Below are 57,671 nucleotides of genomic sequence, written 5' to 3'. Positions count from 1 at the left end.
AATTGTCGCTAGAAGTCCCTGAGACGTTCTATGGTTCCGTGTAGCAAATAGAGGATCCCGAGAACCGGCCAAGAACCAGCCCCCTAGCCCCTTTATTTAAACATCATTGTATATTTGACTTGGAAGGTTTCTGCGGTTCCAAGTTTATTCACACCAAACTTCTCCTTTAAGTTTCCTTTTGTATCATATGTATCTGCAATGCCGTACCAAGGCTCAATGCAAACAAACGGAGCTATGGTCCCATCTGTTTCCTTGTATTTCGACCAAACCCCAACAAAAGGAAAACCTTCAAAGAGTACTTCTACACCATGACCTGACTGATTTGACACCAATCCGACTTTATCGATATTGCTGTAAATAAGTGCATCATGGGCAAATAGAGAGCTAGTGAGTTGAATCGTTGAAAGTTCATTCGCTGTGCCTTTCTCATAAATGAGGGAATTCTTTAGCTCATATTCCATCACATTCTTATTTGTCGCAGGTGTTAAGTTCAAATGGTAATCTTCAATGGTTTCAGTTTCAACTAGTGGAACCCTAAATGCAGGATGTGCACCAATGGAAAAATACATCTCTTCCTTGTTCTCATTCAGGATTTGCCACTGAACCATCAGCGAGTCCTCCATGAGACGATATCGAATTGTGGCTTTAAATTCGTAAGGATAAACATGAATGAAGCGTCCTTGGGACTCAAATACAAAAGAAACGGTTGTTGATGTCTGCTCAGCTACATCGAATTCAACATCACGCAGAAAGCCATGCTGCGACATCTTGTAGGTCTGGCCATCCAGTTGATAGTGATCTTCCTTTAACCGACCCACAATCGGAAATAAGACAGGAGAGACTCGTCCCCAATATGCCTCATCCCCTGTCCACATATAATCCAGCTTATTTTTCTTATGCGTTACTTTACGTACTTCTGCTCCGTGTCTGACAATATCAACCTTCAACCAATCATTTTCAATGAAAATCATCATTTTCCCTCGTCTCTTTGTTATGGTATTTCATATTCATCTTATCCTCATATGACCTGCAAAAACCCTGTGAGTAAATCCTTTAAACCATCATGAAACATATATTCTCTAAACAAATGGCACAATAACCCATCATTACTTACTAAGCAATATTCCCGTTTCCGTTTGGGAGAGTGAAATAATCCTCTACTTCTTTCATTAGTTGTTATACCATTAATTCAACAAATTTAGACCGTACCTATCGTTCAAAAATAGTTGAACAAATTTGTATCATAAACATTAAACAGACTCAATCACTCTTACACCTGCTGAGCATTATCGGATCAAGCAGTATCTGAACCTACTAGATGATATCTTACAACCTATCAATCTTCAACAAAACTCGGGGCGTGCCAGGCATGGAAATGATTGCAACCAATAGTAACTCTTCTACTTTTTAAAAAAAGAAGCAGCCCAATGAACAATTCATCAGGCTGCTTCTATTAGTTACTAGCAATAATCGGACTAGAAACCAACTTCGTATAAACAATATACCGATCAGGTGCATCCCCGATAAAATCAAAGGGATAACACGTTGTTAACGTAAGGGTTTCATAATCAGTTGGTACCATAACAGTCATATCGTCTGCTGGTACGATTTTAAAGTCAATCGCTTCGTAAACAAAATCACCATACGGAGTAGTAAAGGTTACTTGTTCACCTATTTTTAGGTGTTCTAGCTTCCTGAACACCGTATCCCGGTGTCCGCTTAAAATGACATTGCCGCCTTGTCCTGGCAGGGCACTGCCGGCAAAATGGCCAGCACCCTTTTTCAATTCATTATCATGGGTGCCCTGGACAACAGGAACATTTAAGTCAATCGAGGTAAACTGCAGCTCACCGATTGATGAACCTGGATCTGGAAGTTTTGGCCATGGCTGGTCAAATGTCTGATCAGGTAATTCTGGTTCGTATTCATCAACCACTTCATGCGCTAACAAGACTGTCTGTTTTGATAAATCCCATCCAAAATAGGCTACAATTCCAACACCGGCTGCAATCAGTAAAACCGGAAAACTAAGCAGTACCCATTTCCACTTCTGGTACCACTTCTTTTTCCGTTTTTTCTTTCTTATCTTTTCCATGATTTCTTAAGCTTCGATTTCGGATTTGCGTACTAAACGTACTGCTGGAACAGCAGCAATTCCGCCTAATAGAATTAATAATCCGCCTAGTGCCATATAATCTACGGTGTTGCTGTCTGTGTTAGGAAGTGGAGCATTTGGCATTGGAACAAAAGTTCCTGCTTTATCTAATTGCTTTTTCGCTTGTACAGCGTCTTTTAATGCATTTAATTTTGCTTCAATTACTTTACTACTTAAATCTTCTTTAGTTGGATTGATAACAGCTAGTACATTTCCACTTAAATCTTTTAACTGGATAATAAGTGTAGAAGATCCAGCCTTATAAGTTGTGATGTCAATAGGGTTACCTTTTTCATCTGTAATAGAAGCTTGAAGATGTGCTAATTTCACGCTTTCTAGGAATAAGCGGCCAACTTCAACCTTCTGAGCTGTTGGAAGATCTTCTGGATTGGCTGCACCCTTTAAAATTTTGCTTACAGCCTGAGCATTGTCAAGGATTCCTTGATGCTCTGCATCGCTTAGAGTAATAGACTGTAAGTATGCATATAAATAATCTACCTGTGCAATATTTAGAGCCTTTAAGGAATCTACTAATTTCTGTGCATGGGGAGTTGTATTTCCTGCTGCTAGAACAGCATTACCCGGAACAGCAGCAAATGCAGTTAAACTCAAACTAAGTGCTGCAATCACAGACCCCTTTTTCAACGTTGACTTAAAATTCATCTCTTCACCCTCTACTTTATTTTCATGTATCTATATAAGATAACATAATCTGCTAGTTTTCTCAATGAAATATAGAGAAAATTGTCAGTTTTTGTGAAAAGCATAGGACCAAGGGCCGCTTCTCATGGTTTTTAATGTAAAGTAAAAATCTTTCTATTCTATTAGCTAGTAAAATACAAGTTCCCACAAATAGTGCAAGCTGTACAACCAACTAATCGATTGATTAAAAGTGGTACAACCCCTTTTGGAAAACAAACCTTAGTGTGTTTTCAGGAAAATTTATTGTCGAGGAAACGTTCTTGAATTTTTTTACCGCTACCTACTGCTACAAATTCTCCCTAATATACGCCGCAGCTTCATGATAAATCCCGCCCTGGTTTCCATATTTAATGTAATTTTTTATGGTTGACAACCATTCAATGGTCGTTGGTTTCGTGAGGTGGATAGCATCTAATAAATCATCCATGGTTATCAGCCTTTCACGGCCATCTTCCATAATTTCTGCTAACACCTTTTCAGCTGCTATTTCTACCGTATTTTCAATATCAGCACCTGAATAAAGTGGGGTTCGATCAGCGAGCACCTCATAAACAATTCCCTTTTCGACTGGTCTGCCACTAAGTTTTAATTGAAAAATAAGCTTCCTTGCTTCTCGATCCGGCGGCGGAACGAAGACGAGTTTATCAAACCTGCCTGGGCGCTTAAAGGCATCATCCACGTCCCATGGCATATTGGTCGCCCCGATAATCAGTAATTTTTCATTCGTTGATTCCACGCTTTGAAGCTCATTCAGCATCGTATCCACCAAAGGACGCATCACATCGGAACGAGACTTCGAACGGCTGTAGCCAAGTGCATCCAATTCATCGAAAAATACAACAGCAGGAGCATTGCCTCGTGCCGTTTCAAACGCATTATGAAGATTCTGCTCACTTACACCAACATAGGGGTCCAGAATCTCAGATATATGGATGGGATAAAAATTAGCACGGCATTCTCCGGCAGTAGCCTTGGCAATATACGTCTTCCCGCAGCCAGGCGGTCCGTACAACAAGATTCCGCCGCCAGCCTTCTTACGAAATTTCGCAAACAGACCTGGGTTCATGAATGGCTTGATTATTTTCATCTCAATCGTTTTCTTTAAATCACCAAGACCGCCAACATCATCAAACGTAACCTTCTTAGGAATTCGATTCTCAAGCGAGATCACATTTTCCTGTTTTCGTCCTTGGATGACCTGAAAGCCTTTTGTCCGTTCTTTCTCCTCAGGAGCAGGCACTGCTTCACTTACAGAAGACCTGTCGTCTAATTCGTCAGAGTTCACGGGCGCACCACTAGGATGATGATAATTATGAAGGGCAGTAAGCACCGCTTCTTCAAGAGAAGGATCCCCCTCCTTAAGCGCCAAGGAAAATGCATGCAGCGCTTGTGATAGCTGTCCGCTTTTTAAATATTCCTCTCCAAGCAAAAACTGAACCTGATGATTGTTCTTATCCCGTTCCAGAATAGACTGATAAATTTCTATTTTATCCATTTAAAGCCTGCCTTTCACAAACCATTTATATAATAATGGTGCAATCCACGTATAAATGGTAAACAAGATATAAGTCACAGCAAAGATCAACAGCGGGATGTACAGGTTAAGCGATTGAAGCAGCAAGGCGATCACCATAAAGGCTATCCAAACCACAGCTGGTCCGCCGATTTTTTCAATGAAATGTTGAGGAGAAAAAAGCGGGTGGGACAATGAATCATAATACTCCAGCAAAGCCAGAATATTTTGGTCCTCGGGATTAAGCAGAAAAGCTTGTCTGTAACATTCCCGTGCCTCTTTCACCTCCCCTTTTAATACATGGAACATCGCCATATTGGTCAGGTTCTGCACCTCATCAGCTGACGTCTTTAGAACATTCCGAATGTATTCCTGCTGCATTTTCACGTCGGCTTTCGCAAAATAAAAATCTAGTAAAAACTGATTCACTCTTTCACTATACGGCTCTAGCTCTCTAGCTTGTTCCAACAGAGCAAACGCCTTTTGATCATGGCCAGCTTGAAGCATCAAACGGCCGTAAGAGGCAATCAATTCTCCATTCACCGGATCTTTTTCAAGTGCCGTTAAAAAGGCTTCCTCTGCTTCTGTAAACTTTCCCTCATGCTGATAAGCCGATCCAATAAAGTGATAGCCGGTGATTTCGTCATATCCAAATCGCAGTGCTTCCCGGCAGAGTTCCCTCGCCCCTTGAAAGTCTTCCCTGGACATTTCGACTACGGCCATTTGAAACAAGGCCATGGCGTTTTCGGGATTTTCCCTTAGCAGGTTTTCAATGATGGGGGCCGCCGCCTCATATCTGCCAATAGTGAAATAATGCTGGATAACAGCTGCATCATTTTGTTTTTCCTGAATCGTCATAGCTGCATCATCCCACACTTCCCGTTAGGATAAAAGCCGCCACCATGATACTAAACTGGATCAAACCCCCGATAATAATCCACAGCAAGGCAGGCTTAAATAAGGGCATGATTTCTCCATTTGTCACCAAATGCTGTTTAAATGGCTTGTTTAACACAAATTTGTAAAGGAGAAACAGAAGAATCGAGAGAAACTGCATAGAATAACGAGGCATCCTGTTCCCTTCAGCAAAAGCGCCATTTGCATACATGTAAAAAATCACCACATCCGCTAGCAGCACAAGGACACTTGTAACGAACATCAAATAAGTATGCAGCCTCGGTACATTCAGCCACTTCGCATTCCTCGTGCCAAGCACCATCATGGGAATAGGTCCACCTAAAAAGGCAACGAGGAAAAAGCGGTTGATATCATACGATTTTGTTTGATCCCAGCCATCTTTAAGCGAAGGCTGAAATAGATCAGAAGCTGGTCTGGACATGGTCTCACCCCTAAAAATTTCCTTTTAGTTTTCTATTCCTATCATCGCAAAAATTAAAAAACTGTCAATGGATATTTAATGAATAGAATCATCATTTTATCTGAAAACTTGAAGTCCTTTTAAGAAAAGCAGCTCAGCAAGCATCATCTATTACGGGCTAAACAAAAAAGCCACCAATTTGGCAGCTCGCGTTACTCTTTTTCAGGTAGTTCAATAATTAGCTTTATATCCGTTCTCTCTTCCCCATCATTTACTTTCGTTTTAAGATTTTTTTCAATTCTAAAACCTGGGGAGTGACAGGCACCGGAAAACGGGCCAAGGTTCCTGTCCCCTTGGTTCCAGTGGCCTGCCCCACTACAATAAGTCTCTGATCTGGATTATCCGTACAGGTAATAAGGGTGAGCATGCTCTCGGATTGTTCATCCTGACTTAAAGGTGATAAGTCTGATTCATCAACAATATATTTATCTATCATAACGTATTCCATCTTCTTGCCAGTTTGATCTTCCAAGATGATTTTATCTGACTTATTGATGTTGGTCAGTTTTCCAAAAAAACTTCCATTCTTCATATTATGTCCTGCCAACACGAGGTTTCCCTTTTGATGGATGGCAGGGCCCGTTACTTTTGTAATTGATATATCTAAGTTTTCATCTGTGGTTTTGTTTAGAATAATATATTGAATATCCAGGCTTGGAATCATAATCCTTCCGAATACCTGCTCTTCAACCTTAGTGCTTGAAGGAATTTTCCCCTCCAGGGCCTCGTTGTAGAGTTGCTCTAGCTTTTCTCTTTCTTGTTGATGTGACTGTTCCTCGTAGAAGCGATATAACCGAAGTGAAACCAATGCAACTAAGAGCAGGATCATCACTATGGTAAAACCTTTTTTCATCGTTACTTCCTAACCAGATTCTGTCTCTTTTTATAAATCCACATTGACAGTAAAACAGCTGCTAATACAGCAATTCCAATATTCAAATAGGTATCAATTATTGAGTCGTCCCCTGTTTTTGGCAGAGCACCAGTATTCGTTTCCTTAACAGGTGTCTTATCTACTTTTTCAGGTGCAGCTTCTTTTGTTGGTTCAACAATCGTAAACGCCCCATCCTCTACACCCACAGACAGAGCGTGATTAGAAGCGTCCGTGAACGATAAAGCTTCTGGATCCTTCACCCGAACCGTTAGCTTCTTTTCTCCAACATAGTCAGGATGAATCACTTCTACTTGAATGGTAAAGAGTTTTGTTTCTTTATTAATAGGAGAATCTCCTGCGGTCGGGTCTGCCCAGGCAGCTCGTAAAAATCCAGCTGTGTTATCATAGTTGGACCAGAAACAGCCCTCTGCTTTATCTGAGCAGGTATCCGCTGTACTGCCATAACCAGATTGGATCCCGACAACCTTTAAACTATCTTTATCAAAATTAATTTCAATCCCGTACGCTGCGATTTCTTTCTTTGGCTGGCTTATTTTAACCGGTACCTCCACCACTTCACCAACAGTCCCTTGAACATTACCGATGGAAATAGTTGTATCAAATCCATCAGCGAATGTTAGGGTCGGCAGGGTAAGGGACAGGATGAAAAAGAAAAGACTAGTCAGCCGGATTGTTTTGCTAGTTATTTTCATCGAACTATCTCCCTTTATTTAATCGTAGGTTTATCACTGAATATCATGACGGCCAAAGAACTGTAATGAGTCTACAGGGTAGAAAGTCCATTGGATAGGATTGTATAAGGATAATCCATCCTTAATCCCTTTATTCCGTACCATCGTTCCCCCGTTAGGCAAAATCGGCTTTGGACCATTATTGAATGGGTCCCCCACGGTATCAATAACCAGTCCATCCTTCTTTAAGACAAATGCGTTATTGATAAATCCTGTTTGCGTAATAAAAGTCTCATCGTTATAGTATCCAATATTCATGATATCAAAGGCATCGTAAAAGGTAGTGTTGATTATCAGGTAAGGCATATTTGGCCAAATTGAAATTGGCATGCTTGTAACCTTCTTTTGCCCCGTTGCCACTTGCCACTGATGTAACTCTAATTGAAATCCGGCAACAGGTGCAGTTTCACTGCCTGTACCTGTATAGAAAATTTCAATACCTGAGCGATTAACAGAGCTTCCTTGCAAGTATTCAGAAATAATTGCTGTTGGTGCATCGGTACTAGCTTTAATCACCATGCTCGAGGATGTAATCACTTTTCCTTTAACAGTTGCAGATTCTTTCGTTGTAACGGAGAAATCATTAATATCAAAATCAAAATCAGTACCATCGAAATCGAGTAATAAACCGATTGTTGATTCATCTAATGGCATTGCCATAACAATCGTGGTTCCTGCAGGTGCATTGTTCAAAATAAAATCCTGCTCTGAAACCGTATCTTTAAAACGATCTCCGGTTATACTCAGGGTTATTAAAGCCCCACTTTGACTCTTCAGTTCAAATTCTGTTAAGGGCGCGAGTGGATCTTGTCGATATGGATCTGGAGATAGCGTAATGACTGGCTCTTGTACTTTTACCTTTTGACCAGCACTGCTAAAGGCACGATCGGCCTGTGCACCAGAGACAGCTACAGGTGTAACTTCAAAGAATAAATAATAATCTTCATCACCATCTTGAATCGAATATTCTGTTGAAGAGGCACCATCAATCGCTTCCTTGTCACTGCCATCTGCCATTGTTCCACGATACCATTTAAACGTTGAAGCACCTTCTTGGTCATTTTCAACATCTGTATAAGTGTATACACCTTGTAACGTTTCTCCTGGTTCTAGCTTCCCTTCGACCGCTACATTCGTAATCGAAGGCGCGTCATTCACAGCCGCAATCGAAACTGCCACTGTGACCACTTCCGAGTCAACACTTCCATCATTTACTTTAAAGCTGAATGTGTCTGTTCCATATACATTTGCGTTTGGCTGATAGGTGTAGGAGCCAGTTTGAGAATTAAGCGTTATACTTCCTTTTTTGCCATTTTCCACAAGGATATAGGTTAACGCATCTCCATCTATATCCGTTGCAGAAAGGGTACCTGCTGCTTGCACATCCTCTGTCACTTCAAGGTTGCCCTCATTTGCAACAGGAGTGTCATTCACGGCTTGAACCTCAATCGTAACAGTCTGAACTTCCGAGTCAGCATTTCCGTCATTTACTTTATAAGTAAACGTATCGGTGCCATTAAAATTGGCATCCGGTACATACGTAAAGGTGCCATCTAGATTCAAGGTTAGAGAACCATGTGCGGGATTACTTTCTTTGACAACGGACAACTCATCACCGTCTACATCCACGTCATTTACTAGAATACTAGCTGCCTCTAACTTTGTATCTTCCTGAACAGCATACGTATCTCCAACAACCGTTGGAGCATCAATTACAGCCGCAATCGAAACTGCCACAGTCACAACAGCAGAGTCAACAGATCCATCATTCACTTTAAAGCTGAAAGTATCTGTTCCATGGACATTTGCGTTTGGCTGATAGGTGTAGGTGCCCGTTTGACGATTAAGCATCACCGTTCCTTTTTTCCCATCTTCCACAAGGGTATATGTTAAAGCATCTCCCTCTACATCACTTGCGGAAAGAGTTCCTTTGGCTTGAACATCCTCTGTAACTTCTAAGCTGCTTGCAACCGCAACAGGTGCATCATTCACGGCTTTAACTTCAATCTTAACCGTTTGAACCTCCGAGTCTGCATGTCCATCATTGACTTTATATGTAAACGTATCGGTTCCATTAAAGTTAGCGTCTGGAACATATGTGAACGTTCCTTTCGAATTCAAAGTTAGTGAGCCATTTTCAGGACCGCTCACCTTAATTACATTTAATTCATTCCCTTCAACATCGATATCATTTTGAAGGACCGTCGCTGCAGCAACCACCTCTAAATTTGTATCTTCTAGGGTGCTGTATGAATCATCATGGGCAATAGGTTTGTCATTGATATCACTTAACTGAATGAAATAGTTTTGGTCGGCAGCAATGGTAGGCGTCTTTCCTACATAGCTAGCCATAAGCACACTGGCATCCGCATTTGTTACTTTCCCATCACCATTAATATCTAATAATTTCAATGCTTCATCGGTTAACGCGACCTTACCACTTGTTACTTGATAGATTTGAAGGGCATCAGCTGGATTTACGATTCCATCCCCATTCAAATCTCCCTTTTTACTAATCTTTATCTTGAATTGATCACTAAGGGTATTCCCCTCTGCATCGGTAGCTGTAACGTTAATAACCGAGTCACCAAAACCTTTTATCGTTACATGTACCGTACTAGAATTGGATTCCGATAGAGTCACAATATTGCTGCTGGAGGAAGCCTCTAGCTGAATTGTGCCTTCCTTACTAAAAGAGATAAATCGGTTACTAAAGTCAATGCTAATCGTTTCTCCATTAAGAGAAACGTAAGGTTTCATCCAATCTACACCATCATTAAATACCACTTTCGCATTTTCTGTAATGGATGTGGCTGTAACAAGACCCGGCCCCGCTGCAGAAATAATGACAGCAGCACTAAATACAGATAAGAACCCCTTTTTACTCAACGAGAAAAAGTGTTTACTGGCTTCTTTCTTCACAAAAAGCCCTCCTTCAAAAACATATAAAAAGACTGTGATAAATATACCATATTTCAATGAAAAACAAGTCGAAAATTCGAAAAATTTGTTAAAAAAGCACTATAATTGTAGGATTCACAACTAGTTCTTCTTAACTAATAGTTTAATTAAAAGGCGGACAGTCCCTTTTGGAGTGACAGGTATCCTAACGATAACTTATAATAAATTTGTTTAGTGTGAATATTTCGCTAATTTTATAGGGGGATCATATGACAAGATATAGTGAACGTTTACGATTGTCTCAGGAAAATGAATTTTTAGAAGAAGAAGAGAAAAAGCGTAAGAGGATGTGGCTTCCGACTATGCCGCCGGATGGATGCTTTGCAGAGGGAACACCGATCCTTTTGGCGAATGGCGAAATTAAGAATGTAGAAACGTTAACTATTTATGATAGCAAAACCCAAGAAGGTGATAGGGTCATGACATTGGGTGGCACATCAGCAACCGTTGTTGACTTGATTCATGGACCAGAGAAGCTACCGATGGTTAATTTAACGGTGCAAGCATATGATGGGGATGACTATCGAGAAATAACTGTTAGTGTAACGGAACAACACCCTGTTTTAGTTCGATACAACTACCTCGTTCAAGCAAACTTGATTGAGATAAATGAGAAAGTTCATACTTTGTGGGGTCCTGGCATTGTTAAAAAAGTTGAACGTGCTACGACTGAAAAGGATGTTTGGAATTTCGTTTTAGGAAGTGAGCAATTTCTACAAGAATCTATTTATGGGGAAACAGCATTACGTCATGCTTTTTCCGCAAATAGTTTACTTGGACTACCTGCAAAAAATCACATCGTTTTTTCCAATGGAGTTGCCCTTGCTACATGGACACTACAAACACAATTAGTAGCCTTATTAAAAAATGGTATTAACATTAATCAATTTTCATAAGGAAGACGCTGCGGAGAGTCATCGATTACTACCGCTTTTAGGACCTTTAAAGTCCTTTTTTCTTGAGAAAAATACAAAAAGCAATGGTACTGCCATTCAACGTTGCTGGCAGAAGTGGTTTCTTACATTACAAGATGTGAGAAACCACTTCCTTTTCACTATAAGATTTTTTCGATAACTTTCCTGCTTCCACGGACGAATAAACACAGCATTAGCAGCACGTAATGCATATCTAATCAAACGTTTAATTAACTCCAAATCTATTAATCAAACATTTGATTGAATGGCCGATAACCCTTTTAGGCTTGTCCTGTCACAATGAAATCCGCATTCAATCAATTTTAGCAACAATATTTCCGAAAAGCGCCTTTAATAAAAAATCCAAATAGCAAGCTCTTATATTTTTATTTTACTTTTCAAGTCCTCTAAAATTTCTAAATGCTTAGTAAACTTCGCAGGGTTTGTATAGGCAAAAATGAGATTTTCTTCATCAGTATTATCTAATTTCAAATAGTACTCATATATTTCTACTGCTAGGGATGTAGCTTCATCCACAATAGATTTTATTGATTGTAAACAAGGAATTAACTTTTTATCTATTAAGTAAGTATTCTTACGAAGTACCTCTTTAAATTCAAACACGGTTTGTTCTTCTGCATGTACCCTGATTTGGTCACTATCGAGTATTCCGTCCGAATTTGCCCTGATACTCTCTCTTTCAAATACTTTACTCCATTCTTTCTGATATATTTCTTCTATTGATACCAGTAATTCCTCTAAAGTTTGTTTCTCTTCTCTATATTTTACTTGGACACTTTCAATTTCATCTTCCATTTCAGTTATATATTCGTCTTCTTCTTCATTCTCTTCTATCTCATCCCAATAACTTTTCATTTCTTTTAACAATTCTTCAATAACATCTTGGGAATCTACTAATCTTTCCTGTATTTGTTTAAATTCCTCTTCAATGTTTCCAGTAATTGCGCCGAGGTTCCAGTAATCATTATCATCTAGATCAGAAACATAACCGTTAAGGTACCCTTTGAATTTTCTCATATCATCAATAATCTCTTTGTACGTCTTCCGACTGATTAGAGTTGAACGTAAACTCAAGGTATTATCACTTTCATCCAGATATATCTTAATGGAGTGCTCGCTTACATAACGAATGATTTCTCTTATTCTTTCTTCAACACGATTGTTATACTGACCGATGATAGAAAACTCTAAGTTATTCTTAGAGCCTTCGGAAAAATTTGCCGAACTCAGGTATATATAATGATCCGTAAGGATAAATTTAGCGTGATTAAAATAAGTAAGGTAAGTAGTTAATTTTCTTTCTGTATGTAATGTTAATAGTTCCTTAAAAAACCATTCCGTTTTCTTTATCTCATCCTTACTAATACCGTTCGTTGAGCCATTAAATACTAAAATAATCTCAGCATCTTCATTTAGTTTAGTTAAGATACTTTTAAATAATTTTATATTAAGGTTGTACGTGAAAATAATTAGCTTATTTCCTCCAGTACAATTATTTAATAGATGCTCATAATCTTCTTTGTTATGCTTAAGAGAGACACTTTTAATCTCAATTTCACTAATATCTAAATTGATGAACTTTTCCATATTTCCTCCCATAACGATTACTCTTCTAAAGTTACGGTTGTTGGATTATAATAAAATCTTTTAACAACTTTCACTTCATTATGTAAACAACAATTTCATTTGGAGCATTATTTTTAACAAATTCAAAACTATTAACCTTATTTACTTGTTTTACAGCCGCCGAGGCCAAAGACTTAAAAAACTCAACACTACCCCTTCTTCCAATAAGTTTCATAAGTATTTCTAACCACCATTTTAACATTAATAGGAATTATATCCATATCTTTTAAAATCCATTAGAACCGTCCCCATGGTCCGCTCCTTCGGCAACCGAATTCAATTGAAAATCGACCCAAAATGCAAAAAACGCCTTCAAAAATCATTTTTGAGGGCGTTTTTTGACGTTTCGTCCTAAAAATGCCCTCAAAAGTAGAATAGGGCAGTTCGATTTACTCAGCCAATCTTGTTACTGTAGAAGTGCTGGTCGAGAGCCTACAAGCTGATGAGAGGGTGTTAGTAATCGTGAGTATAAAATCGGGTAATACGGAAGAATTTAAGCAGTTCTCACAATTTAGTTCCCTACAGGAATTTAATCAACATATGGAAATGTGGTCATTACAACACAAGCGTGATTTTACTAAAGGGGAGCTGGTGGGATTAAAAAGGCTCGTGCGATTTGCCGCCAAAGTTCCCGGCGTATGCAATGCCAAAATCGGAACCATCTTAAAATCAATTCACGCACAATACCATGATAACGGCATATCAAGGTCTACCTTTAAACGGATGATTTTGAAAGCAAGGGAATTTGGGATCATTACGGTCTTTGAAACCGAAAGGAAAAACGGTTCGCAGTCTAGCAATTTATATCAGTTTAATCGTTTTCCATCGAATGAACTACCCAAAGAGGAAAAAATGAACCACCAATATGAAACTAGTAATCTTTTAAAAACAAATAATCAAAAGATAACTAAACGTTACGAAGAACCGTCAACATTAGACTATTCCTATGTAAGCAGCACAGTACCACAACCTTTTGTCCAGCTGGTAAAATACTTTTTCACGGATGCAAAAACCATTGAAGAATATTGGCACATGGTGCAAATTACTGCTTTTCGCTTTGAGTGTAAGAATGACCTAGAAGATATACTAGACATCTCCATCCAGGCTTTTAGACAACTGATTCGAAAAATAAAAAGGACCAATCTTGTAAAAAATCCGATCGCCTACTTTTATGGAATCTTAAACAACAAATTCATGACCTTCTATTTGGAAAAGATATCTGAAATGGGGACTACAACGCCTATAACCTATACTTTTATAGATGGCATAAATCCAGACTGGGATTGGCTGCAGCCAAATGAATAAAGGATTTTAATGTCATTCAGGATATGAAACGAACCAATTCGTAAAAATGTCGTATTTTTGTCAAAATTCACTCGAATTATGACGAATCCTGTTTACTATAGTCTGCAGTAAAAAAGTCCCGATTAGCGTTTAATAGATTTGTAAGGTAACTTTTTCAAATTTTTACCACTAAAGGAGCGGAGTACTATTATAATTAAAAATTTCTTTATTGATAAGAAAGTGATACTTGTGATGGGTGAATATGATCAACATGGAAAGCTATGTTCCAGAATCATGGTAGAAAAAACGACTTTACTGGTGGACAGACCTCCACTACATTTATTGGACGATACATTAACATACATAGGCTTTGATTTACGGGGTGCAATAGCTGGAGCAAAACACATTCTTAATAAGACGGTTAAATGTCCAATCATTGTAAATCCCTATCAAAGCGTTTGCCTTTTTCCGAGCAAGTCCCCACAAAAACAAGACTGCATCTGGTTTAATCCCGACCATATTATCAACATCAAAGCAATCGGCAACAAGACACAGGTAGAATTGAGCAACGGTCATTTCCTGCTTGTCGATGCAAAAATAACTGCTTTTAACAATAAACTTCAAACAGCCAATCAATTAAAACGACTCACGAAGGAAAGAGGAATTCAAGCTAGTCCCCTCCTCTTATATCTGGAACCGCCAAAAAGGCATCAGCTTCTTAAGGAGAAATCAGGCAAGTATAATTTTGACATTTTAGAAGAAGAAGAAAAATGAAATCTACTATTCAAAGGAGGAGTTCCTTGGTGGATAATGATTCGCACCTAGATTTTGGCAAGGCATTAAAAAGACTGCGAAAGGACCGGAAATTATCGCAAGAGGAACTTGCGGACCTGAGCGGGTTAGATCGATCCTATATTAGTATTCTTGAACGAAATCTTAAACTGCCCAGTCTATATACCATTTTAGCCCTTGCTTCCGGACTTGGAATAAAAGCTTCAGAATTTATGATGGAAATGGAAAATCAAGTTTTCTATAGAGTGAATGCACCGTTCTAAAATACAAGAAAAAAATCCGTGCCCCTATAAGGGATTTCATTCTATTAAACCAAATAGTCTGGCAAGCGGTCATTCGGATTACAACAAAGATCACTAAATTAGTGAACCTATTTTTTAGTAATCGAGGCATTTTGTGGGCTATAGCCCGTGGAGAAAATACATTCCTAGGTTTGTAATGGTCATAAAAAGGAGAATTTCTCTTGAAAGAAAAGACCATTTACATAGGAAAAGTAATTAGATCCTTACGAAAAGCAAAAGGTATGACGCAAGAAGAGCTAGCGAATGAAATCTACTTAGATCGGAGCTATTTAAGTGAAATTGAAAGAAACCTAAAAGCTCCATCACTCTATACCATCTTTAAACTTACGAAGGGCTTAGACATACCGCCAGGAGAACTTACTGTAAAAATCTACGATTGTATAGACTTTGACACTTTATTCGAACAGGAGCTCACTGATCAAAAAAAGGACAAATGAAAGTAAGACACTCGTTCCAGCATTGGAAAAATAAATGAAACAGATAGGATATATAAATGAAAATCGTTTCAAAAAAAATGTGCGATATGAGGGTTAGCAGTTGAACAAGAAAAATAGTGAAATTGTAAAATTGAATATATGGAGAAACTTCGAGAATCAAGGGCAATTGTACTACATTGAGGTTTTCTATTATAAAGATGGGACCATCCAAGCATTTGCAAATAACAGCCCTGGTAAAGTCCGACATATTTCAGAAGAGTACCCAATAGGCATCGGTAAGGATGACCATGATCCTCCAAAGGCTGCTATTCAAGCGATTAACAACATTCTAAATCAATAACTCAAGCGGGAAAAACAGATAAGATTATCTTTTCGCTTTTTATGAATGAATTAGTAAATGGTGTCCCACCTTCTGCAGGATATTTTGATTTCGATTTGGCAAGTAAATAGTATAGGAAACAATCAACCTTCGTGAAAACTTGGGGAGTAACAGAGAAATTCAAACCTGTGTAAAGGAAGGGGTCTTGCACGCGAGTTGCTAGACCCCTCTTCCCTTGCATCCAAAGTTTCCTAGCTTTTTACTAGAACCCCTTCTCGACAAATTCCATAACCACCAAGGAGGACAAACTCAGGTTTAACAGTACTTAAAGCTAATTTAATCAATCGTTTGGTTAAATTAGCTTTAACTAATTAAATGTTTGATTAAATAGTGCTTAAGCCCTCTAATCAAACGAACTTTTGCCTGTTTTCAAGAAAATTAATTGTCGTATAGTGGTTGTGGTTTTTGGAATTATCTTCAAAAGTGACAATAGAAACTAGCAAAGTACAAATTTTTGCAAATATAACCATGTTACAGAACTAACTAATCGTTTAATTAGTTTTTATATAAATCCAGTAATCTCAAGGTTTTTCCAAATAATAAGTGCAGGAATTGTAAAAAAAACACCAAAGCTGTCCCACTAAATGTGCCGTTGTTTCCCGCATAATCCCCTTAAAAACTTCACGAACAAGTGCAATAGAACCGTCCACATAGTCATTGGAGAAAATAATTTACTCAACATATGAAACAAATTTCATAATAGAGCAGTTATCCGTACTACAGGAGGCCTGGGTCTGGGCTTTCTCTATATAAATTGAACTTATGAAATAAGGCGGTGTACCCATTGCTTCACTCGACATCATCAGTAACTTCAACCATTTTTAGCTTGATTTGAAAACCCTCATAGGCCATTAGCATTTTTCCAACTTCCCCCCATTTATATGGCTTTCCATCAATAATTATAAGCGGAGTTCCGTCAGCAGTTTCATCATACTCTATTAGGCCTGTGAATTGGCCATCAATAATGGTGTTGTAAGGTTGTCCATTAGGGAAAACCTTTCTTTCCACTTGCTGCTTCCCTATTCCCTTTCCAACTTTTTCAATTAGTTTATTCAATAATACAAACTGGTTATCATTTAAATCACCATATACCGCAAATTTGTAGCCAAAATCTATGTTTTCCACGGCTTCAAGGAAAATTCCCAAGGGGTCTAGTCGTCTTTCCACAATAAAGGTACGGCTAATGCCTTGATAATCCTTCAATGAAAAAGACTCAATCAGTGGCTCCAAATCAACTTCAAGTTCCTCAGATAGGAGTTGGTTATAACAATCCATACATAAATGCATGGTACCCTCATCCATTGTTAAATGAACTTTCGTATTATTAGACCCACAGCGCTCACACTTGTTCATATTATTCACCTGCTTTTATCTCTCTTCTTTTCATATAAAATGTTAACATTCCTAACAAATATAGATAATCCAAGTTTATTTAGTAAAAATACTATTATACCAAAAACGAAAACATATGTTGCCTTTCTTAAAAGTATGTTTAGCTCTCTAATATTGATGATTTGGATCATTTGAAGGGCTGGCAGCTTGTTGTTCATTGACAACTACCATTTGGATGATTTACCTGGTTTTCTTGGCCTGTTCTCTCCCTATATGTAAAAAATAACACATCATCGCCTCATACCATAGGCATGGATGGTGTATATATATACTTATCATCACCTTTATAATTTACTGCTTTAAACTTTAGCCGTAAAAAAGGGGTCAGTCCCCCATCGCTTTAATGCAATGGGGGACTGACCCTAAATTTTGAACTCTCGTTAATGGACTTTATTATCATTATCTTAAATCAACATAAAAAGGAATGGATTATTACACCGAAAGGTGCAATAGCCCATTCCTTATGAAACGTCCCTATGGCACTTTACCACTTTTAAACTTTACTAAGTGCGGATTAGATCTTTTTTCCCTTACTTGTTGAACCTCATCTACCCTGGTTATTATTGACGCCTAATAACCAGGCAGAAACTCCAATTACAATAGTGAAAACCAATAACCCCATTTCAAAAATATTAAAACCGCCAACACCATAGCTGCGCCATATCCTAGACCTGTCTTTTAATCGAGGAGTGACAGGCACCAGTAATAAAAAACATTAGGCAGAAGGAGCCCCTTCTGCCTAACTGTTATCCTATTATTCTTAATGATTCTTGCACAAATGCCGGTATGTCTTCCGGCTGTCTGCTTGTGACCAGCTGGTTCTGGCAAACGACTACTTCCTTGTCGTGTAAATTAGCGCCAGCATTTTCTAAATCAACATGAATCGATTTATAGCCTGTTATGTCACGCCCTTCAAGCGATTTCGCTGTAATAAGCAGCTGAGGTCCATGACAAATGGCTAACACAGGTTTTTTAGCATCCATAAATGCTTTTGCAAAACGAACAAAACGCTCGTCGGCTCGAAGAATATCTGGTGAAAATCCGCCTGGAATGAAAAGTACATCAAATTCCTCATGGGATACATCATCAATGCTTTCATCAATAACGACTTCGGTTTTCCCCTGCTTTCCTTTTACGGTTTTACCCTTTTCCATCTCGATTATGGTTACCTCACCCTTTTCCTTAAAGGCCTGTACAGGTACGGCATATTCGGAATCCTCAAAATCATTCGTTACTAAAACAGCAATTTTTTTATTCATTATCATCAACTCCTCATTCATACATTACCCTCATATCCATTGGGCGAAACAATTAATAAAGTCTTTCTAGACTAGCCCAATAATCCTTTAATGAAAAAACGTTTCTATATAAAGTGGTATATCCAATAACATCACTCTACATCTTTTATAATAAAGCTAGATATTGACGATATGAATCAAATCATTACGTTCGAAGCAATCCAAGACTAATCAATCATTCATAGTATTAAAGAGTAACAGGTACCGATTTTAGATACGTAAAGTTTGGCAGTACTTTTCTTTCTTCTCTTCAATGGTTCCAAGGTAATAATCTAATAGACTCTCCATTTTTATATAGGACGGTGCTACGGTTTGAGGGTTCTTAAACAAATGATAACTGCTCCAAGGGTAATACTCTGGTCTCCTGACCATTTTTGCCTCTACTGGATTTAAATGAATATAACGGCTGACTTCTAGCATTCCTTCTTTATCTTCAATCATCTTGTCATAAAATCGTTTTTCATAGACATGCCCTGTTAAACGGTACTTGGTATTGTAATAATTGGCATAGCGCTTGTTAATTAATCCCATGAGCTTTGAAAAAGAAGCGTCTTTTGAGCGAATGAGAAGGTGATAGTGATTGGTCATTAAACAGTAGGAGGCAATTTCAAACGGTATTTTCTCATGGAGCTGTTGAAGGATATGGAAAAAGGCTTGAAAATCAGCAGCGTTTCGAAACAACGGATCACGGCGATTACCACGACAAACAATATGATAAAACCGATGATGAATCCAAACTCTCTGTGGACGTGCCATTATGTCTCCCTCGCAATACTCTGTTGTTTAGAAGAACCTGAGCGTCGTAGTGTCATCGCTTCCCAAATTGCATTGTCAGTAATCCTGCTCTCTCCAGCTAAGTCTGAAATGGTTCTAGCCAAGCGAATGATTTTGATTTGGACCCGGTTGCTCCAATTTTGCTTAACAGCTACGTTTGTAAGTATTCGTTGCTGCTCATTTGTTAACGGGCTAGTTTTGGAAATCTGTTCAAATGGAACTTTAGCATTTGTTATTTCAGACTGATAGCGTTCAAATTGGCATAGGCGTGCATGTTCAACTCGCTCGCGAATTTGCATGGACGATTCTTCAACCTTTGACAGATGGTCTAAATTGATCGATGTTAATGATAATAGAATATCAATTCGATCTTGTACTGGTCCTGATAATCGATTCCGATAGCTTTGAATTTGTTTAACCGAGCAGGTACAGTAATGATAATTTGAATTAAAATAACCACAAGGACAGGGATTCATTGCACCAATGAGGATAAACGAAGATGGGTAAGTTACGGTAGAATGTGCTCTGCTTATCGTTACCTTGCCAGTTTCAAGTGGCTGTCTGAGCATATCTAGAGTCTTTTTTGTGAATTCCGCAATTTCATCGAGAAATAACACACCACGATGGGCCAGTGAAATTTCACCAGGTCGGGGACTGGAACCGCCACCAATAATTGCCACAGAAGAGGCGGAATGATGAGGGTGTCTGTATGGGACGGCTTGGTCATAACTTCGTTTTTCTCCTGCTAGTTGATAAAGACTCATCACTTCTAGTTGAGCTTGATTTGTTAGGGAAGGAAGAATGGAGGGAAAAGTTTCAGCCAGCAGGCTTTTTCCACAGCCTGGTGGACCGCTCATTAGTACATTATGCTCACCAGCCGCTGCAATTTCTAATGCCCGTTTTGCCTGTTCATGACCAATAACATGACAAAAATCCTTTTGAACTGCTTCAGAAAATTGCGGTGCTTGCTTCTTAGTCCTAGGTTTAGAAAGAAATGAAAGACTTTGTTGTCCTTGTATGTGCTGAACCACTTCTTTAATATGATTTACGACAACTAATTCCAATCCTTGCAGCATGTTAATCGGTATCCATGGATCATCCGGTATGTAGAGCAGCTTTAGACCAAGCGCTTTCGCTGCAAGTAATGCTGGCAGTAACCCCTCCGCACTCTCAATCGTTCCATCGAGTGCTAATGTACCAATAAACGCAGTATCTTGCTTGATTTCTTCCTTAAAAACCTTTAGTTCCTTTAAGGAAGCAATCGCGATTGCCAAATCAAACAACGGTCCATTCTTTTTTTGTTCAGGCGGTGAAAGATTAACGACAACCTTTTGATCTGTTACGTCTTCTCCAAAGTGACTAAGAGCAGCTATCACCCGTTCTCTTGACTCCTTGACAGAAGCATCTGGCAACCCTACGATCACCATCGATTCCTTACCTGGAGATATTCTCACCTGCACATGAACCCGATAACCCTCAAGTCCTTTTAAACCTATACTTGAAACATTAACCGTCATAAAACAGCCTCCAAAAGTAACTTTATTTTCAAAATAATACATGGATAAATTAGAAATGACTTGCGAGAGGTTAAGGAATAAAGTGTGATTTCGTGGTTTGTAGATGAAGATACAATATGAGTATTTCTATACTAAATTTCTACAAAATAATTCAAAATCCTGCACTATCTATTAGAAAAAAATAAATAATACGGAAAATATATCACAAAAGCCTATCAATCCTCAGCGGAGTAAAGCGACTAGAATGAGATGGAGTCCCTTCTCAGCTGGAATAATTTTGTGTATAATGGACATATAATAAAAAAGAGAAGTGCTACCAACACTTCTCCTATGCAGCCTCTACCGTCAGGGTGATGGTTGTATTAAGTAGATTATTTTTAGAACCACCCTTTTGCTTACGACGGCGCAGGGTGGTTTTCTCGTTTTCTAGAACATTCTTCCGAAAAGAATATGCGGTTACTTCCCGCACAATTCCCTTCAGAACTTCTCGTAGAATATCAAGAAATGTTTCCATGATTATCACCTCCTTCCGCAATTACGGAAAGAAGACCGACAACCAACCACCCCAACAATATGGAACTGCAACTACATTCTATCACTGTTTAGCTATCTAATAACCTATCAATCTTCGACAAATATCGGGGAGTGACAGGCACCGGTATTAATCAAAAAAAAGATGGAAATTGCAATGTCGTTTAAGTGAATGATTATCCCTTTTAATAAAATCCCATGTTTCTTTATAATCACCTGGAACAGCAAATTCATCATTTCTTATGAACTCAACAAATTCTTCTTCTATTCCAAAAAATTTATCCGTAAACTCACTAGCAACCTCATCTTTCTTACTGTCATCCATATTACATTCATTATGTAATACATGTTCTAAATTACATGAAAAATAGTACATAGAATAGGGTATATCTGATACTTTCGAACAAGTGCATAATTTATTAAGTATAGCGCTCTTTTTCTGGTTACGTTGTAGAACACTTTCGACTTTTCTAGCTTTAATAAAGGCAGGAGAATATATAAAACCATCAACATCGTCTTCTTGTATATAATTCTCCCTTACAAAAGCACCATCGGTATCTATTAAGTGTATAACTTTTAGTAAATCTGATTTTTTAAAATGGTATCGACTAAGGAAACTTTTAATTTGATCATTAACCTTAATATTTACATTCGCTACAGTAGTAAATTTATCTGTAGTAATATCCCCATTTACAAGGTGAAACATCACATTTTCTGTTTTAATAAGTTTCGAAAGAATAAGACCAAGCGTTGTCTGGTCAGAAATCCCTTCAACAATAAACAGAATAATCTTTTTAGTTTTCATTAATCACCCTCCCAGCTACTCTGAAAGCGCGACTAATTTCAAAACTATTGGTTTCTTCATAAATATTCTCTTTTTGACCACCTAGGTTAATGCTCCTATAATAGAGATTTCGTAGATTGTTATTGCTCTTCACATTGGCAAATCTAAGGTATCTATTCTTTGGATTAGTTGTTGTAAATACTAACGAATTTGTATCTAACATCTCTAGAGGCCTTAAATTATGAGATGTAAATATCAGTTGCCCTTTTCCGCTCTCGTTAATAATTTGCAACATTTCACCAAGAAGATATTCATAAATACCGGCATCGAGTTCATCAACAACCACACAAACTGCTGGATTATTGAACAATGCTATGAGTGTACTTAACATTGAAATAATCTTTTTTATTCCATCTGATTCATATCTTAAAGGTATACTTAAACCACCTTTTACGGAGACAAGCTCAATCCTTACACCCTCTGTTCCTTCTTCCTTTAATTCCTTCCCATGGTTTTTTATATCAATACTTAGTCCAGGAATGATAGTTCCCAACACAATGTTCATCTGAGCAGTAACTTTTTTTGCAACTTGATACACTTGTTCTGGCACTACAGATGGCTTTGATAATCCAATCCCTAAATCTCCTTGAGTAACACTCGTTTTGTCGGTTAATCTAAACCTTAGGGGAATAAGTAAGTTCATGTTGATTATTCCGGCATGATCATTTTTAATAATAACCAAGTTTAGATTGGCATAGTATTTAAGGGCCAAAATTATATTTGTATATTCCTTAAATGATTCACTATTTCTAATGATTTCTTCAGTTTCAGAACTGAAAATAAAAGAGTTGGTATTTTTCTCTGCTAGTTTCTTAGATACACCTAATTCAATATGTTTATCGGAATTATTCGCAGTTAAAAGTTTGAAATTTTTTATCGGCTTAAATATACTCTCTTTGTATTTTAAATTATAGTCAATAATCCCAGCTTTGCTCTTCCACTCTCCGTTTTGGAATTTCTTATAAGATAAGTTTTCTTTTGTGATCTTTATCCTATCTTCATCAATCTTACTCAATTCAATTTCATAATAAATAAGAAACTTCTCATCTTGATGATCTAAATTAAATATAAATCTTAATTCTGATGAAGATGATGTCTGTAAAATATAGTCAACCGTATTTGATGGAAGTTTTTCTCCTTTTAATGCGTGTTTAAGAATCCACATGGCGTCGACAAGGGCAGTCTTTCCAGAACCATTTTGACCGTAAAGCCCAATTATTTCAGCCTTATTATTGAAGTAGTCCTGTTTCATATAGCTTGGAAACATAACGGTACCGTTCTCTACATTCTTAAAATTAATCAATTCAATTTGTTGTAAACGAACAATAGTTTTATCCAAAATAGTCACCTCCAATTATTAGCAACATAACATATGAAATCTATAAAGTAAATATATTTTTAACTTTAGGTACATTTTGTGTCCATTATGAATAATATTCTTCAATTTCGTATAATTATTTCCAAAATAGGGCAATTTATACTTCCATATCAGGAAAATACGTTGGGAAAGTATTTTAGCAGCATTGGAATTGAGAATATTGGAACAACCTTAAATACTTTGACCCATAACGAATATGCTTACACAGGTCCAAAATCCTTTATTAAAATAATTGGAACATAAAATGTACTGTACATTTTATGTTTCTCACATTGAAGATGTTATCCAAAAGAAATTACCATATGGATTTTCAAGTTTTTAGGATTCTTGAATATTGCCATGACTCAGTGCCACTAATGCCAAAGTTGAGAGCAACAAGTATCAACGGAAGAGTCCCCATTAAAAAGGGTTCTGCAAATAGAGAGAAGGTTACATGGTAGTATACACTAAGCAAAATGATAACAAAGTCTCACTAACGAAGTTCTTATGCTAGGTATTTGTAAGAATAAACAAGGTAGAAAATCAGTTGCTCCAAGTTTGCCAGTACTAAATTCCTTCAACCTTATCACGCTAACGGGCAGTTATATTACAAAAGAGGTAAGTAAAATCTAAAAAATCCCTCTCTGGATTCAAAATAAATATATATAATTTGTGAACTGCTATTTGACTTTCTTGTGGCCCACATAAGACTAACGAGGCAGATTGGAAATTCGATGGATGGTGCCTGGCACCTGGTTTTTGCAAGGGCCCACCACTTCCTTGTACGCATATGCTACACCTCCTCGTTTTTTCATATGTATGACAAGTACTCCTGTAACCATTAAAGGAATGCTGATAAAGAAGATTGGAACGAAACAAGACAAAAGCAAGTGCGAAAACGCCGAGTCATGGATTCCGTAAAGCCAATAATAGATCAATGGCTTAAGGAGGATTTAAAGAAAAAGAAGAAGTTCCGTAGAACAGCTAAAAGAATATTTGATCAACTAGTAAATGAGTTTGATTTTGAAGGTCCAGAACGTACTGTAAGAGATTATGTATCTAAGATGAGAGTAGAATTGTATGAGGTGGTAAATGATGCAGCCCTACCGCTAGAGGCTAGAAAAGGTACAGATAATAGGCTCTACTCTACCTCTCCTCGTTTTGCTAAATGTGGAGTTTTGGCAAGAATATCATTTGATAAAGTAGAGATATTAACTCAGAAGCATGAACTCATAATTTGCCATACAAGGCTGTATGGAAAACAGAAGAAATCAATGGAATGGCAACCATACTTAAATCTGATGGCAAAAAGACCAACAGCCATTAAATACACAAGCTTTTATGAACAATTGCCTCAAGAATGGCAAGCTTACTTAGAGAATTGTACCGTTTATGAGAAACAAGAAGCCCTACGTTTATTATCTGTTTTGTTAAAAGAACATGATTTTACTTACGCTACTCAAGCCCTTAACAGTGCTTCAGAAAGTGGGCATCCTTCGGTTGATTCGATTAAACAAGTATTCTATCAACTAATCAATGGTCGTGGACAGAGAAAGGAAATTCAAGTAAAAGGAACGGTTCCATCTATGCCACCTGCCACTAGAGGCGCAAACCATTATGATCAGCTCTTTCAAAAAGGCGGTGTATCTTAATGGAATCGACGATTCAAGAATATGTGAAGAGACTAAAATTGAGCTGGATCCGGCAAAATTATAAGGAGGTCCAGGCTACTTCCAATGAAGAGTATCTATTAAAGTTAATGGAACTTGAGATACAACAACGGGAGGAACGCCGGATCAATTTATTATTGAGTCAAGCATCATTACCAAAAGCACCGAGTGTACCTTTTAAATGGGATGAAATTGAGTATAATCAAGGTTTGACAAAGGACTATTTATTTGATGGTAAATTTATCGAGAAAAAAGAGAATTTAATTTTCTATGGTGGTGTAGGTACTGGTAAGACCTTTTTGTCTACTTTAATAGGATTAAATGCCGTACATAAATATGGCAAACAAATCAAATTTTATACCGTAGCAGGATTAGTAAATAGATTACTAGACGCTAATGAGAAAGGAACTTTGAGCCGTTTATTCAAGCAGATTGAAAAGCTAGATTTATTAGTTTTAGATGAATTAGGGTACATTCCACTTCATAAGCAAGGAGCACATTTTTAATTGCCGTTTGATACATTTTTCACTTGCCAAATACACACAAAAGCCTATCAATCCTCAATAATAATCAGCGGAGTAAAGCGACTAGAATGAGATCGAATCCCTTCTCAGCTGGAATAATTTTTTGTATAATGGACATATAATAAAAAAGAGAAGTGCTGGTAACACTTCTCCATGCAGCTTCTACCGTCAGGCTAGTGGTTGTCATTGTTTATATTTTATCTGAACCACCCTTTTGCTTACGACGGCGCAGGGTGGTTTTCTCGTTTTCTAGAACATTCTTCCGAAAAGAATATGCGGTTACTTCTCGCACAATTCCCTTCAGAACTTCTCGTAGAATATCAAGAAATGTTTCCATGATTATCACCTCCTTCCGCAATTACGGAAAGAAGACCGACAACCAACCACCCCAACAATATGGAACTGCAACTACATTCTATCACTGTTTAGCTATCTGACAACCTATCAATCTTCGACAAATATCGGGGAGTGACAGGCACCGGAATTTGAAGAATAATAACTACTTTTGTAAGCTTTTGAATGTTTGAAGGAATAAGCTTAGCATAGTGAGAATATGTGATAAAAGTAATTTTTCCTACAAGAAAAACTACTTCTTATATATCTTTTTTAGGGGGATCCTTTATGGATTGGGAAAGTATCAAGATTACAGAGGCATGTAGTGAAAAACTAGAAAGAAAAATTGATAATGAAAGGAGCGTAGTGTTTAAAATACTAGCACCAGTTGATGAATTTGGACTGATTCAACTTGAAAGCTTAGTACACTTTAAAGAAGGTGGAATTGAAGTCACAGAAATTGGTCACCATCTTTGGGAATTAGGGTACCAAGATGACCAATACTATAAGTTGATTGTTAGTTTAGAAGATGACTCAAATTATCTTCTACACAATTTTGAAATCCTATAAATTTAACTGGTTGAGAGAAACAACAGTTTTTCTCAACCTCCCCTCCTAAAAAAATATAGATGAAGTTTAAAACATATTTGATTTAACTTAATTACAAAAGTTTGGGAAATTGTAAATGTGTAAAGATTAATAAGAGATACTAACAAAATACAAAAGGATGTGTTTATAAAAATTTTAAATAATACTTGAATATTTATTTTGGGGAGGAAATCGAATAACACTTAATATTTAATGAAATTTTAAAAGAAGTTTCTGATATACCCTACGTCTCAATAGAAGTTTGTAGAGAACTATATTTATACAAAAAAAAGAATATAGATTAATCAATAATAAATTTTAGAAGAAGTTTTGATTTACCCTACTTCATAATAGAAGTTTGTAGAGAACTATATCTCTATCGAAAGATAAGTATAGATTAATCAATAGTAAATTTAGAAGAAGTTTTTGATTTACCCTGCGTCAATTAGTTTGTTAGAGAACTACATCTCTATCGAAAGAAAAGTATATAGGTTAATCAATAATAATTTTTTAGAGAGTGATATCTCTAAAAGGAGACTACAACCGTAATGAAAAATTATAAACTAACTGAAAAGTTTGATATACCAAGAGATTATATTATGTTGCAGCTTCCTAAAAAAATCATTGCTACAAAAGTTAAAGAGAAATTAAAAGAACAAAATTTAACCTACCGTCAAGCATGTGAAAAAATAGAAAATCTGAATTATACACAATTTTCAAGAGTCACCAGTGCATCGACTTATACCATTGATACATTGTTAAAAACATTAGATGGATTAGGATTAGAAATTCAGATCGTAGAAAAGAAAGCTGAGTAAATGCATTTCCCTTAAATGCCACAGACCATGTCTGTGGTTTTTTATTTTGTTAATAAATTTCAAAAAATTTTTAAAATAGGATGTTTAGCCATTAAAATTTCTGTTCATGATGTTAGTGCAGCTAGGTAAAATTGCAATTTTGAAATCAAAATACAATGGAGAGGTGAAAGACGACATGAGACGAGATGAAAAAGAATCTAGATTAGTTTACGTAACCGACGAAGTAACAAAGGATACGAAAAATTTAATCGCAGATTTACCGGCAGAAAAAGGAGGTGCATTGGTAGGGATACCAGGAAGCAGAGTTATTACCGGGCTTATTTTTGATAGTAAAGCGAAAACCACACTTTCAAGCTATAATCCCTCCAGGTACTTGAATCAAATAGTAAAGAAACGAGAGCTTGAGAGTGGTTTAGAGTTCAAGGGCATTATCCATTCCCATCCTAGCGGGATGGACCACCCGTCCTCTACAGATGTAATAGAAGTGAGAGGAAGTTTAAACACAAACAAACATTTAGAAATGTTTGTAGCACCAATCGTGACCAATAATATCAATTGTAAAAAATTAAAAAGTCATGAAATTGCATTAGGACCTAAGGAGAAAGTCTCCTTTTTCGGAGGATTTAGAGACTCTGCTACCAAGGATCAACCCAACTCATACAGCCGAAATAATGATTTTTCATTAGAAGAACTTGAAGTAAAAATAATTCCTAAACAACAATTTGAAGATGACATTCAAAATACCTGCAAATTGCTGGGTGAAGACGGTCAATACAAGGTAGTTCTTTTCGCCCTAGAGAATGGTGAGCCCTTCCTCACAGCACGTATCCAAATGGGAGATGAAAAAACAGAATTTCTTTTGACATGTGATATCAATTATCCTGTTTCTGCTCCAAGGATGCTTCATTCCGTTTTGGATGATAGCCGAGAGGTCCATATTCAATGGGATCAAAAGAGGGCAAGTCACTATCTAATGTATGCAGCAATACGAAAGTCGTTAGAAGAGAACCCTTACAAAGTTCCTCACTTAAAGGAAGAAACATTTGATGAGGAAGTAGTAATGAATATCTGCAACCAAACGACACCAGTAGGTTCTCAGCAGCCAAATGATATCTTCCAGAATGAGGTACTTCCAGTTGAGATAATAAAGGAGGACAGATGCTCTGCCACTGAAGAATTAATTACTTTTCATAGCAGTCCTCCTGAAAGTATTCAAATTAATAATGAGGTTACTGATACTTCACAGAGTAAACTCCGCTGTGAAATAACATTCTCAGGAACGGACCAAAAAAGGGTAGCAATTGAAGTTTATTAATAAGGAGGAAAAACACATGACAAATACAGTGGATTTAAATGAGCTGCAAAGGGTTATGCTTCAAAATCAAAGAAATGGAGTGGAACATCCCCATAACCCAAACCAAAAAATTTCGGTTACAAGGGAAGGTAAAATCGTCCAAGGAGATTCAGTTTCACATCCACCTGAGGTCCTGTCCGAAGTACCTCAGGGAACATTCGCTAATGTTACAGAGCAGAGACCAGTTCACCCAAAGCTTCCGAGTAATACATTGCCCGTAAACAGGGATGGTTTTAATGGATTTCTGTATTCCATTAAGGATCCCTTCGGTCAAGTATATAGTATGTTTTTATATTTTGACGGTTCTTATTATCAAGTAAAGCTAGTTTACCCAAAAATCGATAAAAACTATAACATACATGACTGCCATTTATATCGTGATGGCCGGCTATGTTTAAACAAATCGACAAATGGCGGTTATGCGAGCCTCGAAAAAGCCTATGCCAAATCGGTCATATGGGCTGCCGGCTTTACGGCATACCGTCAAACAGGAACATTTCCATTTGCAAAATAGGAGGAAAGAACATGAATCAGAACACTATTAATGATAGCTTTCTACTTTCGTTAGAAAAAATCTTGCCAAACTTTTTTGATGACTTTCAAATTAAGAGCATAACTGATCACTCATTTCGAGTGACAGATAGTCATGGGATTGAGATTATTCTTTCACTAAACTACCCATATCCTGCAGTCTCACCAACAATTCTTGTTAGCGTAGACGATGAAATTGAGCTCATTCAAACCGAATGGGACTTAGAAATTTATGATGTAAACGAAAGAATTGAAAAAATGTTGAAGCAATTCCTCTTACCTCCTAGACCTTATAAAAAGGTCTTTGGAAAAAATGGACTAGTCTTAAGTAAAGATTCCAAAACAGCGAAGTTTGCTGGGTGGAATCGCTACTATACCGGGATTAGTCCCGAGGACGACCTCACCTATATAAAGGAAAGGTTATTTGCCAGAACGAAGGGGCTTTTATCTGATGAACTTCAGAACAATACTATTTTAATTGTTGGTGCCGGCTCTGTTGGCTCCTACATGACAGAACAATTCGTACGAAGCGGTGTGGAATCTTTCATTCTCATTGATCCCGATATTGTGGAAATCGCTAATTTATCACGAACGAATTATTCTTTAAATGACGTTGGTGATTATAAGGTTGAAGCGTTAGCCCGGAACATGATGAATATTAATCCTTGTTTATCGATTACCACCTACAAAAAAAATATTGGTGACTTCAGTTCAGAGGAATTTTCAAGCATATTCGATTTTGCAGACCTTGTTATAGCTACAACGGATGACCCTTCGGCACAATTACAAATTAACCGATTTGCCTTTTGTAAGGGGAAACCTTGTTTATTTGTCGGTCTGTATAAAGGGGCAAAAGGCGGAGAAGTGATTATTAGTATCCCAGAAAAAACGCCTTGCTACCGCTGTGCTGCACCAGTCAGAGAACATTTCGGAATAAATCACTTGCCTGAGACAGATTACGGGACGAATCGATTGAAGGGCGAAATTGCACTTAGCTCAGATATCCAGCATGTTTCCAGCGCAGCCGTCAAAATAGGATTATCTATTCTCTCAGCTGCCGTTTTAGAACAAGGCATCGGACAATTTATCAACAAACTACTAGTTAAGGGATTCTATTACCTTACCATGTCGATGGAAGAAGACTACTGGTATTTTCCACACATCTTTAAAGAAACTCCTGGTCAAGCCGCTTTCCAAAGTGTGTGGTTAACACCAGAGACAGACTCTGAGTGTCCAATATGCGGCGATCATGAAAATAGAATTCGTCCTGAACAAATACCAATGACAACACCCGATACATCATCTTTGTAATCCAAAACAATTGGTAACAGTGCGATATTACGAATAAAACAATTTGATAGAAACTAATCCGTATCAGTCTATTTATAGGAAGGGGTTTCCTGTACCGTGAGGTGCAGGAAACCCTTCCTTTGTAATTGGAAATAATTTTGCCATCAATATGTAGACAAGTACTATAGGCTGATAGATTAAATCTAGCTATTCATCTCTATATTTCGGTGCCAAATTTATTACTGACCATTCCGTAATGATGTTCCTTTCTTGGTTGACATAGCCATACAGAAAATGCGAAGCGGCTTGGAGCTTAAAAATTTCTCTCTTGATTGTTGCAGGATTTCCGGGAGCCAAGGGGCCTGTTCTCTTGGTTCCTTAGCAATTAGCCTTTATCTGTCCTATTGCATGCTATTTCATTACAATTTCTCCTGATCTCTTTCTAAAGACAGAAGTATTATCCAAAATTAAAGAATTATAAAAATCCTTTAGTGATGAATTAATCTCTCGATTTTACTTTTTTACGTTTAATTATAAAATAGCTTATCAATAAAACAACAAACGCCCCAAAAGAATCAAACAAAACATCCTGATAAGCCGCTACTCTCCTTGGCATAAAGGATTGGTGCCATTCATCGGTTATGGCATAGATCACCGTTAGGCACCATGCCAGCACATATGAAAACCTCAAGGCTTCTAGTGATTTAAGCAATAAAAATGCTAGAATTCCAAAGACGATGACATGTGTTGTCTTTCTTACTAGAAGATTTAGCTCATTGGTATCGATAGGGGCAGCATTCGTTGCGCTAACCGATTGTTGTTCTGTGACAACCACCTTGTGGATCACTTTTCCCGTGTTATGTCCTGTGAAGTACGGTAGCTGTGTAAAGAAGAATATTGCTATCATCCATGCAATGGCAGCAAGGACCCACCACTTCCTAGTACGCATATGCTACACCTCCTCGCTTTTTATATCTATGTTATGTACTCCTGTAGCCATTAAAGGAATACTTTTAATGGTTTGGTTTAAGTACCTATACAACCACTTTCAGTAAACCTCGTATTAACGTCCCTAAGTATACGTTTGCCCAATATTGTCGCATATTTCTTCTTCAAAGTGGTTTCATCGTAAACTTCAATTTGACCTTTGATAATACCTGCCCTGTATAATATCTTTCACCACACAGCCAATAGTTCATCATACAAGTCTCAACAAATCATTCGCAATTTTCTCTGCCTGATTAGAGTGTGCGTAATCATTAGAGCCCATAACAATGTTCAACTGCTCAATAAAGCCTTCATTAAGTTGAAATTTCTTAAACTCTTCCCAGTCAATAAGCTCACAAAGTTGCTGCCTGATCAAAAATTCAATCGTATTCTGATCCTCTTACATCGAAGGACGATTTAGAATAAGCAAAGGAACGTTTGCACTGAGTGCTTCCCCAATCATTCCCCAGCCTGCTTTTGGGATCACTAAGTCAGAGGCTGCAATATAATTTTGCGATTCTAAATAATCTGCAGGTATTTGATAGACATTCTTATGGTTTACTTGGACATTGTGGGATACTAAAAAGATGCAGTTAGGACTATCCCAAATTGGCAGTTGTTCAAGTGAATCAACCCCAATTTTCATTCCAAGACCAAGAAAAACTATTTTCTTATCTCCCACAGGATTAACTGAACTTCTTATTCTGTTAACTTCTTCTAAATCGCTTTCTCTCGAATAGAATCCATAATCATAAGATCTCATCTGCCACTGTTCTTTACTTCCAGCCAAAGAGAAGAAATAGGTCATTTTTTGGTAAGCCTTTTTAAATGTCGTTAACTCAGCATCATTAATCAATCCTTGATAAGCTGTATACCAAGTGAAGTTTGAAATACCAACGGAAGGAATCCCTAATTGATCAGCTGCCTCAAATGGCACTGGAGATATATCGGATACAACGAGATCAATCTTTTCATTTAACAAAAACTTTTTCTCTTGCTCAAAAATACGACCCCAATCTGCAACAAATTTCTGATACTCCTCTAACAGCTTTTCTTTATCAGGAAAAATAGAATCCCTTTCCAAGAAGTATCCAATGTCTGTTTTAATCTTTCGGTAACGAACCCGTTCAGAATAAAGCGATTCTTTTATAAAAGATAGAGCAAAAGAATGGCAAATGATAACTTCCACTTCAGAATGATTAAGTAGCTCCCTTATAACTGTAATACTTCTTGAGGCATGACCAAATCCATAATCCGATATGTAATATGCAATAGTTTTCAATTCCTTTCGCCTCCAAAACAAAAAGAAGGGATAGGTCCTAAGCCCTCTCCCCCAAAAAACTTATAATATTAGTGATACTACCAGTCAAATATTCTATCAATCTTCGACAAATATCGGGGAGTGACAGGCACCGGAATTAACCCATTCCTTTACGTCTACATGTTTCAGACGCAAATCTCCCGAAGGGAATAATTTTCGTTTTATCCCTTGCAATTTCGAGTTGAAACATCTTTAATCGCTGAATTAGCGCATAGTAGAAGTTTTGTGCATCATCTACGTATTGAAAGCAACAGACAAAGTCATCCGCATATCTTACGATATAAGCTTGTCCTTTACATTGTTTCCTTACAACTTTCTCAAACCACAGGTCAAGCACAAAGTGGAGATAGACATTCGCTAAAATTGGCGAAATGAGCCCGCCCTGAGGAGTTCCTTCCTCCGTCTTATAAAGCTTCCCCTTTTCCATATATCCCCCTTTTAAGAATCTAGCTATTAATCTCAAAAGGCTTGGGTCTTTTATTCGATGCTGCAGGAATTTCATCATCCACTCATGATTTACGTTGTCAAAGAAACCTTTAATATCGGCATCTACAATGTAGTTGGTGTATCTTCTTTCCAAGTAAAAATTAAGGATTTTCAGTGCATCGTGACAATTGTTTTTGATAATCTAAATTTGAGCCACTTTTATACGATTTGATCGCATAAAAAATGAGCCACTTAATTTCCAATTCTATTAACCTCTCTTATGATAGGAAGTGACCAAACTTACTACATATGAGAGGACGAAAAGGATGATCGAAATGGCTCAATTTCATAATATCAAATTTTTAAAAGAGGTTGAAGGTTTATCGCAAAGACAAATAGCGACAAAACTTGGAATATCCCGTAACACTGTAAGTAAATACCTTAAAAACAATACAGCACCGACCACAGTCTTAAGAAAAACCGTCTATGCAACAAAGGAATACTCTCCAGAAACAAAACGGATCATTCCAATAATTGACCAATGGTTAGAAGAAGATCAAAAGAACTGGAGAAAACAAAAGCATAGTGCCATTAAAATCTTTAAGAGATTACAAGATGAATATGATTTTAAAGGCTCTGCCTCTAACATTCGTAAAATCGTAGCCAAACGCAGACAACAAATTCAGGAAGCATTCATTCCTCTGGACTTTCAACTCGGCCACCAATTTCAATTCGACTGGGGAGAGGCGGATATTATTCTACAGGGTCGAAAGCAACGCATTTTCCTTTTCTGCGTTCAGCTCTCCGCAAGCCGTATTAGGTTTGTCAGAGCGTATCTCCATGAAAAACAGGAAGCATTCCTAGATGGTTTTGTCCATGCGTTTGAATTCTTAGGTGGGGTCCCTACAGAGGGTCTCCTTGATAATTTAAAAACAGCTGTTACAAAAATACTCCAAGGAAGAGATCGGCTAGAACAGGAATCTTTCATTGGGCTCCAAGCACATTATGTATTTAAGGCTGAATTCTGTAATCCTGCAAGTGGTAACGAAAAAGGGAGAGTTGAAGGCACAGTTGGATACATAAGAAGAAATGCTTTGGTACCTTTACCGGAAGTTCAATCAGTTAAGGAACTGAATGACTATCTCCTGGATTGGTGTTTAAAAGAGGCTGGAAGGACTCACGTCCCAAATAAATCAGAAACTGTCTTAGAAATGTGGGAGAAGGAAAAGGAATATCTTCATCCCCTTCCTGCGAACCGGTTTGAAGCTTGTAAGCTTTTATCATGCAAGGTCAATAAAACCTCCCTTATTACCGTGGAAACCAATCGTTATTCTGTCCCCTGCAGCTATGTGGGACAAGCTGTATGGGCAAAAATTTTTGTCGATCGTGTAATCGTAGTGGCTCAAAACCAAGTGATCGCAGAACATATTCGGTCCTATGAACGCAATCAGATGATTACCGTTCTTGATCATTATTTGGAAGTATTACTTAAAAAACCACGTGCAATCCGAGACGCACATGCATTCCAATCAATTGAGATCCCTGATGTATTCAAGAGATTCCATTTGAAAATGCGAGAACAGGAAGGATCTACAGGTGATAAGAAGTTCATTCGACTTCTCCTCCTCCATCGTGATATTGGTATGGACAATTTAACAAAAGCCTTATTGGAAGCAGAGAAAACGCAAGTTTTCCGCTATGAGAAGGTCCATGAAATCATACAAAGGCTCACAAACCGCCACATACCAATCCGTACTCTTCCAACGGACAAAACGCCTATCAATCTCCTTGATTACAAGGTGGACAAGTCCAATATAGAACAGTACGGTCAATTGACAGGAGGTACACGGAAATGACGACAGAACTACTTTTAGATCACTTAACTAAACAATTACGGATTCCGACTATCGCAGCGCAATATCGTTCCCACGCTAGAGAGGCTGAGGATCGTAACTTAAGCTATGAGGAATTTCTATTGGCTTTACTTGAAGCTGAATCAGAGTCTAGAGAAGACAATCAAAGGCAAAGAAGGCTTAAACAAGCCGCTTTTCCTGTTCATAAAACACTAGATAGCTATGATTTTAGTTTGATGCCAAGTCTGAATAGGAATCGTTTTTTGACTCTATCAAAGGGAGATTTTGTGGAGAAGAAGGAAAACATAATATTTTTAGGAAACAGTGGGACCGGAAAGTCGCATCTGGCAACGGGCCTCGGCATTGAAATGATTAAAAATGGATATAAGGTTAAGTTTATCTCAGCTGCAGAATTAGTGGAAGAACTTCTCCTGGCTAATGAAGAACATAAAATAGGTGCATTAGAAAAAAGGTGGCTCAAATTTGATTTAATCATTATTGACGAGCTTGGATACGTACCATTCACAAAAGTAGGATCCGAGCTTTTATTCCAATTCTTTGCCGGCCGTTACGAACGAGCAAGCGTTGTGATAACAACAAATCTAGAATTTACAGAATGGACCTCTATATTTGGAGATGAAAAGATGACAGCAGCCCTCCTAGACAGATTAACCCATAGGGCTCATATCCTCCTCCTAAATGGAGAATCCTATCGATTTAGACAAAGTATGAAACAGAGGGAAGATAGCGACCAGTAGATCTAGGCACAACAAGTTTAGGGTATCTTGCCACTCGGGGCAAGATACCCTAAACTCCCACTCCACCTCTAAATATGGAAATATCTTTGAATGAAGTGGCTCACTTTTGAAGTGATCGCTCTGGCTCAAATTAATATTGACAAATACAACAATTACGATTTGAACGAAAACCGAAGGAAGAGTCTAGGAAATCTTGTTCATAGATGGCATTCAATGTTTTCGCTATCGCCCGCTGAACGATTTTATCTTCATGTTCAGGTATTCCCAGCGGTCTCTTCTTACTTGAACCAGTCTTGGGAATATATGCTCTTCTTACTGGTGTTGGTCGATAGTCTTTTGTTTTCAACTGCTTGACTAACTGTTGAATGTTTTCATCTAAGTGTTCCCCATATTCTTCTTTAGTTGTTCGGTTCACCCCTGTTGCCTTCTTATTCGGAAGTTCATGATGGCATTGTTTAAGTGCCTCCTCGTCCAACAGGTGAGCCAGTGAAGTAAATTTCATATCAGGGTGAGATCTTGCTAATTCTGCTATTCTCATTAGTTTTGTTTCCATTAATTTCTCCTACCTCTGTGTGTAGTTAATGTGTCCCTAGTAAGAACGATGATAAGTAACAGCCTTTCCTCCATCAGCATTACCCGACTTCATTGGTACTACGCTGTTATCCGACTACCTGCAAGGCATTTGGTTTCCTCACTTTGTATCGCTTGTACGCCATACTCTTCGCCTTTATGCGAAAAGACCTGCAGGTTCTCCCGAGTTGTCGTAACATATCGATGTGTAACGTGCCAAGGTCAACGACCCCGAGAAGGCTTCTATCCTCTTGCCATTTTGCGATGATAGAAATGTTGCTTTCTGCACAGACCAACGCATCAGCCCTTCTAAGTTTGGGCTTTCGGAGCTCAATCCCTTCAACCTTACGGCTTTCAGCCCATTACCTAACTGTCTACGCTTAAAGACAGCAGTTACCTGCTGCCCTCCAAGACTCGCTACGAGTGAATGGCTAATTCTTTCTCGACGGGATTCCCACCCGCTATATGTTACGACCTAGGCTCGGCCGCACGATCTGACCCCAAATTTTCGAATACTACTTTGAAATAGCCTAAGTAGTCTATATTACGTAATCACTTTATTGATGGTATTGCCTGTCCGGATGGTTAAACAATTAAAAGTGTACATATTAACGCTGACAATTATAAATATCCGATTTTTGCTATAATTTATAATAGAATTGGAGGGGAATAAATAGTGACAAAGTTACGGTACATGACGGTGGAAGAAGTACTTAAATTCGCAAATTCCACACCAACAAAGGCACAACACTACGCCAATATCTTAACAAAGCGGGCAAGTGTCGTATGCGAAACGCATTTGGTAGACGAGGTGATAAAGGAATATAATGGCTACATGGGAGAGACAATGGTATCTTTTCGGGTAGAACTAGAAAAAGCAGAAGAACGAGAAGGTACTCCCCAAACAAAAATAACTATTGTATATAATGACATACGTTAAAGTAGCTTAATGGGAGGTCTGACCCCAATTGACCGCGTTAAACTTTAACAGGGTGGGGGTCTGACCCCCATGTCTTCTGTTTTAATCTTTCGGTAACTACCCCGGTCAGAATGAAGCGATTCTTTAATAAAAAGATAGAGCAAAAGAATGGCAAATCATAATTTCCGCTTCAGGATGATTAAGTAGCTTCCTTATAACAGCAATACTTCTTGAGGCATGGCCAAATCCAAAATCCGATATGTAATATGCAATAGTCTTCAATTCCTTTCGCCTCCAAAACTAAAAGAAGGGAAAGGACTTAAGCCCTCTCCCGAAAAAAACTTATACTATTAGTGAGAATATCAATTTGATACTGTTAGTCAAATATTCTATCAATCTTCGACAAAAATCGGGTAGTGACAGGCACGGATATTATCGAGTTACCTCCAACCCTTTCGGGATTTTGACGCCAAATACATTTTGGAAAGTCACAAGCTGCGAGTAAATGGAAAGGAAAGATTCTGAAAACAAACTGAAATCCTCTCTGGATGGTGCGGCTATTCAGGACCACCACGGGAATATTCAATGATCATTTGCGACAAGAAAAGCCATAAGGACCTTCCCCATGTACATTATTACATTATAACTGCAATACTTCTTGAGGCATGACCATATCCATAATCCGATATGTAATATGTAATAGTTTTCAATTCCTTTCGCCTTCAAAACAAAAAGAAGGGATAGGACCTAAGCCCTCTCCCCAAAAAAACATATAATATTAGTGATACACCAGTCAAAATATTCTATCAATCTTCGACAAATATCGAGGAGTGACAGGCACCGGAATTTAAAGATATCACAATACCTTAGGGCTAATAACTTTCACCAAAAAGGCGTAAGAACCAATCTTATTTACTAAAAACTGTTGATTTATACTTGACGGTTACATGTTTCTATCCCAACTGCCCAATCGAATCCTTTCAACATAATTTAAAGAAATATATTCGTTTTTATTATGAAAAGCGAATCCAAAAAAGAATGGGATTCGTTTCTCCTAAAATGTATTACTTAGATTACCAAAATGCAGTCTAAGTGTTGAATTTTTAAATGTCTACTTTTCGGGGGCTTGACCACAGGCACCGGAATTTTTCACCTCCAAAACAAAAAAGAAGGGAAAGAACCAAAGTCCTTTCCCAAAAAATAATTATAAAATTACTTTTGCTTTTGATTTCTGGAAATGATTAATAACATCTTCCCATTTAAAATACAAGCGGGTAAAGTCTTCATCACTAATACCGATACCCGTTTGAACCTCAATAAATTCTAACTCGGTAAATGCCTTTATCCCATGCTTCTTACCAGCTGGCAAGTGGATAATATCTCCCGCTTTTACACGAGTAATGTAATCATCTAATGCTAATTCACCCTCACCCCGAACAATGGTCCAAACTTCATCACGGAGGTTGTGATAATGATAGCTAGAGTTTTTCCCTTCATGGATGCAAATACGTTTGGTAACCATTTCATTACCGCCCTCATAATTTGCATAATCAAGCACACGAGACCAGCCCCAAATCCGCTCTTCATACATTGGAGGTTGTTCAAATCCACTAATCAAATCTTTAATTTTTGGACTTGAAGCTTTATCGGCAACTAAAATTCCATCTGGACTCGCAGCAACGACAATATCCTTTACTCCAATAACTGTAACTGGAATATCAAGCTCATTAATTAAATGAGTATTTTCATTATCATCGCTTAAAACACCTTTACCAATTTGAGTTGTAGCCATTTCTTCCGTTAAGGTATTCCACGTTCCAAGATCCTTCCAATAACCATCATAAGGTAGAGCAACAATATAATTTGCCTTTTCTACTACTTCATAATCAAAACTGATTTTTGGTAGAATCTTATACTGTAACGACAGTTTATCATAATGCGATGGTAAGCCTTTTTCTATCAATATATCAATTATATACTTCAATTTAAATGCAAATACTCCACAGTTCCAAAGAGCATTTAAATCAATAAGAGTCTGCGCCTTTTCTTCACTTGGCTTTTCCGTAAAGTGATTTACTGTGAAATAGGAATCGACCGTTACCTTTTCCTTTGGTACAATATATCCATACTTTGAAGATGGATATGTAGGCCTTACACCAACCAAAGCCAAATCTGCATTAGAATCTAGTAACACATCCTCTAATTCCTTTACCTTTTCAAAAAAGCAATCTTCTACATATGGATCAACCGGTAATACTACAACCACTTCATCTTCAGAAACATTTTGAATAGTATACAAGTATGAAGCAGCCAGTACTATAGCAGGGAATGTATCACGACGTTCAGGTTCGATAATTATAGGGACATCCATTCCAATTTGGCTATGAATCATATCTCTTTGCATTTTTGAAGTAGCAATGACAGAAGACTCGGCAAGACCCACTGTTTCTAGTTGTCCCCATACTCGTTGGACCATGGATTCCTTTTCTCCATTGTTACCTTCTAATACTTTTAAAAACTGTTTTGATCTTGTATCATTTGATAATGGCCATAAACGTTTTCCCGATCCACCTGATAGTAATACAAGTTTCATATTAACTCCTCCAATACACTAACCCTATTATCCAGTGTGATTACCAATTTTCGTTTATATCTATCGAAATATATCAAAAAAATAAATAAAAGGAGTAGCTACCCTACTACTCCCTATTTAGGGCTATTTCTTCTTATAATACTCACAATACCAATTTGCAAACCTTTGAAGGCCCTCTTCTATTGAAGTTTTAGGCTTAAATCCAATAGCATCTTCTAATAATTTTGTTGAAGCATAAGTAGCTGGTACATCACCTGGTTTAATCGGTTCAAACACCTTTTCAAATATGACTTCCCTACCCAAAGTATTACTTAAGCATTTCTCTAACGTTTCAATAAAAGTCATCAACTTTTCTGGGTTGTTATTACCGATATTAAATACCTTATGAGCAACATTATGCTCCCCCACCGGAGGTTTACTAAGAAGGCGTTCAATTCCTTCAACTATATCATCAATATAAGTAAAATCACGGTAGAGATCATTATCGAAATCACCGTTATTAAAAATTTTGATCGGCTCACCTGAAAAATATTTACCTGTAAATCCAAAATAGGCCATATCAGGACGCCCAAGTGGACCATAAACTGTAAAGAAACGAAGTCCAGTTGCAGGAATTTTGTAAAGATGACTATAAGTATGAGCCATTAACTCATTTGATTTTTTTGTGGTAGCATAGAGTGAAACAGGATTATCAACCATATCTGTTTCTTCAAATGGAACTTTTTTATTTGCTCCGTACACAGAACTTGAAGATGCATATAAAAGATGACTCACAGGATAATGTCTACATGCCTCAAGTATATTGTAGAATCCAATTATATTGCTCTGAATATATGCATCTGGATTCTCTATGGAATACCTTACACCTGCTTGAGCAGCTAGATTAATAACTACGTTGGGTCTATATTCTTTAAATAAATTTGTTATCAAGGACTTATCTGAAATATCACCTTCAAAAAAAATAAACTTTTCATAGGATTTTATTTGCTCTAAACGAGTATATTTCAAGTCCACATCATAGTAATCATTGATATTGTCAATACCAATTACTCTACAGCCTTGTTCTAATAGATTCCGAGATAAGTAAAATCCTATAAAGCCTGCAGCTCCGGTGACAAGATATGTTTTACTAATATCAAGAGTTTTGCAATTCACTTTTTTTCGACTCCTTTGTCACTTCTCTACTTGTAGGTCTTCTTCCTATTGAATGGTACTCTACCCCTGCCTGTTCCATCTCAAGTACACTATAAATATTTCTTCCATCATAAACTAATGGAGTTCTCATCAAATTTTTATAAATTTCTGGAGTAACTGCTTTTACTTCTCCCCATTCAGTAAATATAAAACAGACATTTGCTCCATCTAGTGCATGCTCTATATTACACACATACGTAATACTACCTCTCCCACTCTTACCTTCTGGATACACTTTAGCAAAGTTCTCTGCTCCCACAGCATCATATGCGTAAATGTCTGCACCTTGCTCCAATAATAACGGTATGTTCTCCAATGAGGCTGCTTCTCTTAGATCATCAGTACCAGGCTTGAACGTTAAGCCTAAAACTGCTACCTTTAGTCCATTGAAGGTAATAAGTCGTTTACTAGCTTTCTTATATAATATTGTTTTTTGGTCTTTGTTAACATCTATAGCAGCCCTAACAGTTTTTAACTCATATCCTTGTTGTCTAGCAATATACTCTAACGCTTTTGTATCTTTAGGGAAACAAGAACCCCCATAACCAATACCGGCATTTAGAAATTTACTTCCTATTCGTTCATCAAAACTCATTCCTTTTGCAACATCTTGAATATCAGCCCCAACTAACTCACATAGATTTGCAATATCATTCATATATGATATTTTAAGAGCTAGAAAGTCGTTTGAAGCATACTTAATCATTTCTGCTGATCTTCTATTAACTGAAACAATTGGCAAACCAAATGGTTTATAGATCTTCATAAGTATTTGTTCAGCCCATATACTTTCTGTCCCAATAATTATTCTCTCTGCATGTAAAGTATCATGAACTGCTGAACCTTGTGCCAAGAACTCAGGATTTGATGCAACTTCCACATTCACTTTATTAACTAAAAAGTCCTGAATAAATTGTTCAACTTTATCATTCGTACCAACTGGAACTGTAGATTTTACAACAACTAAGCAGTTTTTTTCAACAGATTCGGCAATTTGCCTAGCAACAGTTGCGATGTATGATAGATTTGCAGAACCATCTGGCTGTTCTGGAGTACCAACCCCGATAAAAATTGCATCAGCATCCTTATAGGCTGTCTTATAATCGGTAGTATAGTTTATTCTTCCAGCTTCATAATTCTTCTGCATTAACTCCTCTAAACCAGTTTCATAAATTGGAGAAACTCCTGATTTCATTAGGGCTACTTTATTTTCATCAATATCAACACAGGTAACATGATGTCCAACTTCTGCAAAACATACACCTGCAACTAAGCCAACATAACCGGTTCCTGCAACTGCAATCTTTAACATAGGCTCGCCTACCTTCAACATAATATAATAATAAAAAATATATAATAATACTCACAATTAAACCAATAGTTTTAAATTTATTAAAATCATTACTTATTTTGAACTTAATCAAATAAAAAGAATTATTATATCTTCCATATACATTAAATCCATTATACAACTATATACACTTTACTTATCCGTTAACTTATTTACTATATATCCAAATAAGGGTAAAATTTAAAGAATAATATAATCAAAAAAACTGTATTAAATAGTAATTTAATTTAGATTTGTATGTTTTATAGGATTAGACAAAAACCTATCCCTTTTATTAATGATATTTTTAGTTTAGCATTTAAAAAGCTAAACTTTGATTTTTTATTTATATGACGATAGTTTCTAGGATTTAGACTCTTTTTAAGATCCTTCATCGACATATGTACAACTATCACTATAAATTTAGCTTTCTAAACCTCTTAAACTAATTAAATTTGTAACCTTAATGCAATATTATATAATAATATCCTTCAAAAAATGAACAGGCCAATATTGACCTGTTCATTTTTTATGATATTCTTTACCGATGCACTGATTTTAACAATATCATAATTTCATAAACTTAATTAAATATTACATATTTTTTAATCTTTTATACTTAACTATCAATAACTTTCCAATTTCATTAGATATTCCTAACAATAATATTTTTTTCTTTTTATCATCAATATATTCGTTAATAAAATCTTTACATTCTTTATAGTGCTTTTGTTCAATCATATTAATAATTCGTAATAAAACATATTTTTGCTTAAACCTTTTCACAGAATCTCCGTACTCAGAATCAATAAATTTGTTTAACATTACGATAACGTTGTTAAATCTTTCTTTTAAATAAACCTTGCTAACGTTGTTATCATGTATTCTTCTATACGCTAATATGTCGTTTAAATGATAGAAATTTGCTCCTGATATAATAATTTTTAACCATGCATCCCATTCTTCTCCACCAAAAAGTTTAGTATCAAATCCTCCAATGTTAAGAAAAGGTTTTCTCTTTACCATTACTGTTCCAATACGTATAGTACCTAACTTAGAGATAAGCTCATTTATTGTAAAATTTTGCTTATCATTATTTTTAACTACTTTGGTATTTGACCCTTTTATTAATTCCCCGTTTTGATTAATTAATTCTAAATCACCGTAAACAAAATCGACATCAGGATATTTCTTAAAGATTTCAATTTGTTTCTTTAATTTATCTTCATGCCAAATATCATCTTGATCAATAAATGTAATATATTCACCACTAGTTCTTCGAATTGCTTTCATCCTTGACCCTGGGGCTTTTAGATTCTTTTCATTCTTAATTAAGGTAATTTTATTATTATCTACTATCATTTTCTCTATAATTTTTATTGATTCTTTATTAGTTGAATTGTCATCAATTATATATAGGTGCCAATCTTTATAAGATTGATTTAAAATACTGTTTATAGATTCTTCAATCCATCTATTACAGTTATATGCCGGCAAAATAATATCAATCAAAATAATTACCCCTTTTCGAAAAACAATAATTAAAATACTTGGCGAATTCTATTGAGTTATCTCATAATTGTATTTCTATTATTTGTAAATACATTATTATTACTTTTGAATAAAGTAGCACTACTATTTAATATTACTCTTATTAGTTTTCTAATTAAGTTCTTTTCGCAACTTTTAAATTAAAATTAATGAAAACAAATACATTCAAAAAGCCTATTATTTTGGAAAAAAGATTCACCCTACTGCTTCTTTTTTCCTTATTTCACCGTTAAGAATTTTTTGAGCAATAATATGAGTACCTAAATAAACCACTGAAGAAGTAATAACATATAATGTTAACGCTGAATACACATCTAAATTAAACTTTGATGATAATATAAACACTAAGATATTTAGAATCACTCTTATCAAATCTAAAAAAAATCGTACTCTTTGCCGTTCATAAACCACATATATTTTTCCTGATGCAGTAATAATAAGCATAAAAAACATCATAAATGAAACAATCCTTGCAAAAACCCCAGCCTGATACCAAGATTCCCCAAACAAGACACTAAATATCTGGGGTCCAAAAATTAAAAGAATTATTACTGGAATTATGCCTATTAAAGCTAAGTTCCTTGTTAATTTATTTGAAAGATTTTTTAATTTTCTTGGATTTGTTCTGCCAATACTAGAGGCTTCTGCAAAGTAAACGTCTCCGATTGCGCTACCTATTAAATTCATTGGTAATTTTACAATAATATATGCTAAACCAAAATTACCAACCACACTACTTCCGTAAAACATAGTAATAAATAATATTGGTAAATTACCGGTTAAGTTATTTATTAATTGATTTGAGGCATTAAAAATGGGAAAATCCTTATATTTTTTCAAGCACCATATAATTTTCTTGAATGAAATATTTTTAATAATACTTCTATCTCTTTTTATTAATGGTTTCGATAATTGAACTATTCCTGAACTTTGACCGATTATTCCTCCTAGGATCAAACCTAATGGTCCTAGCCCTACCAACCCTGTAATAAGTTTAAAAAGGTTACCAAAAATACTTTGGGTAACAGTTGTTTTCGTAACAGTTTTATAATCCTTTATTCTTAATGCCCATTGTTTGAATATACTATACAAACCACTTAATAATACACCAACTGGGACCAGATACTTATATTGATGTATCGACTCAGAACTAGTAATACTAAAAATCATAGATTCAAAATATAATAATATAATAGTAAGAATTAAAACTACTAAAGATAATACTGCAAGACTCATTGTTAAAACATTAATTGCCGTTTTTTCATCTCTTGCTATAGGTATAGCTGTTTCATATTTTAGAGCACCTACGGCTAATATTCCTAATAAAGCATTATAGGCAGTAAATATTCCATAATCTTCAGCGGAAAAGATTCTTGTAATTACAGGAGATAGAACTATATTCAGAAATTGAGCAAAAACAGTTCCTCCGGATATAAGGATTAAAGCTCTACTAAAACTGCTTTTTAATAAATTTTTTGGTAAAGCTTTTCTAAAGTTTTTTATTAATAAATTATTCATTCTTTTATAGCACCTTTCACAAGCGTTGCTTTAATTACTGCCAGATGCATATTAATATATAATTCTTAATCAAAAATATGAGGTTTGACTATCCTCAAATAATTTTATTACTACTTAATGTTATTCAATCAGTTAGAAAATCTTGCAATATTTTTTTATTTAGTAATGCACTAGCTTTTAATTTCGGCAAGATTTCCCCTCTTCTATTATTCAATTCCACTCTCCATCTTTCCTCGATACTTCTATATAGTAAATCATAAATTTCATTTTGTTCTATATCTAATAGTGGCATACAAAGTTCTTCGCAATTAATTTGTTTGTAGAACCTAGTAGTCTTGGGATGATATGGTATAGAAATACAATTTGTACCTAATGCATAAGAAACTATACCTACGTGTAATTTATTAGTCAAAACCACATCTAATTTTTCAAGAAGAGCTGCAGTGTCCCATATATTCTCATGTATATAAATAATACATTCTCTATTGATATTTTCCTTTAGATATTTTATTGCTTTTATTTGCTCATTATTGTTGTTATCAACTATTAACACTGGTGTTACCGAAGTATTTTCGTTAATAAATTTTATGGATTCATCAAACAAAATTCTTGCTTTATCTCCATATACTAGAGAGTCCATATCCACACCAATATGGAAACCATATATTAATCCTTTTACTTTAGTAAACATATTTTCTATTTTACTAATAGAATCTTCAGGTATATCATTTTTTGATAAACTTAATGCTACATCAACAGTAACATTTATTTTTTCTTTAGGAACACCGTATTCTACCAAGTATTGTTTTGATTCTTCATCTCTTACAGCTAAAACAGATGCGTTCTTACATATTCTTACCATTTCTTTTCTGGTAAATATATTAGTAATTGGACCTACGCCTGTTCCAATTACTGCATATTTTATTTTATTTAACATTGCATATTCTGCTGGTATAGTATGTTTTTTTAAAAAACTATATCCCCACTTCCATTTATTTGTAAGTGGTTCACCAAAGTATCCCCCTGCACCATAAACAAGTTTGTCAGATTTTTTTATACTTTCGAGGCCCCTTAAAGTAGATGAATCAAGAGAAGTTCTATAAATTTCTGTTGCAAATGGTAATACTATTTCCTTCCCAGTAATTTCTTTTATCCATTTTGCTTGAATAGCCAGTATTAAAACATCTCCAAAATTATTAGGAAAGTAAGCACCATGAAGTGCAATGAATTTTTTATTCTTATCCAATTTATACAACTCCTAGTTAATTCAAATATTATCCGTAATAAATCTATATAAATATCTTAAATAGTTTTAAAAATATCGATCCACTGTTTTGAGATTTTTTCAGGAGAAAATTCTTCATTTACTTCCATCCCTAATTCCCCAAATTTCTGTGCTGCTTCAGGCATATCTATATACTTGCAAATTGCACTTGCCAATTTATCTGTGTCTCCTACTGGTACAAGTAAACCTCTTCTCCCACCATCAAGGAGTAGCCTTGGACCGCCTGGCTCACAATCAGTTGAAATACAGGGAATACCTATTGATAATGCTTCAATTAATACATTGGGAATACCCTCAGATTTAGAAGATAATACAAAAGCAGTACAATCATTTTCAATAGCAAAAACATCACTAACTGCGTCTTTTAATATTACATTGTCACTTAATTTTTTTTTTAATATTAATTGATTTAATTTTTCCTTACTTGGACCTTCACCATAAATATGAAGAAAATAGTTTTTATGTTTGTTTAACACCTTTTTAAATGCTAGGATTAGTATATCAAATTGTTTTACATCATCTAATCTCCCTGCTGCCAAAATAACCTTCTTTCTTTCCCCAACATAGGGTTTAACTTCAGTTTTTCTTGGTATAGAAGGATTGGGTATAATTACAGACTTTTTTTTAACTGATCTATTAAAGATGTCCATAGCCCTTTTAGTTTGAAACACCATATAGTTACATCTACTGTATACAATGTTATCCCGAATTAATCTAAACATTGATATCTTATATGGATTATCCCTTTCTGATCCAACTATTGGCAATCTAAGTCCTATACTAGATAATTGGGCCAAAATTAAAACATCAGGCATAAAAGCGCAAATAATATTTGGCGATACGCTTTTTATAACAGACCGGATTTGTCTACATAAATTGATAGTACTCCAAAATTTTCTATATCCATTCATGCTCTTAATAGAGTCATAATTAACATTTAAATAGACAATATTTACGTTCGGGTTTATCGAAACTGTGGGTTCTGTTGATTTAATACTAATAATTGAAACATCATAACCAGCCCTATCACACGAATTCGCAACAAATGTTAAAATTTTTTGGGCTCCTCCAATTCCTAATCCCCTACTAATAAATAATAATTTCTTCCTTACCATATTTTAATCTCCCCAGTGATTTTTCTTCCCAAACTGTTCCATAAATATTTCTAAACAGAATCTCCATTAGAAATGTCCAGTTGTCCAATTTTAACTTTTAATATACTAATTCAGTTTAAGGCACTAGTTAATCTTTTAAAAAGGAAATAGACTTTTTAATACCATAAACAAAACTAGTCCTAATTATTTATTGATTTTTCTTATTTCTGAAAACATAACATATATAAATGGTATTAAATACACGTACTTATAATATCCATATGGTATTCCCGAATAGAAATTATTTAGTAACCCAACTATAGCTAAATAAAAGAAGAACAATTCGCCATCTTTTAGTTTATGTTTCTTAGATATTGTATATATAATAGGCATACTTTGAATATATATATAGATGAAACCGAATATTATCCCCATATCAATTATTGCTTGAAGAAACGGAAAATCAATCCAATCATTCATATACCCAAAACCAAATAATATTTCCAAAATTGATGCTTCGGATAATAATAGATAACTTTCCTGTCTAGCTAAAACCCTAGAATATGATGCACTATCGTAAGAAGATGACGTACCTCCACCAAAAAAAGTGATCAAACTAGAGGACAACCTTTGAATAAAAGACTCAATTAGTCCTCTTAACTCTGGTACTTTACTCAATACAATAAATAATAAACATACAGCAATAAAACATGTTGCGCTTAACCGGATAAATCTAATTAAAGAAGTTTTACTAATTCTGTTTTGACGCAATTTATAAATAAAATGAACTATTAATATTAAGATTAATGCAACCATCAATCCTCTGCGTGATGTAGCAATTATATTTAGTAAAGCTGCCACGACGAAAACAAAACTGCATAATTTTTCAAAATTATTTTTACTTCGGAAAGTGATCAATGCAATAATTAAAAAGTATGCCATGGTTGATAGAGTTAACCTATCCGCTACCAAAACATTTCCAACAAAAACTTGATTTACTGTCCTGGGTATTAATGATGCTAAACCATCAGTTAAAAAGTATAAAAGTAAAATATTGAATATTCCAGAAATGTAAACAAATAATTTTATAGTCAATTCGTAATTTATCTTTCGTCTGTTTGTAGAAATCAATAATATTAGTACCATAGTAAATATGATATATATAATCCCAAAATTAGGGTTGAAAAGTCCAATGTTGGCATAAATAGCTATAATTATACAATATACCTGAAAACCAAGAATTATCAGGAACCCTCTGTTCATTGACGGAAACTTAAAACCAATTAGATTTGTTTTATTACCTATTAAAAATAATGAAATAATTAATAAAATCGCAGATACATCTATATTTATAAGACCAAAAACAAGTTTAGCTATCTGCGAAATTGGTATTGAAAGAAGTAACAAAGCAATTCCGAATTCCAAACCAATTTTTTCCCTTCTAATTCTCATAACACACTCCTATCCACTAAAAATTATGGACATAATCCCACTAACAGTGGATAACTGTTTTAAAAACTTTAGCAATTATCCTAATAGTATTTTATATTCGATATACATCGACCAATTCACCACTACACTATTAAAGAATGTTTCAATATTAGAATATGCAAAATTCTTTAATAATTTTCTTGTTTAAAAAATATCCTGATTTTATATACATTCTCAAAAACTATTACTTCTCTATCGCTCGTCTTGCTATTTTTTTATATGAAAATACTTCAATACCTTTTTCCTTTGCAGTTGCTTTCATAAATTCATATTTTTCTTTGTCATTTAAAATAGATAGAATTTTACTTTTTATTTCCTCCACTGTATCTTTATGAAGAAATTCAACATTTCCTCCCACGTCTACATGAGTTGTCCCATCCCAATATTTGCAAACCATTGGAATCCCCATACCGACAACTTGTTCCCAAAACACTGAATGGCGTCCTGGAAAAACAACTAAATCTGCAGTTGAAAAGTAATCATATGAATCTTCTGCCTTTATCCACCCTATATATTGGATTATATTACCATCACATAGTGCATGGACTTTTTCTTTTAATTCATTTGTAACCGAACCAAATACAACTAGTTTTATCTTTGAGTTATTAATTTGATTAATAGCCTCCATAAGTAGTAATGTCTGCATTTTAAATTCATCAATCTTTCCACCAGTTACAATTAAAAAATCATCTTCAGCAATGCCATACATATCCCTAATTTTCTGACGAACCTGTGGGGAGGCAGCCTGTTCTACTCGTTCGTCATCTGCACCCATCACTAAAAGCTCTACCTTTTCCTTTGGTAACCTGTACATATCAATCAAAAAGTCTACTCTAGCAGGTAACACACCATAAAACTTGGTTGTGTAAGGTTTTATTATTTGGGCACAATGTCTCCATAATATTTTATGGAGAACGTTTTTAGATAGCCAATTAGTTGCACTATTTGAGAAATCAGCATGATTGTCCACGAAAACTTTAACTTGTGGATTATTATTTAAATATTTTACAATTATATCCATATCTATAAACTGGCACCCATGAATAAATAAGATATCTGGTTTTGCAGTTTCTAAAGCTGTATATGTGCCGATAAAACGTTTTAATTTTTTGTAAATTCTTACCGGTTTCTTATAATCAAGTCTTGTAACCTTAATATCATATTCATTTTGATACGTACTTCCTTTTTCCAAAAATGTACCTTTTCCATTTATATCGAATGTAACTAACGAAGCAATTACTTCTACATCATAGCCTAATTCTTTATGAAATTTTGGTAACATATTTTCCTGATAAGAATAGTTATCTGGGAAAAAGCATCCCAAACATAAGTGAACAATTTTCATTATAAACTCCTCATAAATTCATCAACTGAATTGAAACTACTAGCAGATTTTTCAATTTTTTTATCATCCCAGTTCCACCATTTAGATTCTAAAAGTTTCCTGATAGTATCATCATCAAATCGTTTTCTAATCATCCTTGCAGGATTACCAGCCCATACCTCATAAGGACCAATATCTTTGGTAACAACTGACCCCATGCCAATCACAGCACCATCTGCTATATTCACTCCAGCTTTTACTAGCACTTTATTTCCAATCCAGACATCATTTCCAATAGTTGTTTTTTGAAATATTTCAAATTCATGCCTTGAAAAATTCTTTTTCATAATGTTTTCCCATTTATGAAAAACCGGAGAAGTAGAAACCCATTCAATTGGATGTGAAGTTCCTCCAATATAACAATCTGGTGCTATAGATGTAAAATTACCTATTGTAGAGTCAATTACAAAACTATTATTACCGATATATGAGTACTTTCCAATTTTCCCCCTATAAAACTTAACTCCGGAACAAATTGCAGCGGTATTATCAATTTCATCATCCTGTAAAATGGCAAGTATGGATATATGCTTAAACAATCGTGATGGAACTGATAGCATATTTTTCAGTAAAACTAATAATCTTCTCATAATTGTCTCCTTATGCTTTCAAATCTCCCTGTGCTATCATTTTCTTATCAAACTTTTCACACTCATATAATTTGGCATCTACTAAAAACCGATACCAATACGCTTGTAAAAAGTGGTAAATTCTACCTTCTGGTCCATCTAGGAAGCCTAGCTTTATATAATATCTATAAATGAAATATAAGTGTGCCCTATAAAACTTCGGCAATCCATAATACCCCTTATTCTTAACCATCCGCTTCATTTTTGCTTGTTTCGAAGACTTTCCAGTCTCAAGTAGATCTCCATCCTGTAAGTCATTTGCAATTGTCACTTGGTGGTCGAGTACTTCACGATTGCTATACCAATTATGTTTATTGGTCCACCAATCTAAATCTTTTGTATTGTTATCTATGAGGTCATTTTTAAAATCTACAGTCTGTCCTTCTAATAAGACCAGGTGTTCATCCATTATTTTTTGTTCACATCTTGCTTTCCCCGTTCGGAAAATACGAAGTAATAATTCTGGATATCTACCGCCGTGTTTAATCCAACGTCCCATAAAATAAACCCGTCTACGAAGAATCACACCATTAATATCCATGTTTATATTGTGCAGTTTTGCTTCAATTTCTTCTACTAAATCTTCCATCAATTCTTCATCTGCGTCCATTCTCATTGTCCATTCGGTGGTGATACTTGTATGATTTAATCCCCAATTAAATTGTGTTGCATGATCAACAAACTTATTTTGGTAGAAATCTAATCTACTATCAATTACCTGAAGTTCTTTATTCAATTCATCACAAAGTCTTTCGGTTCCATCCGAGCTAAAACTATCAACAATGACAAAACGTTTTACAATACCACGAAATGACTCAACACATTTTCTTAAATTTTTCTCCTCATTCTTTGTGAGGATAACTACTGTAAGATCTACCATTTATTTTCCTTTCCATTTCGAAATACTTTACAATATTAAAGTTTCTTAATTACTCTAGCTGGATTTCCAGCAATCACACTGTTTTCTTCAAATTTACCGCTGACAACAGCTCCAGCTCCAACTACACAGCCATCACCAAGTGTAGTACCTTTCAAAATCAAGGTATTACAACCAATAAAGCAGTTCTTCCCAATTACAATTGGCTTTGTGGCAATCTTCTCTTTTATATCAGCATTTCTTGCCTCAATTTCAAGTGGATGAAAATCATTATCCAATATCTTTGCGTTACCACCAATATTGGTATTATCACCTATTTTGATAGATTTTCTAGCGTAAATTGTTGCCCCAGATATCCCCACATTATTTCCTATATGAATTTCAGCCCCTGATGTTCTTGTTACAATGATAGTACGTTGATAAAGTCCGACCAAATTTGATAAAAAGGAAGAATTTATAGTAACGTTATCGCCAATTGTAAGCTTAGCTCCGGATTTATTAAAAATGATTGGTACACCTTTCAGCAAAAGATTTTTTCCATATTTAACTTTAGTTGCTTTCATTAATAACTTAAACCAGTTACTATTCATTTTTAAACCTCGTCCTGACAAGATAATATCTCTTCAATATACTTATTAACTGATACATCTTTCGTAAGATTCTTAACTAAATATGTTCTTCCATTTGTACTCATTTCAGTTAGTGTGCTATTTCCTTTTCTTTTAAGAAATTTATCTATTATATATTCGATCTCATCATAATTTCCTGGTTCCGTTACATAGCCACTATTTGTTTCTTCAATAATCAAGCGCGCCTCGGAACCCTCTTCAAGTACTCCGAGTATTGGTTTACCTGCAGCAAGGATCCCATAGAGTTTGCTTGGAACAGATACACCCTTAATACCCTTAGCATTTATACACCAATGAACATCTCCTGCATTCAAGCTGTATACTAGGTCAGCTTTATCTTGGTACGGGATGAAAATTACATTGTTAAGAGTGTTATCTTCCTTATATTGTACAAGCTTTTCCCGGATAGTACCTTCGCCTATAAAAGCGAATGCTACATCTTCTCTATCTTTGAAATTCTTTATAACACGTATAATGTTCTCAAGATCATAATAAAGACCTAGGTTCCCGGAATACATAATAATGAACTTTTTTTCCAAGCCATATTTCTCTTTGAATGCAACTACTTTTTCATTATCAGCAGGAAGAGGATAGATTTCTTTCTCATCAATCCAGTTATTGATAAATACATGATTGGGTACCTTCTTTTCTTTGAATCTATCTTTCAAGGTTTCAACCATATCTCGTCCAACAACAATTACCTTATCAGCAAATTTACAACTAAATTTGTCAAACCACATCATCATATTTAGAATTAGCTTATTTTTGCTATATCCAACCGCCATCGTCTGCTCTGGATTAAAATCCTGTATATTATAAATGAATTTGGCACGCTTCATCCATTTACCCCAAACACCTATTAAACCTCCCAGGATAGGAGGTTGTGAAATGGAATATACATAATCCATCTTTCCAACCTTAAATGTTGCAAATAAAGACCCGAAGAAATATGCAAGGATGTTTTTAATTCTGCTAAATTTATTGTTTTTGGAGAATTCAGGTACACGGATTCGTATAACCTTTACACCGTTAATTTCTTCCTTATAAAACATCTTTCCTTTATACTCATCGGCAACCTTACCCGTATAGGAAGGGACAACACAAATTACCGTTATATCAAATGTATGCAGCATTCCCTCTGCCAGTTCTTTAAGAATCTGCCCCGTGGAAGCTACGTCAGGAATATAGTAATGAGCATATATTAAAAGTTTTTTCTTCTCTTTAACCATTGAGTATCTCTTTCCTATCCGGAACATCGAATGGATTATTCAGTTCCTATTAATCTTAATTAATCCCATATTTTATCTTTATCTTCATTAAAAAAAGAGTAATTGAAGTATCCCTCATAATTACTCTTTTATAACAATGTTATAAGGCACTATTTATTAATCAAACATTTTCTTGATTTTATCTTCATTTTCAACTTTCTTCATATCTGCTGTAACCATGATACGAACTAATTCTTCGAATGGTGTCTTGGTTGGATTCCATCCTAATAATGTTTTTGATTTCGTTGGATCCCCTAATAATTGATCAACTTCAGCAGGACGGAAGAATTTAGGGTCAACTTCAACAATTACTTCCCCGGTTGCTTTGTTAACTCCTTTTTCTTCTACACCCTGACCAGTCCATTCAATATCTATACCTACGTGTTTGAATGATAACTCTACGAATTCACGTACAGTATGCATTTCACCAGTAGCAATTACAAAATCCTCTGGTTTATCATGTTGAAGGATTAACCACATACACTCAACATAATCCTTGGCATAACCCCAATCCCGTAACGAATCCAAGTTCCCCAACGTTAATTTCTTTTGTTTACCTTGAGCAATACGAGCAGCTGCAAGACTAATCTTACGAGTTACGAATGTTTCACCGCGGCGCTCTGATTCATGATTGAATAAAATCCCATTAACAGCAAACATATTATAAGATTCACGATAGTTTTTTGTAATCCAGAATCCATAAATTTTTGCAACACCATATGGAGAACGTGGATAAAAAGGTGTTGTTTCTTTCTGGGGTACTTCCTGCACTTTTCCGTAAAGTTCAGATGTTGATGCTTGGTAAACTCGAGTTTTATCAGTTAAACCAAGAATTCGCACAGCTTCAAGTATATTTAATGTGCCTTTTGCATCTACATCTAATGTATATCCAGGCATGTCGAATGATACCCGTACATGTGATTGTGCAGCCAAATTGTAGATTTCATCAGGCTTAATTTCACCAATAATACGAGTAACGTTTAATGCATCTGTAACATCCCCATAATGAAGATGGAAATTTGTATTATTTAATAATGCTTTTGCTTCTTCTTCTGTAAGAAGGTCTTCTAAACGCTCTTGGTTATATGAAGAGCTGCGACGAATCATACCATGTACTTCGTAACCCTTTTCTAATAATAATTCTGCTAAATATGAACCGTCTTGACCAGTTACACCTGTAATTAATGCTTTTTTCATATTGTCCTCCAACATTTGTTAGTTAACTTTCGTAAGTTCATTATCTAAAAACCAATGATATGCTTTCTTAAGCCCTTCATCTAACGAAGTAGTTGCTTTCCAGCCTAAAGAGTTTAACTTTGTAACATCCACTAATTTTCTTGGTGTGCCATCTGGCTTAGTCGTATCAAACTTAATTTCTCCAGTGAACCCAACTACTTCTTTAATGGTTTCTGCTAATTCTCTAATTGCAATATCTTCCCCAACACCGATATTAACAATTTCATTACCAGTATAATTGTTCATTAAGTAGATACATGCATCTGCAAGGTCATCTGCATATAAGAATTCGCGCATTGGTGTGCCTGTTCCCCATACCTCTACAAATTCAGCATTATTTTCTTTTGCTTCATGAAATTTACGAATTAATGCAGGTAACACATGTGAAGTATGCAAATCAAAATTATCATTTTCTCCATATAAATTCGTTGGCATTACTGAGATATATTGTGTACCATATTGACGATTATATGATTCACACATCTTAATCCCAGCAATCTTTGCAATTGCATATGGTTCATTCGTTGGTTCAAGCAATCCAGTTAGTAAGTACTCTTCTTTTAATGGTTGTGGTGCCATTTTTGGATAGATACATGTACTTCCAAGGAATAACAGTTTTTCTACATTATTTCGATAGGCAGCATCAATAATATTTGTTTGGATTAATAAATTGTCACGGATAAAATCCGCTGGATATTCATTGTTTGCAACAATTCCACCCACTTTTGCTGCAGCTAGAAATACAAATTCAGGCTTTTCTTCAGCAAAAAAGTTGTCAACAGCAAACTTGTCTCTTAAATCTAGTTCTTTGCTAGTACGGTAGACAATATTCGTGTATCCTTTTTTATTCAGCATTCTAACAATCGCTGAACCAACTAATCCTCGATGACCTGCCACATATATCTTTGAGTCTGATTTCATCATGATTAATATACCTCTTTTCTAAAATGCATCTTTTGAACCAAATAGTACTAACACTGTCTTTAAGATAATTTTTATGTCATAAAAGAAAGATCTTTTATGTATATATTGAAGGTCCAATTCCACCATTTCATCAAAACCCACGCTATTTCTAGCACTTACCTGCCAAAGTCCTGTGCAGCCTGGAGTAACTAATAGGCGTTGTTTGTCATAGGCAGAGTATTCCGCTACTTCTCTCGGAAGCGGCGGACGTGGTCCAACTAAGCTCATATCCCCTTTTAAAACATTAAACAGCTGTGGTAATTCATCGATACTTGTCTTCCGAATGAACTTACCTACCTTTGTAATCCGGGGATCGTTCTTCATTTTAAACATCGCACCGCTTACTTCATTATATTTTAGTAGTTCAGCAAGCTTTTCTTCCGCATTCCAAACCATCGAACGGAACTTGTACATTTTAAATTCTTTACCATTTAAACCAACACGTTTTTGCGAGAAGAAAATAGTTCCCTTTGGATCTTCTACTTTAATTAGAATAGCAATAACGATAAAAAGAGAACTCAATAAAATGATTCCGCAAAATGAGCCGATAATATCGACCATTCTTTTTGTTAACAGATAAACTTTTCCATCATTGACTTGTAGCGATGCCTTTTGATTTTCTAAGTAGGCAACGTCTTGATTTGCTAGATTAGACAACTTAGACCCCTTCCTTCTCCTATAACATTACTTTTTCTTTTTCTAGTGAAGAAACTAGGTTCTTCAAATAATCGATCATGTCATCATGGAGGTCTTCGTGCTGCAATGCAAATTCAATCGTTGTCTTAACAAATCCGAATTTTTCTCCAACATCATAACGTGTTCCTTCGAAATCATAGGCAAACACTCTTTGTATTTCATTCAACTTTTGGATCGCGTCTGTTAAT

At 35.8% G+C, this 57,671-nt stretch carries 56 protein-coding genes and 1 pseudogene (1 of these 57 only partly in view); 16 read left to right on the top strand and 41 right to left on the bottom strand.

Annotated elements, in window-relative coordinates; translation table 11 throughout:
* Positions 1 to 92: 92 nt before the first annotated feature.
* The 9 genes from ABC255_RS02295 to ABC255_RS02255 form a co-directional block, all read right to left on the bottom strand.
* A complete protein-coding gene (locus tag ABC255_RS02295) occupies positions 93 to 971 on the bottom strand; it encodes an aldose 1-epimerase family protein (RefSeq protein WP_412991158.1) in 879 nt (292 codons plus the stop codon).
* 482 nt (positions 972 to 1,453) lie between these two features.
* Positions 1,454 to 2,095: a class D sortase gene (locus ABC255_RS02290; protein ID WP_412991157.1), complete on the bottom strand. Its 642-nt coding sequence runs from the start codon at positions 2,093 to 2,095 to the stop codon at positions 1,454 to 1,456.
* A 6-nt stretch (positions 2,096 to 2,101) separates the two neighbouring features.
* On the bottom strand, positions 2,102 to 2,818 hold the full coding sequence (locus tag ABC255_RS02285) for a cell wall anchor protein (RefSeq protein ID WP_412991156.1): 717 nt from the start codon (positions 2,816 to 2,818) through the stop codon (positions 2,102 to 2,104).
* A 325-nt stretch (positions 2,819 to 3,143) separates the two neighbouring features.
* Positions 3,144 to 4,352, bottom strand: a complete 1,209-nt coding sequence (locus ABC255_RS02280) for an AAA family ATPase (RefSeq protein ID WP_412991155.1) — start codon at positions 4,350 to 4,352, stop codon at positions 3,144 to 3,146.
* Positions 4,353 to 5,246: a tetratricopeptide repeat protein gene (locus ABC255_RS02275; RefSeq protein WP_412991154.1), complete on the bottom strand. Its 894-nt coding sequence runs from the start codon at positions 5,244 to 5,246 to the stop codon at positions 4,353 to 4,355.
* Positions 5,236 to 5,709, bottom strand: a complete 474-nt coding sequence (locus ABC255_RS02270; protein WP_412991153.1) for a hypothetical protein — start codon at positions 5,707 to 5,709, stop codon at positions 5,236 to 5,238. Before ABC255_RS02270 ends, ABC255_RS02275 begins: the two co-directional genes overlap by 11 nt.
* A 250-nt stretch (positions 5,710 to 5,959) precedes the next feature.
* On the bottom strand, positions 5,960 to 6,601 hold the full coding sequence (locus ABC255_RS02265; protein ID WP_412991152.1) for a sortase: 642 nt from the start codon (positions 6,599 to 6,601) through the stop codon (positions 5,960 to 5,962).
* 2 nt (positions 6,602 to 6,603) lie between these two features.
* Positions 6,604 to 7,335, bottom strand: coding sequence for a cohesin domain-containing protein (locus tag ABC255_RS02260; RefSeq protein ID WP_412991151.1), 732 nt, complete (start codon positions 7,333 to 7,335; stop codon positions 6,604 to 6,606).
* A gap of 33 nt (positions 7,336 to 7,368) precedes the next feature.
* Entirely contained in the window at positions 7,369 to 10,296 is a 2,928-nt protein-coding gene (locus tag ABC255_RS02255; protein ID WP_412991150.1) for a tandem-95 repeat protein, read from the bottom strand.
* A 248-nt stretch (positions 10,297 to 10,544) separates the two neighbouring features.
* On the opposite strand from ABC255_RS02255, the gene ABC255_RS02250 reads away from it, so the two are divergent.
* Positions 10,545 to 11,231, top strand: a complete 687-nt coding sequence (locus ABC255_RS02250) for a Hint domain-containing protein (protein WP_412991149.1) — start codon at positions 10,545 to 10,547, stop codon at positions 11,229 to 11,231.
* 396 nt (positions 11,232 to 11,627) lie between these two features.
* Here ABC255_RS02250 and ABC255_RS02245 read toward each other — a convergent pair whose 3' ends face one another.
* Positions 11,628 to 12,857, bottom strand: a complete 1,230-nt coding sequence (locus ABC255_RS02245; RefSeq protein WP_412991148.1) for a phospholipase D-like domain-containing protein — start codon at positions 12,855 to 12,857, stop codon at positions 11,628 to 11,630.
* A gap of 501 nt (positions 12,858 to 13,358) precedes the next feature.
* Between ABC255_RS02245 and ABC255_RS02240 the strand changes: the two genes are divergently transcribed.
* The 5 genes from ABC255_RS02240 (at position 13,359) to ABC255_RS02220 (ending at position 16,051) form a co-directional block, all read left to right on the top strand.
* Positions 13,359 to 14,201: a hypothetical protein gene (locus ABC255_RS02240; protein ID WP_412991147.1), complete on the top strand. Its 843-nt coding sequence runs from the start codon at positions 13,359 to 13,361 to the stop codon at positions 14,199 to 14,201.
* Positions 14,202 to 14,387: 186 nt separating this feature from the next.
* Complete coding sequence (locus tag ABC255_RS02235; RefSeq protein ID WP_412998456.1) at positions 14,388 to 14,954, top strand: competence protein ComK; 567 nt, start codon at positions 14,388 to 14,390, stop codon at positions 14,952 to 14,954.
* A 29-nt stretch (positions 14,955 to 14,983) separates the two neighbouring features.
* Entirely contained in the window at positions 14,984 to 15,235 is a 252-nt protein-coding gene (locus ABC255_RS02230; RefSeq protein WP_412991146.1) for a helix-turn-helix domain-containing protein, read from the top strand.
* A gap of 200 nt (positions 15,236 to 15,435) precedes the next feature.
* Positions 15,436 to 15,711, top strand: coding sequence for a helix-turn-helix domain-containing protein (locus ABC255_RS02225; protein ID WP_412991145.1), 276 nt, complete (start codon positions 15,436 to 15,438; stop codon positions 15,709 to 15,711).
* Positions 15,712 to 15,811: 100 nt separating this feature from the next.
* Positions 15,812 to 16,051, top strand: coding sequence for a hypothetical protein (locus ABC255_RS02220; RefSeq protein ID WP_412991144.1), 240 nt, complete (start codon positions 15,812 to 15,814; stop codon positions 16,049 to 16,051).
* An 828-nt stretch (positions 16,052 to 16,879) separates the two neighbouring features.
* Here ABC255_RS02220 and ABC255_RS02215 read toward each other — a convergent pair.
* The 7 genes from ABC255_RS02215 to ABC255_RS02185 form a co-directional block, all read right to left on the bottom strand.
* The gene (locus ABC255_RS02215) at positions 16,880 to 17,443 is read right to left on the bottom strand and encodes a DUF7713 domain-containing protein (protein WP_412991143.1); all 564 of its coding nucleotides are present in this window, start codon (positions 17,441 to 17,443) and stop codon (positions 16,880 to 16,882) included.
* A gap of 785 nt (positions 17,444 to 18,228) precedes the next feature.
* Positions 18,229 to 18,741 carry a type 1 glutamine amidotransferase domain-containing protein gene (locus ABC255_RS02210; RefSeq protein ID WP_412991142.1) on the bottom strand — a complete coding sequence of 171 codons (513 nt, stop codon included), beginning with the start codon at positions 18,739 to 18,741 and terminating at the stop codon, positions 18,229 to 18,231.
* 249 nt (positions 18,742 to 18,990) lie between these two features.
* Complete coding sequence (locus ABC255_RS02205) at positions 18,991 to 19,536, bottom strand: REP-associated tyrosine transposase (RefSeq protein WP_412991141.1); 546 nt, start codon at positions 19,534 to 19,536, stop codon at positions 18,991 to 18,993.
* Positions 19,536 to 21,071, bottom strand: a complete 1,536-nt coding sequence (locus ABC255_RS02200) for a YifB family Mg chelatase-like AAA ATPase (RefSeq protein WP_412991140.1) — start codon at positions 21,069 to 21,071, stop codon at positions 19,536 to 19,538. Before ABC255_RS02200 ends, ABC255_RS02205 begins: the two co-directional genes overlap by 1 nt.
* A 328-nt stretch (positions 21,072 to 21,399) precedes the next feature.
* Positions 21,400 to 21,585, bottom strand: a complete 186-nt coding sequence (locus ABC255_RS02195; protein ID WP_412991139.1) for a hypothetical protein — start codon at positions 21,583 to 21,585, stop codon at positions 21,400 to 21,402.
* Positions 21,586 to 21,732: 147 nt separating this feature from the next.
* The gene (locus tag ABC255_RS02190) at positions 21,733 to 22,407 is read right to left on the bottom strand and encodes a hypothetical protein (protein WP_412991138.1); all 675 of its coding nucleotides are present in this window, start codon (positions 22,405 to 22,407) and stop codon (positions 21,733 to 21,735) included.
* Positions 22,397 to 23,785 (bottom strand): AAA family ATPase, encoded by a 1,389-nt coding sequence (locus ABC255_RS02185; RefSeq protein WP_412991137.1) that lies wholly within the window; start codon positions 23,783 to 23,785, stop codon positions 22,397 to 22,399. Before ABC255_RS02185 ends, ABC255_RS02190 begins: the two co-directional genes overlap by 11 nt.
* A gap of 908 nt (positions 23,786 to 24,693) precedes the next feature.
* On the opposite strand from ABC255_RS02185, the gene ABC255_RS02180 reads away from it, so the two are divergent.
* Together ABC255_RS02180 and ABC255_RS02175 are read left to right on the top strand one after the other, a co-directional pair.
* Positions 24,694 to 25,455: a hypothetical protein gene (locus ABC255_RS02180; protein WP_412991136.1), complete on the top strand. Its 762-nt coding sequence runs from the start codon at positions 24,694 to 24,696 to the stop codon at positions 25,453 to 25,455.
* Positions 25,455 to 25,970 (top strand): annotated as a pseudogene (locus ABC255_RS02175) (ATP-binding protein); the annotation flags it as partial. The gene ABC255_RS02180 and the pseudogene ABC255_RS02175, both read left to right, overlap by 1 nt.
* Positions 25,971 to 26,187: 217 nt before the next feature.
* Here ABC255_RS02175 and ABC255_RS02170 read toward each other — a convergent pair.
* Positions 26,188 to 26,334: a hypothetical protein gene (locus ABC255_RS02170; RefSeq protein ID WP_412991135.1), complete on the bottom strand. Its 147-nt coding sequence runs from the start codon at positions 26,332 to 26,334 to the stop codon at positions 26,188 to 26,190.
* A 284-nt stretch (positions 26,335 to 26,618) separates the two neighbouring features.
* Here ABC255_RS02170 and ABC255_RS02165 point away from each other — a divergent pair, with 284 nt between their 5' ends.
* From ABC255_RS02165 to ABC255_RS02145, 5 genes are all read left to right on the top strand, one after another.
* Positions 26,619 to 26,900 (top strand): hypothetical protein, encoded by a 282-nt coding sequence (locus tag ABC255_RS02165; RefSeq protein ID WP_412991134.1) that lies wholly within the window; start codon positions 26,619 to 26,621, stop codon positions 26,898 to 26,900.
* Between the two features lie 566 nt (positions 26,901 to 27,466).
* A complete protein-coding gene (locus tag ABC255_RS02160; protein WP_412991133.1) occupies positions 27,467 to 27,736 on the top strand; it encodes a hypothetical protein in 270 nt (89 codons plus the stop codon).
* 109 nt (positions 27,737 to 27,845) lie between these two features.
* The gene (locus ABC255_RS02155) at positions 27,846 to 29,051 is read left to right on the top strand and encodes a Mov34/MPN/PAD-1 family protein (protein WP_412991132.1); all 1,206 of its coding nucleotides are present in this window, start codon (positions 27,846 to 27,848) and stop codon (positions 29,049 to 29,051) included.
* 16 nt (positions 29,052 to 29,067) lie between these two features.
* Positions 29,068 to 29,604: a hypothetical protein gene (locus ABC255_RS02150; RefSeq protein ID WP_412991131.1), complete on the top strand. Its 537-nt coding sequence runs from the start codon at positions 29,068 to 29,070 to the stop codon at positions 29,602 to 29,604.
* Positions 29,605 to 29,615: 11 nt separating this feature from the next.
* Positions 29,616 to 30,932, top strand: coding sequence for a ThiF family adenylyltransferase (locus ABC255_RS02145; protein ID WP_412991130.1), 1,317 nt, complete (start codon positions 29,616 to 29,618; stop codon positions 30,930 to 30,932).
* Positions 30,933 to 31,410: 478 nt separating this feature from the next.
* On the opposite strand, the gene ABC255_RS02140 is transcribed toward ABC255_RS02145, so the two are convergent.
* The 4 genes from ABC255_RS02140 to ABC255_RS02125 all read right to left on the bottom strand — a co-directional run bounded on the left by ABC255_RS02140 (position 31,411) and on the right by ABC255_RS02125 (position 33,799).
* Complete coding sequence (locus tag ABC255_RS02140) at positions 31,411 to 31,860, bottom strand: VanZ family protein (RefSeq protein WP_412991129.1); 450 nt, start codon at positions 31,858 to 31,860, stop codon at positions 31,411 to 31,413.
* 249 nt (positions 31,861 to 32,109) lie between these two features.
* Positions 32,110 to 32,274, bottom strand: coding sequence for a hypothetical protein (locus tag ABC255_RS02135; protein ID WP_412991128.1), 165 nt, complete (start codon positions 32,272 to 32,274; stop codon positions 32,110 to 32,112).
* 24 nt (positions 32,275 to 32,298) lie between these two features.
* Positions 32,299 to 33,180, bottom strand: a complete 882-nt coding sequence (locus tag ABC255_RS02130; RefSeq protein WP_412991127.1) for a hypothetical protein — start codon at positions 33,178 to 33,180, stop codon at positions 32,299 to 32,301.
* A gap of 136 nt (positions 33,181 to 33,316) precedes the next feature.
* Positions 33,317 to 33,799 carry a reverse transcriptase domain-containing protein gene (locus ABC255_RS02125; RefSeq protein WP_487247423.1) on the bottom strand — a complete coding sequence of 161 codons (483 nt, stop codon included), beginning with the start codon at positions 33,797 to 33,799 and terminating at the stop codon, positions 33,317 to 33,319.
* 181 nt (positions 33,800 to 33,980) lie between these two features.
* Between ABC255_RS02125 and istA the strand changes: the two genes are divergently transcribed.
* Positions 33,981 to 35,501 (top strand): IS21 family transposase, encoded by a 1,521-nt coding sequence (gene istA, locus ABC255_RS02120; protein WP_412991126.1) that lies wholly within the window; start codon positions 33,981 to 33,983, stop codon positions 35,499 to 35,501.
* Positions 35,498 to 36,256, top strand: coding sequence for an IS21-like element helper ATPase IstB (gene istB / locus ABC255_RS02115; RefSeq protein ID WP_412991125.1), 759 nt, complete (start codon positions 35,498 to 35,500; stop codon positions 36,254 to 36,256). Before istA ends, istB begins: the two co-directional genes overlap by 4 nt.
* A gap of 130 nt (positions 36,257 to 36,386) precedes the next feature.
* Here istB and ABC255_RS02110 read toward each other — a convergent pair whose 3' ends face one another.
* Positions 36,387 to 36,809, bottom strand: a complete 423-nt coding sequence (locus ABC255_RS02110) for a reverse transcriptase domain-containing protein (protein WP_412991124.1) — start codon at positions 36,807 to 36,809, stop codon at positions 36,387 to 36,389.
* A gap of 693 nt (positions 36,810 to 37,502) precedes the next feature.
* On the opposite strand from ABC255_RS02110, the gene ABC255_RS02105 reads away from it, so the two are divergent.
* Complete coding sequence (locus ABC255_RS02105; RefSeq protein ID WP_412991123.1) at positions 37,503 to 37,766, top strand: hypothetical protein; 264 nt, start codon at positions 37,503 to 37,505, stop codon at positions 37,764 to 37,766.
* Between the two features lie 123 nt (positions 37,767 to 37,889).
* On the opposite strand, the gene ABC255_RS02100 is transcribed toward ABC255_RS02105, so the two are convergent.
* The 18 genes from ABC255_RS02100 to galU form a co-directional block, all read right to left on the bottom strand.
* Positions 37,890 to 38,027 (bottom strand): hypothetical protein, encoded by a 138-nt coding sequence (locus ABC255_RS02100; RefSeq protein WP_412991122.1) that lies wholly within the window; start codon positions 38,025 to 38,027, stop codon positions 37,890 to 37,892.
* 922 nt (positions 38,028 to 38,949) lie between these two features.
* Positions 38,950 to 40,338 carry a sugar phosphate nucleotidyltransferase gene (locus tag ABC255_RS02095; protein ID WP_412991121.1) on the bottom strand — a complete coding sequence of 463 codons (1,389 nt, stop codon included), beginning with the start codon at positions 40,336 to 40,338 and terminating at the stop codon, positions 38,950 to 38,952.
* Between the two features lie 123 nt (positions 40,339 to 40,461).
* Positions 40,462 to 41,493, bottom strand: coding sequence for a GDP-mannose 4,6-dehydratase (locus ABC255_RS02090; protein WP_412991120.1), 1,032 nt, complete (start codon positions 41,491 to 41,493; stop codon positions 40,462 to 40,464).
* Entirely contained in the window at positions 41,474 to 42,844 is a 1,371-nt protein-coding gene (locus ABC255_RS02085) for a UDP-glucose dehydrogenase family protein (RefSeq protein ID WP_412998454.1), read from the bottom strand. The genes ABC255_RS02090 and ABC255_RS02085 overlap by 20 nt, the downstream gene beginning before the upstream one ends.
* Positions 42,845 to 43,456: 612 nt before the next feature.
* A complete protein-coding gene (locus ABC255_RS02080) occupies positions 43,457 to 44,374 on the bottom strand; it encodes a glycosyltransferase (protein ID WP_412991119.1) in 918 nt (305 codons plus the stop codon).
* 234 nt (positions 44,375 to 44,608) lie between these two features.
* Positions 44,609 to 45,931 carry a lipopolysaccharide biosynthesis protein gene (locus tag ABC255_RS02075; protein ID WP_412991118.1) on the bottom strand — a complete coding sequence of 441 codons (1,323 nt, stop codon included), beginning with the start codon at positions 45,929 to 45,931 and terminating at the stop codon, positions 44,609 to 44,611.
* Positions 45,932 to 46,055: 124 nt separating this feature from the next.
* Positions 46,056 to 47,177, bottom strand: coding sequence for a polysaccharide pyruvyl transferase family protein (locus ABC255_RS02070; protein WP_412991117.1), 1,122 nt, complete (start codon positions 47,175 to 47,177; stop codon positions 46,056 to 46,058).
* 56 nt (positions 47,178 to 47,233) lie between these two features.
* Positions 47,234 to 48,331, bottom strand: coding sequence for a glycosyltransferase (locus tag ABC255_RS02065; protein WP_412991116.1), 1,098 nt, complete (start codon positions 48,329 to 48,331; stop codon positions 47,234 to 47,236).
* Positions 48,332 to 48,514: 183 nt separating this feature from the next.
* On the bottom strand, positions 48,515 to 49,762 hold the full coding sequence (locus ABC255_RS02060) for a hypothetical protein (RefSeq protein WP_412991115.1): 1,248 nt from the start codon (positions 49,760 to 49,762) through the stop codon (positions 48,515 to 48,517).
* Positions 49,763 to 49,985: 223 nt separating this feature from the next.
* Positions 49,986 to 51,146: a glycosyltransferase family 4 protein gene (locus tag ABC255_RS02055; RefSeq protein ID WP_412991114.1), complete on the bottom strand. Its 1,161-nt coding sequence runs from the start codon at positions 51,144 to 51,146 to the stop codon at positions 49,986 to 49,988.
* Positions 51,146 to 51,775, bottom strand: coding sequence for a CatB-related O-acetyltransferase (locus tag ABC255_RS02050; RefSeq protein WP_412991113.1), 630 nt, complete (start codon positions 51,773 to 51,775; stop codon positions 51,146 to 51,148). Before ABC255_RS02050 ends, ABC255_RS02055 begins: the two co-directional genes overlap by 1 nt.
* A 10-nt stretch (positions 51,776 to 51,785) precedes the next feature.
* On the bottom strand, positions 51,786 to 52,694 hold the full coding sequence (locus ABC255_RS02045) for a glycosyltransferase family 2 protein (protein ID WP_412991112.1): 909 nt from the start codon (positions 52,692 to 52,694) through the stop codon (positions 51,786 to 51,788).
* Positions 52,695 to 52,729: 35 nt separating this feature from the next.
* Positions 52,730 to 53,281: an acyltransferase gene (locus ABC255_RS02040; protein ID WP_412991111.1), complete on the bottom strand. Its 552-nt coding sequence runs from the start codon at positions 53,279 to 53,281 to the stop codon at positions 52,730 to 52,732.
* A gap of 2 nt (positions 53,282 to 53,283) precedes the next feature.
* Positions 53,284 to 54,549 (bottom strand): glycosyltransferase family 4 protein, encoded by a 1,266-nt coding sequence (locus ABC255_RS02035; protein WP_412991110.1) that lies wholly within the window; start codon positions 54,547 to 54,549, stop codon positions 53,284 to 53,286.
* Between the two features lie 156 nt (positions 54,550 to 54,705).
* Positions 54,706 to 55,785 (bottom strand): GDP-mannose 4,6-dehydratase, encoded by a 1,080-nt coding sequence (gene gmd / locus ABC255_RS02030; RefSeq protein ID WP_412991109.1) that lies wholly within the window; start codon positions 55,783 to 55,785, stop codon positions 54,706 to 54,708.
* Positions 55,786 to 55,803: 18 nt separating this feature from the next.
* Positions 55,804 to 56,745 carry a GDP-L-fucose synthase gene (gene fcl, locus ABC255_RS02025; protein ID WP_412998453.1) on the bottom strand — a complete coding sequence of 314 codons (942 nt, stop codon included), beginning with the start codon at positions 56,743 to 56,745 and terminating at the stop codon, positions 55,804 to 55,806.
* A 21-nt stretch (positions 56,746 to 56,766) separates the two neighbouring features.
* Positions 56,767 to 57,444 (bottom strand): sugar transferase, encoded by a 678-nt coding sequence (locus ABC255_RS02020; protein WP_412991108.1) that lies wholly within the window; start codon positions 57,442 to 57,444, stop codon positions 56,767 to 56,769.
* Positions 57,445 to 57,463: 19 nt separating this feature from the next.
* A protein-coding gene (galU, locus tag ABC255_RS02015) for a UTP--glucose-1-phosphate uridylyltransferase GalU (RefSeq protein WP_412991107.1) crosses the window boundary here: on the bottom strand, positions 57,464 to 57,671 show its 3' end. The gene runs 686 nt beyond the window's last position; only the last 208 of its 894 coding nucleotides appear in the window; its start codon lies off the right edge, out of view; the stop codon is at positions 57,464 to 57,466.

This window comes from Neobacillus canaveralius (genome assembly GCF_047237705.1).
Taxonomy (GTDB): Bacteria; Bacillota; Bacilli; order Bacillales; family Cytobacillaceae; genus Neobacillus; species Neobacillus niacini_K.
This window is presented reverse-complemented; position numbering and strand designations above follow the sequence as displayed.

What these genes read in the sequence shown, in the direction of transcription:
- ABC255_RS02295 (WP_412991158.1), bottom strand. Translation starts at nt 971, where the DNA reads ATGATTTTCATTGAAAATGATTGGTTGAAGGTTGATATTGTCAGACAC.
- ABC255_RS02290 (WP_412991157.1), bottom strand. Translation starts at nt 2,095, where the DNA reads ATGGAAAAGATAAGAAAGAAAAAACGGAAAAAGAAGTGGTACCAGAAG.
- ABC255_RS02285 (WP_412991156.1), bottom strand. Translation starts at nt 2,818, where the DNA reads ATGAATTTTAAGTCAACGTTGAAAAAGGGGTCTGTGATTGCAGCACTT.
- ABC255_RS02280 (WP_412991155.1), bottom strand. Translation starts at nt 4,352, where the DNA reads ATGGATAAAATAGAAATTTATCAGTCTATTCTGGAACGGGATAAGAAC.
- ABC255_RS02270 (WP_412991153.1), bottom strand. Translation starts at nt 5,709, where the DNA reads ATGTCCAGACCAGCTTCTGATCTATTTCAGCCTTCGCTTAAAGATGGC.
- ABC255_RS02265 (WP_412991152.1), bottom strand. Translation starts at nt 6,601, where the DNA reads ATGAAAAAAGGTTTTACCATAGTGATGATCCTGCTCTTAGTTGCATTG.
- ABC255_RS02260 (WP_412991151.1), bottom strand. Translation starts at nt 7,335, where the DNA reads ATGAAAATAACTAGCAAAACAATCCGGCTGACTAGTCTTTTCTTTTTC.
- ABC255_RS02250 (WP_412991149.1), top strand. Translation starts at nt 10,545, where the DNA reads ATGACAAGATATAGTGAACGTTTACGATTGTCTCAGGAAAATGAATTT.
- ABC255_RS02245 (WP_412991148.1), bottom strand. Translation starts at nt 12,857, where the DNA reads ATGGAAAAGTTCATCAATTTAGATATTAGTGAAATTGAGATTAAAAGT.
- ABC255_RS02215 (WP_412991143.1), bottom strand. Translation starts at nt 17,443, where the DNA reads ATGAACAAGTGTGAGCGCTGTGGGTCTAATAATACGAAAGTTCATTTA.
- ABC255_RS02210 (WP_412991142.1), bottom strand. Translation starts at nt 18,741, where the DNA reads ATGAATAAAAAAATTGCTGTTTTAGTAACGAATGATTTTGAGGATTCC.
- ABC255_RS02205 (WP_412991141.1), bottom strand. Translation starts at nt 19,536, where the DNA reads ATGGCACGTCCACAGAGAGTTTGGATTCATCATCGGTTTTATCATATT.
- ABC255_RS02200 (WP_412991140.1), bottom strand. Translation starts at nt 21,071, where the DNA reads ATGACGGTTAATGTTTCAAGTATAGGTTTAAAAGGACTTGAGGGTTAT.
- ABC255_RS02195 (WP_412991139.1), bottom strand. Translation starts at nt 21,585, where the DNA reads ATGGAAACATTTCTTGATATTCTACGAGAAGTTCTGAAGGGAATTGTG.
- ABC255_RS02190 (WP_412991138.1), bottom strand. Translation starts at nt 22,407, where the DNA reads ATGAAAACTAAAAAGATTATTCTGTTTATTGTTGAAGGGATTTCTGAC.
- ABC255_RS02170 (WP_412991135.1), bottom strand. Translation starts at nt 26,334, where the DNA reads ATGGAAACATTTCTTGATATTCTACGAGAAGTTCTGAAGGGAATTGTG.
- ABC255_RS02165 (WP_412991134.1), top strand. Translation starts at nt 26,619, where the DNA reads ATGGATTGGGAAAGTATCAAGATTACAGAGGCATGTAGTGAAAAACTA.
- ABC255_RS02160 (WP_412991133.1), top strand. Translation starts at nt 27,467, where the DNA reads ATGAAAAATTATAAACTAACTGAAAAGTTTGATATACCAAGAGATTAT.
- ABC255_RS02155 (WP_412991132.1), top strand. Translation starts at nt 27,846, where the DNA reads ATGTTAGTGCAGCTAGGTAAAATTGCAATTTTGAAATCAAAATACAAT.
- ABC255_RS02150 (WP_412991131.1), top strand. Translation starts at nt 29,068, where the DNA reads ATGACAAATACAGTGGATTTAAATGAGCTGCAAAGGGTTATGCTTCAA.
- ABC255_RS02145 (WP_412991130.1), top strand. Translation starts at nt 29,616, where the DNA reads ATGAATCAGAACACTATTAATGATAGCTTTCTACTTTCGTTAGAAAAA.
- ABC255_RS02140 (WP_412991129.1), bottom strand. Translation starts at nt 31,860, where the DNA reads ATGCGTACTAGGAAGTGGTGGGTCCTTGCTGCCATTGCATGGATGATA.
- istA (WP_412991126.1), top strand. Translation starts at nt 33,981, where the DNA reads ATGGCTCAATTTCATAATATCAAATTTTTAAAAGAGGTTGAAGGTTTA.
- istB (WP_412991125.1), top strand. Translation starts at nt 35,498, where the DNA reads ATGACGACAGAACTACTTTTAGATCACTTAACTAAACAATTACGGATT.
- ABC255_RS02110 (WP_412991124.1), bottom strand. Translation starts at nt 36,809, where the DNA reads ATGGAAACAAAACTAATGAGAATAGCAGAATTAGCAAGATCTCACCCT.
- ABC255_RS02095 (WP_412991121.1), bottom strand. Translation starts at nt 40,338, where the DNA reads ATGAAACTTGTATTACTATCAGGTGGATCGGGAAAACGTTTATGGCCA.
- ABC255_RS02085 (WP_412998454.1), bottom strand. Translation starts at nt 42,844, where the DNA reads ATGTTAAAGATTGCAGTTGCAGGAACCGGTTATGTTGGCTTAGTTGCA.
- ABC255_RS02075 (WP_412991118.1), bottom strand. Translation starts at nt 45,931, where the DNA reads ATGAATAATTTATTAATAAAAAACTTTAGAAAAGCTTTACCAAAAAAT.
- ABC255_RS02065 (WP_412991116.1), bottom strand. Translation starts at nt 48,331, where the DNA reads ATGGTAAGGAAGAAATTATTATTTATTAGTAGGGGATTAGGAATTGGA.
- ABC255_RS02060 (WP_412991115.1), bottom strand. Translation starts at nt 49,762, where the DNA reads ATGAGAATTAGAAGGGAAAAAATTGGTTTGGAATTCGGAATTGCTTTG.
- ABC255_RS02055 (WP_412991114.1), bottom strand. Translation starts at nt 51,146, where the DNA reads ATGAAAATTGTTCACTTATGTTTGGGATGCTTTTTCCCAGATAACTAT.
- ABC255_RS02050 (WP_412991113.1), bottom strand. Translation starts at nt 51,775, where the DNA reads ATGAGAAGATTATTAGTTTTACTGAAAAATATGCTATCAGTTCCATCA.
- ABC255_RS02045 (WP_412991112.1), bottom strand. Translation starts at nt 52,694, where the DNA reads ATGGTAGATCTTACAGTAGTTATCCTCACAAAGAATGAGGAGAAAAAT.
- ABC255_RS02040 (WP_412991111.1), bottom strand. Translation starts at nt 53,281, where the DNA reads ATGAATAGTAACTGGTTTAAGTTATTAATGAAAGCAACTAAAGTTAAA.
- ABC255_RS02035 (WP_412991110.1), bottom strand. Translation starts at nt 54,549, where the DNA reads ATGGTTAAAGAGAAGAAAAAACTTTTAATATATGCTCATTACTATATT.
- gmd (WP_412991109.1), bottom strand. Translation starts at nt 55,785, where the DNA reads ATGAAAAAAGCATTAATTACAGGTGTAACTGGTCAAGACGGTTCATAT.
- fcl (WP_412998453.1), bottom strand. Translation starts at nt 56,745, where the DNA reads ATGAAATCAGACTCAAAGATATATGTGGCAGGTCATCGAGGATTAGTT.